This window comes from Brevundimonas sp. GW821-FHT10E09, assembly GCF_058809375.1.
This window is the reverse complement of record NZ_JBXASO010000005.1, coordinates 1-52,470: the sequence shown is the minus strand read 5'-3', so window position 1 is coordinate 52,470 and position 52,470 is coordinate 1. Positions and strand designations below refer to the sequence as shown.

The 52,470-nt window shown below is 66.8% G+C and carries 64 protein-coding genes (1 of these 64 only partly in view); 40 read left to right on the top strand and 24 right to left on the bottom strand.

Features of this window, described 5'->3' with window-relative positions:
- The 23 genes from rpsC to AC1RSI_RS05930 all read left to right on the top strand — a co-directional run.
- Positions 1-533, top strand: the 3' portion of a protein-coding gene (gene rpsC, locus AC1RSI_RS06040) for a 30S ribosomal protein S3 (RefSeq protein ID WP_008264251.1). Its footprint begins 223 nt before the window's first position; 533 of the gene's 756 nt are visible here — the last part of the coding sequence; its start codon lies beyond the left edge, outside the window; its stop codon occupies positions 531-533.
- A 3-nt stretch (positions 534-536) separates the two neighbouring features.
- A complete protein-coding gene (gene rplP / locus AC1RSI_RS06035) occupies positions 537-977 on the top strand; it encodes a 50S ribosomal protein L16 (protein WP_008259917.1) in 441 nt (146 codons plus the stop codon).
- Complete coding sequence (gene rpmC, locus AC1RSI_RS06030; RefSeq protein ID WP_008263673.1) at positions 977-1,174, top strand: 50S ribosomal protein L29; 198 nt, start codon at positions 977-979, stop codon at positions 1,172-1,174. The genes rplP and rpmC overlap by 1 nt, the downstream gene beginning before the upstream one ends.
- A gap of 10 nt (positions 1,175-1,184) precedes the next feature.
- Complete coding sequence (rpsQ, locus tag AC1RSI_RS06025; protein ID WP_008262472.1) at positions 1,185-1,427, top strand: 30S ribosomal protein S17; 243 nt, start codon at positions 1,185-1,187, stop codon at positions 1,425-1,427.
- Between the two features lie 18 nt (positions 1,428-1,445).
- Positions 1,446-1,814 (top strand): 50S ribosomal protein L14, encoded by a 369-nt coding sequence (gene rplN / locus AC1RSI_RS06020; RefSeq protein ID WP_003164378.1) that lies wholly within the window; start codon positions 1,446-1,448, stop codon positions 1,812-1,814.
- 1 nt (position 1,815) lies between these two features.
- Entirely contained in the window at positions 1,816-2,124 is a 309-nt protein-coding gene (gene rplX / locus AC1RSI_RS06015; protein ID WP_008263379.1) for a 50S ribosomal protein L24, read from the top strand.
- On the top strand, positions 2,124-2,684 hold the full coding sequence (gene rplE, locus AC1RSI_RS06010; protein WP_154726240.1) for a 50S ribosomal protein L5: 561 nt from the start codon (positions 2,124-2,126) through the stop codon (positions 2,682-2,684). Before rplX ends, rplE begins: the two co-directional genes overlap by 1 nt.
- Before the next feature lie 19 nt (positions 2,685-2,703).
- Positions 2,704-3,009, top strand: a complete 306-nt coding sequence (gene rpsN, locus AC1RSI_RS06005; RefSeq protein ID WP_135195330.1) for a 30S ribosomal protein S14 — start codon at positions 2,704-2,706, stop codon at positions 3,007-3,009.
- 15 nt (positions 3,010-3,024) lie between these two features.
- Positions 3,025-3,423, top strand: coding sequence for a 30S ribosomal protein S8 (gene rpsH, locus AC1RSI_RS06000; RefSeq protein WP_008262310.1), 399 nt, complete (start codon positions 3,025-3,027; stop codon positions 3,421-3,423).
- 1 nt (position 3,424) lies between these two features.
- The gene (rplF, locus tag AC1RSI_RS05995; RefSeq protein ID WP_154726239.1) at positions 3,425-3,958 is read left to right on the top strand and encodes a 50S ribosomal protein L6; all 534 of its coding nucleotides are present in this window, start codon (positions 3,425-3,427) and stop codon (positions 3,956-3,958) included.
- A gap of 3 nt (positions 3,959-3,961) precedes the next feature.
- Positions 3,962-4,318 (top strand): 50S ribosomal protein L18, encoded by a 357-nt coding sequence (gene rplR / locus AC1RSI_RS05990; RefSeq protein ID WP_154726238.1) that lies wholly within the window; start codon positions 3,962-3,964, stop codon positions 4,316-4,318.
- A 12-nt stretch (positions 4,319-4,330) separates the two neighbouring features.
- On the top strand, positions 4,331-4,939 hold the full coding sequence (gene rpsE / locus AC1RSI_RS05985; RefSeq protein WP_008262674.1) for a 30S ribosomal protein S5: 609 nt from the start codon (positions 4,331-4,333) through the stop codon (positions 4,937-4,939).
- A 2-nt stretch (positions 4,940-4,941) separates the two neighbouring features.
- Complete coding sequence (gene rpmD / locus AC1RSI_RS05980; RefSeq protein ID WP_008258716.1) at positions 4,942-5,130, top strand: 50S ribosomal protein L30; 189 nt, start codon at positions 4,942-4,944, stop codon at positions 5,128-5,130.
- A gap of 260 nt (positions 5,131-5,390) precedes the next feature.
- Positions 5,391-5,984, top strand: coding sequence for a 50S ribosomal protein L15 (gene rplO, locus AC1RSI_RS05975; protein WP_008260404.1), 594 nt, complete (start codon positions 5,391-5,393; stop codon positions 5,982-5,984).
- Between the two features lie 130 nt (positions 5,985-6,114).
- Positions 6,115-7,494 carry a preprotein translocase subunit SecY gene (secY, locus tag AC1RSI_RS05970; RefSeq protein WP_008262163.1) on the top strand — a complete coding sequence of 460 codons (1,380 nt, stop codon included), beginning with the start codon at positions 6,115-6,117 and terminating at the stop codon, positions 7,492-7,494.
- Between the two features lie 33 nt (positions 7,495-7,527).
- On the top strand, positions 7,528-8,088 hold the full coding sequence (locus AC1RSI_RS05965; protein WP_008260031.1) for an adenylate kinase: 561 nt from the start codon (positions 7,528-7,530) through the stop codon (positions 8,086-8,088).
- A gap of 30 nt (positions 8,089-8,118) precedes the next feature.
- Complete coding sequence (locus AC1RSI_RS05960; RefSeq protein ID WP_008259585.1) at positions 8,119-8,853, top strand: energy transducer TonB; 735 nt, start codon at positions 8,119-8,121, stop codon at positions 8,851-8,853.
- 179 nt (positions 8,854-9,032) lie between these two features.
- Positions 9,033-9,401: a 30S ribosomal protein S13 gene (gene rpsM, locus AC1RSI_RS05955; RefSeq protein WP_026108555.1), complete on the top strand. Its 369-nt coding sequence runs from the start codon at positions 9,033-9,035 to the stop codon at positions 9,399-9,401.
- Positions 9,402-9,410: 9 nt separating this feature from the next.
- On the top strand, positions 9,411-9,800 hold the full coding sequence (gene rpsK, locus AC1RSI_RS05950) for a 30S ribosomal protein S11 (protein WP_008264180.1): 390 nt from the start codon (positions 9,411-9,413) through the stop codon (positions 9,798-9,800).
- Positions 9,801-9,891: 91 nt separating this feature from the next.
- Positions 9,892-10,911 (top strand): DNA-directed RNA polymerase subunit alpha, encoded by a 1,020-nt coding sequence (locus tag AC1RSI_RS05945; RefSeq protein WP_008260430.1) that lies wholly within the window; start codon positions 9,892-9,894, stop codon positions 10,909-10,911.
- Between the two features lie 104 nt (positions 10,912-11,015).
- Positions 11,016-11,435, top strand: coding sequence for a 50S ribosomal protein L17 (rplQ, locus tag AC1RSI_RS05940; protein WP_035307159.1), 420 nt, complete (start codon positions 11,016-11,018; stop codon positions 11,433-11,435).
- Positions 11,436-11,529: 94 nt separating this feature from the next.
- Entirely contained in the window at positions 11,530-11,988 is a 459-nt protein-coding gene (locus tag AC1RSI_RS05935) for a GNAT family N-acetyltransferase (protein ID WP_447941447.1), read from the top strand.
- A gap of 188 nt (positions 11,989-12,176) precedes the next feature.
- Entirely contained in the window at positions 12,177-13,106 is a 930-nt protein-coding gene (locus AC1RSI_RS05930; protein ID WP_154726236.1) for a LysR substrate-binding domain-containing protein, read from the top strand.
- Here AC1RSI_RS05930 and AC1RSI_RS05925 read toward each other — a convergent pair.
- On the bottom strand, positions 13,066-13,923 hold the full coding sequence (locus tag AC1RSI_RS05925) for a hypothetical protein (RefSeq protein WP_447941448.1): 858 nt from the start codon (positions 13,921-13,923) through the stop codon (positions 13,066-13,068). The two genes, AC1RSI_RS05930 and AC1RSI_RS05925, sit on opposite strands and share 41 nt — an antisense overlap.
- Positions 13,913-14,839, bottom strand: coding sequence for an ABC transporter ATP-binding protein (locus AC1RSI_RS05920; RefSeq protein ID WP_291756682.1), 927 nt, complete (start codon positions 14,837-14,839; stop codon positions 13,913-13,915). The genes AC1RSI_RS05925 and AC1RSI_RS05920 overlap by 11 nt, the downstream gene beginning before the upstream one ends.
- A 99-nt stretch (positions 14,840-14,938) precedes the next feature.
- Between AC1RSI_RS05920 and AC1RSI_RS05915 the strand changes: the two genes are divergently transcribed.
- Together AC1RSI_RS05915 and AC1RSI_RS05910 are read left to right on the top strand one after the other, a co-directional pair.
- A complete protein-coding gene (locus tag AC1RSI_RS05915) occupies positions 14,939-16,195 on the top strand; it encodes an alkaline phosphatase family protein (protein WP_447941449.1) in 1,257 nt (418 codons plus the stop codon).
- A 749-nt stretch (positions 16,196-16,944) separates the two neighbouring features.
- Entirely contained in the window at positions 16,945-17,181 is a 237-nt protein-coding gene (locus AC1RSI_RS05910) for a hypothetical protein (protein WP_154726634.1), read from the top strand.
- On the opposite strand, the gene udk is transcribed toward AC1RSI_RS05910, so the two are convergent.
- Positions 17,178-17,825, bottom strand: a complete 648-nt coding sequence (gene udk, locus AC1RSI_RS05905) for a uridine kinase (protein WP_154726633.1) — start codon at positions 17,823-17,825, stop codon at positions 17,178-17,180. The two genes, AC1RSI_RS05910 and udk, sit on opposite strands and share 4 nt — an antisense overlap.
- A gap of 189 nt (positions 17,826-18,014) precedes the next feature.
- Between udk and AC1RSI_RS05900 the strand changes: the two genes are divergently transcribed.
- Both AC1RSI_RS05900 and AC1RSI_RS05895 read left to right on the top strand, forming a co-directional pair.
- Entirely contained in the window at positions 18,015-19,649 is a 1,635-nt protein-coding gene (locus AC1RSI_RS05900) for a long-chain-fatty-acid--CoA ligase (protein ID WP_291754382.1), read from the top strand.
- A 15-nt stretch (positions 19,650-19,664) separates the two neighbouring features.
- Positions 19,665-20,351: a DUF1499 domain-containing protein gene (locus tag AC1RSI_RS05895; RefSeq protein WP_447941450.1), complete on the top strand. Its 687-nt coding sequence runs from the start codon at positions 19,665-19,667 to the stop codon at positions 20,349-20,351.
- Here AC1RSI_RS05895 and AC1RSI_RS05890 read toward each other — a convergent pair.
- On the bottom strand, positions 20,348-21,250 hold the full coding sequence (locus tag AC1RSI_RS05890; RefSeq protein WP_447941451.1) for an MBL fold metallo-hydrolase: 903 nt from the start codon (positions 21,248-21,250) through the stop codon (positions 20,348-20,350). The two genes, AC1RSI_RS05895 and AC1RSI_RS05890, sit on opposite strands and share 4 nt — an antisense overlap.
- Positions 21,251-21,801: 551 nt before the next feature.
- Here AC1RSI_RS05890 and AC1RSI_RS05885 point away from each other — a divergent pair.
- Both AC1RSI_RS05885 and AC1RSI_RS05880 read left to right on the top strand, forming a co-directional pair.
- The gene (locus tag AC1RSI_RS05885) at positions 21,802-24,879 is read left to right on the top strand and encodes a TonB-dependent receptor (RefSeq protein ID WP_232216247.1); all 3,078 of its coding nucleotides are present in this window, start codon (positions 21,802-21,804) and stop codon (positions 24,877-24,879) included.
- 132 nt (positions 24,880-25,011) lie between these two features.
- Positions 25,012-25,581 (top strand): hypothetical protein, encoded by a 570-nt coding sequence (locus AC1RSI_RS05880; protein WP_008258839.1) that lies wholly within the window; start codon positions 25,012-25,014, stop codon positions 25,579-25,581.
- A gap of 42 nt (positions 25,582-25,623) precedes the next feature.
- Here AC1RSI_RS05880 and metH read toward each other — a convergent pair whose 3' ends face one another.
- From metH to ettA, 8 genes are all read right to left on the bottom strand, one after another.
- Positions 25,624-28,290 (bottom strand): methionine synthase, encoded by a 2,667-nt coding sequence (metH, locus tag AC1RSI_RS05875; protein WP_447941452.1) that lies wholly within the window; start codon positions 28,288-28,290, stop codon positions 25,624-25,626.
- Positions 28,291-28,459: 169 nt separating this feature from the next.
- Entirely contained in the window at positions 28,460-29,554 is a 1,095-nt protein-coding gene (locus tag AC1RSI_RS05870) for a homocysteine S-methyltransferase family protein (protein ID WP_447941453.1), read from the bottom strand.
- Entirely contained in the window at positions 29,554-30,507 is a 954-nt protein-coding gene (gene metF, locus AC1RSI_RS05865; RefSeq protein WP_035308860.1) for a methylenetetrahydrofolate reductase [NAD(P)H], read from the bottom strand. Before metF ends, AC1RSI_RS05870 begins: the two co-directional genes overlap by 1 nt.
- The gene (locus tag AC1RSI_RS05860; protein WP_154726628.1) at positions 30,507-31,481 is read right to left on the bottom strand and encodes an ArsR/SmtB family transcription factor; all 975 of its coding nucleotides are present in this window, start codon (positions 31,479-31,481) and stop codon (positions 30,507-30,509) included. The genes metF and AC1RSI_RS05860 overlap by 1 nt, the downstream gene beginning before the upstream one ends.
- A 47-nt stretch (positions 31,482-31,528) precedes the next feature.
- Positions 31,529-32,455 carry a 2-hydroxyacid dehydrogenase gene (locus AC1RSI_RS05855; RefSeq protein ID WP_154726627.1) on the bottom strand — a complete coding sequence of 309 codons (927 nt, stop codon included), beginning with the start codon at positions 32,453-32,455 and terminating at the stop codon, positions 31,529-31,531.
- Positions 32,452-32,784 carry a DUF5615 family PIN-like protein gene (locus AC1RSI_RS05850; RefSeq protein ID WP_154726626.1) on the bottom strand — a complete coding sequence of 111 codons (333 nt, stop codon included), beginning with the start codon at positions 32,782-32,784 and terminating at the stop codon, positions 32,452-32,454. Before AC1RSI_RS05850 ends, AC1RSI_RS05855 begins: the two co-directional genes overlap by 4 nt.
- Complete coding sequence (locus AC1RSI_RS05845; RefSeq protein WP_035308849.1) at positions 32,781-33,014, bottom strand: DUF433 domain-containing protein; 234 nt, start codon at positions 33,012-33,014, stop codon at positions 32,781-32,783. The genes AC1RSI_RS05850 and AC1RSI_RS05845 overlap by 4 nt, the downstream gene beginning before the upstream one ends.
- 24 nt (positions 33,015-33,038) lie before the next feature.
- Positions 33,039-34,706 carry an energy-dependent translational throttle protein EttA gene (ettA, locus tag AC1RSI_RS05840; RefSeq protein WP_035308847.1) on the bottom strand — a complete coding sequence of 556 codons (1,668 nt, stop codon included), beginning with the start codon at positions 34,704-34,706 and terminating at the stop codon, positions 33,039-33,041.
- 468 nt (positions 34,707-35,174) lie between these two features.
- On the opposite strand from ettA, the gene AC1RSI_RS05835 reads away from it, so the two are divergent.
- The 3 genes from AC1RSI_RS05835 (at position 35,175) to AC1RSI_RS05825 (ending at position 39,087) form a co-directional block, all read left to right on the top strand.
- Positions 35,175-36,122 (top strand): mechanosensitive ion channel family protein, encoded by a 948-nt coding sequence (locus AC1RSI_RS05835; RefSeq protein ID WP_008259530.1) that lies wholly within the window; start codon positions 35,175-35,177, stop codon positions 36,120-36,122.
- Positions 36,122-37,138 carry a threonine aldolase family protein gene (locus tag AC1RSI_RS05830; protein WP_154727084.1) on the top strand — a complete coding sequence of 339 codons (1,017 nt, stop codon included), beginning with the start codon at positions 36,122-36,124 and terminating at the stop codon, positions 37,136-37,138. Before AC1RSI_RS05835 ends, AC1RSI_RS05830 begins: the two co-directional genes overlap by 1 nt.
- A 125-nt stretch (positions 37,139-37,263) precedes the next feature.
- On the top strand, positions 37,264-39,087 hold the full coding sequence (locus AC1RSI_RS05825; protein WP_232216246.1) for an ABCB family ABC transporter ATP-binding protein/permease: 1,824 nt from the start codon (positions 37,264-37,266) through the stop codon (positions 39,085-39,087).
- Here AC1RSI_RS05825 and AC1RSI_RS05820 read toward each other — a convergent pair.
- The 5 genes from AC1RSI_RS05820 to AC1RSI_RS05800 form a co-directional block, all read right to left on the bottom strand.
- The gene (locus tag AC1RSI_RS05820; RefSeq protein ID WP_040349675.1) at positions 39,072-39,560 is read right to left on the bottom strand and encodes a hypothetical protein; all 489 of its coding nucleotides are present in this window, start codon (positions 39,558-39,560) and stop codon (positions 39,072-39,074) included. The genes AC1RSI_RS05825 and AC1RSI_RS05820 overlap by 16 nt on opposite strands.
- Positions 39,557-40,039, bottom strand: coding sequence for a response regulator (locus AC1RSI_RS05815; RefSeq protein ID WP_230307721.1), 483 nt, complete (start codon positions 40,037-40,039; stop codon positions 39,557-39,559). Before AC1RSI_RS05815 ends, AC1RSI_RS05820 begins: the two co-directional genes overlap by 4 nt.
- 136 nt (positions 40,040-40,175) lie before the next feature.
- Positions 40,176-41,123, bottom strand: coding sequence for an acetyl-CoA carboxylase carboxyltransferase subunit alpha (locus tag AC1RSI_RS05810; RefSeq protein WP_035309756.1), 948 nt, complete (start codon positions 41,121-41,123; stop codon positions 40,176-40,178).
- Positions 41,124-41,298: 175 nt separating this feature from the next.
- On the bottom strand, positions 41,299-41,592 hold the full coding sequence (locus AC1RSI_RS05805) for a DUF1902 domain-containing protein (protein ID WP_035309755.1): 294 nt from the start codon (positions 41,590-41,592) through the stop codon (positions 41,299-41,301).
- 17 nt (positions 41,593-41,609) lie between these two features.
- Positions 41,610-42,530, bottom strand: coding sequence for a site-specific tyrosine recombinase XerD (locus AC1RSI_RS05800; protein WP_035309754.1), 921 nt, complete (start codon positions 42,528-42,530; stop codon positions 41,610-41,612).
- Between the two features lie 125 nt (positions 42,531-42,655).
- Here AC1RSI_RS05800 and AC1RSI_RS05795 point away from each other — a divergent pair, with 125 nt between their 5' ends.
- The 3 genes from AC1RSI_RS05795 to AC1RSI_RS05785 are packed head-to-tail and all read left to right on the top strand — an operon-like array spanning position 42,656 to position 44,912.
- The gene (locus AC1RSI_RS05795) at positions 42,656-43,222 is read left to right on the top strand and encodes a shikimate kinase (protein WP_035309752.1); all 567 of its coding nucleotides are present in this window, start codon (positions 42,656-42,658) and stop codon (positions 43,220-43,222) included.
- On the top strand, positions 43,219-44,325 hold the full coding sequence (gene aroB / locus AC1RSI_RS05790; protein WP_052005085.1) for a 3-dehydroquinate synthase: 1,107 nt from the start codon (positions 43,219-43,221) through the stop codon (positions 44,323-44,325). The genes AC1RSI_RS05795 and aroB overlap by 4 nt, the downstream gene beginning before the upstream one ends.
- On the top strand, positions 44,325-44,912 hold the full coding sequence (locus AC1RSI_RS05785; RefSeq protein ID WP_008258780.1) for a GNAT family N-acetyltransferase: 588 nt from the start codon (positions 44,325-44,327) through the stop codon (positions 44,910-44,912). Before aroB ends, AC1RSI_RS05785 begins: the two co-directional genes overlap by 1 nt.
- Here the strand turns inward: AC1RSI_RS05785 and AC1RSI_RS05780 are convergent.
- Positions 44,909-45,352 carry an MliC family protein gene (locus AC1RSI_RS05780; protein ID WP_008264014.1) on the bottom strand — a complete coding sequence of 148 codons (444 nt, stop codon included), beginning with the start codon at positions 45,350-45,352 and terminating at the stop codon, positions 44,909-44,911. The genes AC1RSI_RS05785 and AC1RSI_RS05780 overlap by 4 nt on opposite strands.
- Before the next feature lie 39 nt (positions 45,353-45,391).
- On the bottom strand, positions 45,392-45,850 hold the full coding sequence (tadA, locus tag AC1RSI_RS05775; protein ID WP_050771716.1) for a tRNA adenosine(34) deaminase TadA: 459 nt from the start codon (positions 45,848-45,850) through the stop codon (positions 45,392-45,394).
- 12 nt (positions 45,851-45,862) lie between these two features.
- Between tadA and AC1RSI_RS05770 the strand changes: the two genes are divergently transcribed.
- From AC1RSI_RS05770 to AC1RSI_RS05760, 3 genes are read left to right on the top strand one after another with little or no spacing between them, the layout of a single operon-like run.
- Positions 45,863-47,383 carry a pseudouridine synthase gene (locus AC1RSI_RS05770; RefSeq protein WP_447941454.1) on the top strand — a complete coding sequence of 507 codons (1,521 nt, stop codon included), beginning with the start codon at positions 45,863-45,865 and terminating at the stop codon, positions 47,381-47,383.
- Positions 47,384-47,386: 3 nt separating this feature from the next.
- Positions 47,387-47,953: a 16S rRNA (guanine(966)-N(2))-methyltransferase RsmD gene (rsmD, locus tag AC1RSI_RS05765; protein ID WP_447941455.1), complete on the top strand. Its 567-nt coding sequence runs from the start codon at positions 47,387-47,389 to the stop codon at positions 47,951-47,953.
- 33 nt (positions 47,954-47,986) lie between these two features.
- Positions 47,987-48,979 carry an acyl-CoA thioester hydrolase/BAAT C-terminal domain-containing protein gene (locus AC1RSI_RS05760; RefSeq protein ID WP_447941456.1) on the top strand — a complete coding sequence of 331 codons (993 nt, stop codon included), beginning with the start codon at positions 47,987-47,989 and terminating at the stop codon, positions 48,977-48,979.
- Positions 48,980-48,992: 13 nt separating this feature from the next.
- On the opposite strand, the gene AC1RSI_RS05755 is transcribed toward AC1RSI_RS05760, so the two are convergent.
- Entirely contained in the window at positions 48,993-49,589 is a 597-nt protein-coding gene (locus tag AC1RSI_RS05755) for a hypothetical protein (protein ID WP_447941457.1), read from the bottom strand.
- Positions 49,586-50,101 (bottom strand): RNA polymerase sigma factor, encoded by a 516-nt coding sequence (locus AC1RSI_RS05750; RefSeq protein WP_447941458.1) that lies wholly within the window; start codon positions 50,099-50,101, stop codon positions 49,586-49,588. Before AC1RSI_RS05750 ends, AC1RSI_RS05755 begins: the two co-directional genes overlap by 4 nt.
- A gap of 98 nt (positions 50,102-50,199) precedes the next feature.
- Here AC1RSI_RS05750 and AC1RSI_RS05745 point away from each other — a divergent pair, with 98 nt between their 5' ends.
- A complete protein-coding gene (locus AC1RSI_RS05745; protein ID WP_447941459.1) occupies positions 50,200-50,493 on the top strand; it encodes a hypothetical protein in 294 nt (97 codons plus the stop codon).
- A gap of 192 nt (positions 50,494-50,685) precedes the next feature.
- On the opposite strand, the gene AC1RSI_RS05740 is transcribed toward AC1RSI_RS05745, so the two are convergent.
- The gene (locus AC1RSI_RS05740; RefSeq protein ID WP_447941460.1) at positions 50,686-51,036 is read right to left on the bottom strand and encodes an endonuclease domain-containing protein; all 351 of its coding nucleotides are present in this window, start codon (positions 51,034-51,036) and stop codon (positions 50,686-50,688) included.
- Between the two features lie 176 nt (positions 51,037-51,212).
- A complete protein-coding gene (locus AC1RSI_RS05735; protein WP_154727064.1) occupies positions 51,213-51,680 on the bottom strand; it encodes a low molecular weight protein-tyrosine-phosphatase in 468 nt (155 codons plus the stop codon).
- Positions 51,681-51,735: 55 nt separating this feature from the next.
- On the opposite strand from AC1RSI_RS05735, the gene AC1RSI_RS05730 reads away from it, so the two are divergent.
- On the top strand, positions 51,736-52,197 hold the full coding sequence (locus AC1RSI_RS05730; protein WP_154727065.1) for a hypothetical protein: 462 nt from the start codon (positions 51,736-51,738) through the stop codon (positions 52,195-52,197).
- Here the strand turns inward: AC1RSI_RS05730 and AC1RSI_RS05725 are convergent.
- On the bottom strand, positions 52,194-52,343 hold the full coding sequence (locus AC1RSI_RS05725) for a hypothetical protein (RefSeq protein ID WP_492322689.1): 150 nt from the start codon (positions 52,341-52,343) through the stop codon (positions 52,194-52,196). The two genes, AC1RSI_RS05730 and AC1RSI_RS05725, sit on opposite strands and share 4 nt — an antisense overlap.
- Positions 52,344-52,470 lie beyond the last annotated feature (127 nt).

Genomic DNA, 52,470 nt, shown 5'->3' with positions numbered 1-52,470 from the left:
TCGTGATCGGCAAGAAGGGCGCTGACATCGAGAAGCTCCGCAAGGACATCTCGGCCCAGACCGAAGGTGAAGTTCACCTGAACATCATCGAAGTCCGCAAGCCGGAAACCGATGCGCAGCTGATCGCCGAGAACATCGCCCAGCAGCTCGAGCGTCGCGTGGCCTTCCGCCGCGCCATGAAGCGCTCGATGCAGTCGGCCATGCGTCTGGGCGCCAAGGGCATCCGGATGAACGTCTCGGGTCGTCTGGGCGGTGCGGAAATCGCGCGGATGGAATGGTATCGCGAAGGTCGCGTGCCGCTTCACACCCTGCGCGCCGACATCGACTACGGCTTCTACGAAGCCAAGACGACCTACGGCATCATCGGCGTGAAGGTCTGGGTGTTTAAGGGTGAAGTGCTCGAGCACGATCCGATGGCCCAGGACAAGCGTTGGGCCCAGGAAGCGTCGGGTCCGTCCTCGAACGAAGGCCGCGAACGCGGCGGCCCCCGTGGCGACCGCGGTCCGCGTCGCGACCGGGGACGTGAGAACTAAGTCATGTTGCAACCGAAGAAGACCAAGTACCGCAAGGCCTTCAAGGGCCGCATCCACGGCTCGGCCAAGGGCGGCTTCTCGCTGAACTTCGGGTCGTACGGCCTGAAGACGCTGGAGCCGGAACGCATCACGGCGCGTCAGATCGAAGCGGCTCGCCGCGCGATCACCCGCCAGATGAAGCGCCAGGGCCGCGTCTGGATCCGTGTCTTCCCCGACCTGCCCGTCACGGGCAAGCCGGCCGAAGTCCGGATGGGTAAGGGCAAGGGCGCCGTGGACCACTGGGCCGCGCGTTGCCACCCCGGCCGCATCCTGTTTGAAATCGACGGCGTGACGGACGAAGTGGCCCGTGAAGCGCTCCGTCTCGGCGCCGCCAAGCTGCCGGTCCGCACCAAGGTCGTGACCCGTATCGACGCCGGCGTCGCCCATGTCGAGGTAGCCGCCTAATGACCAAGATCGCCGATCTGCGGTCGCAAACGACCGACCAACTGTCCGACGAGCTGCTGAAGCTCAAGAAGGAACAGTTCAACCTGCGTTTCCAGGCGGCCACCGGCCAAATGGAAAAAACCCACCGCGTGGGTGAAGTGCGCAAAGACATCGCCCGCATCTCGACGCTTCTGCGCGAGAAGCGTGCGGCCTCGTAAGGAAACGAATATGCCCAAGCGAATTCTCGAAGGCGTGGTCGTGTCCGACAAGGGCGAAAAGACCGTCGTCGTGAAGGTGGAGCGCACGCTGCTTCACCCTGTTCTGAAGAAGATCGTTCGTCTTTCGAAGAAGTATCACGCCCACGACGAAGCCAACGCGCTCAAAGTCGGCGACATCGCTCGCATCGTCGAGTGCGCCCCGAAGTCCAAGTTGAAGCGCTGGGAAGTCCTTTCCAACGCCTCCGCCTCGTAATCAGAAGGATCTGATCTTATGATCCAGATGCAAACTAACCTGGAAGTGGCCGATAATTCGGGCGCCCGCCGGGTCATGTGCATCAAGGTGTTGGGCGGCTCCAAGCGCCGCTACGCCTCGATCGGCGACACAATCGTCGCCTCCGTGAAGGAAGCCATCCCGCGTGGCCGCGTGAAGAAGGGCGACGTTGTTCGCGCCATCGTCGTGCGCACCGCCAAGGACATCCAACGCAAGGACGGCTCGGTCATCCGTTTTGACAAGTCGGCCGCCGTCATCGTCAACAAGCAGAACGAGCCTGTCGGCACGCGGATCTTCGGCCCGGTTCCCCGCGAACTGCGCGCCAAGAACCACATGAAGATCATCTCGCTGGCTCCGGAGGTCCTGTAACATGGCCGCCAAGATCAAGAAGGGCGACCGCGTCGTCGTCCTCACCGGCAAGGACAAGGGCCGCACGGGCAACGTGCTGAAGGTCCTGCCCACCGAAAACCGCGTCCTGGTTGAAGGCGTCAACATGGTTCAGCGCCACACGCGCCCGAGCCAGGCTGACCCGCAGGGCGGCATCAAGAACAAGGAAGCCTCGCTTCACCTGTCGAACGTCGCGATCGCCGACGCCAACGGCAAGGCGACCCGCGTCGGCTTCAAGATCGATGGGGACACCAAGGTCCGCATCGCCAAGACGACGGGAGACGTCATCTGATGGCTACCGAGAAATACACTCCGCGCCTCAAGGGCGAGTACCAGGCGCGCATCCGCCAGGTGCTGAAGGAAAAGTTCGGCTACACGAACGAAATGCAGGTGCCCAAGCTGGACAAGATCGTCCTGAACATGGGTATCGGCGAAGCCGTCGCGGACTCCAAGAAGGCGAACGCCGCCCTCAAGGATCTGACGGCCATCGCCGGTCAGAAGGCCGTCGCCACCAAGGCCCGTAACTCCATCGCCGGCTTCAAGCTGCGTGAAGGCATGGTCATCGGCGGCAAGGTCACCCTGCGCGGCGACCAGATGTACGAGTTCCTGGACCGGTTCATCACGATCGCGCTGCCGCGCGTGAAGGATTTCCGTGGTCTGAAGGGCACGTCGTTTGACGGTCGCGGCAACTACGCCACCGGTCTGAAGGAACACATCGTGTTCCCGGAAATCAACTACGACCAGATCGACCAGATGTGGGGCATGGACATTGTCGTCTGCACCACGGCCAAGACCGATGAGGAAGCCAAGGCTCTCCTCACCGAGTTCAAGTTCCCGTTCGTGAAGAACTGAGCGGGAAGGGAAGAGAACAATGGCTAAGAAGAGCGCCGTAAACCGCAACGAAGCCGTCAAGGCCCTGGTTGCGAAGTATGCCGCGAAGCGGGCCGCCCTGAAGGCGACCGCCAACGATGAAAACCTGCCGCTTGAGGAGCGTTTCGACGCGCGCCTGAAGCTGGCTGAACTGCCGCGCAACTCCGCGCCGAGCCGCATTCGCAACCGTTGCGAAGTGACCGGTCGTCCGCGGGCGTTCTATCGCAAGCTCAAGATGAGCCGGATTGCGCTGCGTGAACTCGGCAACCAGGGCCAGATCCCTGGCCTGACCAAGTCCAGCTGGTAAGGGGAGCGAACAGACATGATGATCAACGATCCCCTGAGCGACATGATCGCTCGCATCAAGAACGCGGCGACCCGCAAGCGTTCCAAGGTGCTGACCCCCGCTTCCCGTCTGCGCCAGCGCGTCCTCGACGTGCTGCAGGACGAAGGCTACATCCGCGGCTACAACCTGGTTCAGAACCCGGGTGAGTTTCCGCAGTTCGAGATCGAGCTGAAGTACTTCGACGGTCAGCCCGTCATCGCCGAGATCGCACGCGTGTCCAAGCCGGGCCGCCGCGTCTATTCGGCGATCGGCGATCTGAAGCCCGTCAAGAACGGCCTCGGCATCTCGATCCTCTCGACTTCGAAGGGCGTCATGTCGGACGCTTCTGCCCGCGACGCCAACGTCGGCGGCGAAGTCCTCTGCAGGGTCTACTGATATGTCCCGTATTGGCAAGAAAACCATCGCTGTGCCGAAGGGCGTGACTGTCACGCTCGACGGTCAGACCGTCTCCGTGAAGGGCCCCAAGGGCGAAAGCTCCTGGACCGTCGCCGAGGAAATCGAAGTCACGCAAGAAGGCGACGAGCTGTCGCTGGGCCTGCGCACGGACACGCAACGCGGTCGCGCGATGTGGGGCCTGTCGCGCACCCTGGTCGACAACATGGTCGTCGGCGTCACCACCGGCTTCGAGAAGTCGCTTGAGCTGGTCGGCGTGGGTTACCGCGCCGCGATGAAGGGCAACGCCCTGTCGCTGCAGCTCGGCTTCTCGCACGAAGTCGACATCGATCCGCCGGCCGGCGTCAGCTTCGCCGTTCCGAAGCAAACCGAGATCAAGATCCTCGGTTCGGACAAGCAAGCCGTTGGTCAGATCGCCTCGGTCATCCGCAAGCTGCGTCCGCCTGAGCCCTACAAGGGCAAGGGCGTCCGTTACGCGGGCGAAAAGGTCCGTCGCAAGGAAGGCAAGAAGAAGTAAGTCATGGCTCTTTCTCTTCGACAACAAGCCAAGCGCCGCTCGGAGCGCACCCGTCGCCGCCTGAAGGCCGTCGCCAACGGCCGTCTGCGTCTGTCGGTGTACCGTTCGGACAAGAACATCTCGGCCCAGATCATCGACGACGCCCAGGGCGTGACCGTCGCTTCGGCCTCGTCGCTGGAAGGCGGCAAGGGCAAGCGCGGTTCGGACACGGCTGCGGCCGCTGCGATCGGCAAGCTGATCGCCGAACGCGCCATCGAGAAGGGCGTCAAGGACGTCGTCTTCGACCGTGGCGAGTACATCTATCACGGCCGGGTCAAGGCGCTGGCGGAAGCCGCGCGCGAAGCCGGCCTGAACTTCTAAGGGACGCGAAGCATGGCGCATCAACCCCAGCGCGGCGGCGGCGGCAACGATCGCAACCGTCGTGACAACCGCAACGGTCCCGCTGTCGATGGTCCGGATTCCGACATCGTCGAGAAGCTGGTCCACATCAACCGTGTCGCCGCCACCGTCAAAGGCGGCCGCCGGTTCTCCTTCGCAGCCCTGATGGTCGTCGGCGACGGCAAGGGCCGCGTCGGCTTCGGTCACGGCAAGGCGCGCGAAGTGCCGGAAGCCATCCGCAAGGCGACCGAAGAAGCCAAGAAGACCATGATCCGCGTTCCGCTGCGCGAGAACCGCACCCTGCACCACGACGGCAACGGCCGTTGGGGCGCCGGCAAGATCATGATGCGCGCCGCCCCTCCCGGGACCGGCGTCATCGCGGGCGGTCCGATGCGCGCCGTGCTCGAAACCCTCGGCGTCCAGGACGTCGTGGGCAAGTCGACCGGCTCGTCGAACCCCTACAACATGATCCGCGCGACGTTCGAAGCGCTGAAGGTCCAGTCCTCGCCCCGTCAGGTCGCGTCCAAGCGCGGCAAGAAGGTCGCGGATCTGATGGGCCGTCGCAACGACGGCGCCTCGGCGCCCGAAGCTGTGGAGTCCTAATCATGGCCGAGCAAAAGACCGTCACCGTCAAGCAGACCGGTTCGCCGATCCGCCGCAAGAACGACCAGCGCGCCACCCTGGTGGGCCTGGGTCTGAACCGCCTGGGTCGCGAATCGACCCTCGTGGACACGCCTTCGGTTCGTGGAATGATCGCCAAGGTCGCCCACCTGACCGAGATCGTCGAAAAGTAAGACGAAAGACTCTCCCTCCCCCTCGGGGGAGGGCAGGTCGCGCAAGCGACCAGGTGGGGGCGGCTCGCAAGAGTCGCCTTTACTGCTGTTCGGGGAGCCGCTATAGCGCCCGACCTTGAGATATCCGGGACGGGCTCGCCGAGCCCTTCCCACCCGGTCGGCTCCGCCGACCACCCTCCCCCGAGGGGGAGGGAGACGATAGACTTTGAACGCCGAGTCCGGACGATGTCCGGGCGCTAGCACCCGAAAGGATCAGGCATATGAAACTGAACGAAATCCGCGACAACGAAGGCGCGCACAAGAAGCGCATGCGTGTCGGCCGTGGCCCCGGTTCGGGCAAGGGCAAGACCTCGGGCCGCGGCGTCAAGGGTCAGAAGTCGCGTACCGGCGTCAGCCTGCTGGGCTTCGAAGGCGGCCAGATGCCGCTGTACATGCGTATGCCCAAGCGCGGCTTCAACAACCCGAACGCCCTGAAGCTGGCCGAAGTGAACCTGTGGCGCCTGCAAGACGCCATCGACGCCGGCAAGCTGGACGCCAAGTCGGAACTGAAGGGCGACGCCCTGGTCGCCGCCGGCGTGATCCGTCGCGTGAAGGACGGCGTGCGTCTGCTCGGCACCGGTGAAGTCAAGCAAGCCCTGAACCTGGTCGTCTGGTCGGCCACCGCCGGCGCCAAGAAGGCCATCGAAGCCGCTGGCGGCACCGTGCTGGAACAACGTATCGAAGCCGAAGCCAAGGCCGCTGCGCGCGTCGAGAAGCGCAACGCCGCCAAGGGCAAGGCTCCGGCTCCGAAGGCCCCGCGCGGCGACGAGAACAAGATCTCGGCCCGCACCAAGCGCGCCGCGGCCAAGGCCTAAGCAACGCGTCGTCGCGGCTGGACTAGGCCGTGGCCTGATTACACCTGCGACGACGAAACAACGGAAGCGGCCCTCGCATGAGGGCCGCTTTCCGCCTATCTGACGACTCAGTCAGTCGTGGGGACGCATAATGGCTTCGGCCGCAGAACAACTCGCCGCCAATATGAACATGGGCTCGTTCGCGAAAGCGACCGAGCTGCACAAGCGCCTGCTGTTCACGCTGGGCGCCTTGCTGGTTTATCGCATCGGGACTTACGTTCCGATCCCGGGCATCAATTCGCAGGCCTTCCTGCAGTTCTTCCAGGACCCTTCGGGTCAGCGCGGCATCCTGGACATGTTCAACATGTTCTCGGGCGGCGCGGTCGAGCGGATGGCCATCTTCGCGCTGAACGTCGCGCCCTATATCTCGGCGTCGATCATCGTGCAGCTGATGGGCACCGTGTATCCGCCCTGGGAAAAGCTGAAGAAGGAAGGCGGCGAGAGCGGCCGCAAGCAGCTGAACCAGTACACCCGTTATCTGACGGTGTTCCTGGCCCTGGCCCAGTCCCTCGGCATCGCCGCGGGCCTGAACGCCCAGCCCGGCCTGGTCGACAATCCGGGGATCTTCTTCCTGGTCTCGACCGTCGTGACCCTGACGGGCGGCACCATGTTCCTGATGTGGCTGGGTGAGCAGGTGACGGCGCGCGGCGTCGGCAACGGCATCTCGCTGATCATCTTCGCCGGCATCGTGGCGGTCCTGCCGTCCACCATCGCCCGCATGCTGGGCCTGGCCCAGCAGGGTCAGATGTCCGCCTTCGCCCTGTTGTTCATCGCCGTTCTGGCCGTGGCGACCGTGGTCTTCATCGTCTTCATGGAACGCGCCCAGCGCCGTCTGTTGATCCAGTATCCGAAGCGCCAGGAAGGCAACCGGATGGCCGGTGGCGAACGCTCGTTCCTGCCGCTGAAGGTCAACACCGCCGGGGTCATCCCGCCGATCTTCGCCTCGTCCCTGCTGATGCTGCCGACCACGGTGGCCAGCCTGACCGCCAATGCGGACCTGCCCGACTATCTGGGCTGGCTGCCGCTGGTCACGTCGCAGCTGACGCACGGCCAGCCGCTGTTCATGGCCCTGTACGCGGCCCTGATCATCTTCTTCTGCTTCTTCTACACCTCGATCACCTTCAACCCGGAGGACACGGCCGAGAACCTGCGCAAATATGGCGGCTTCCTGCCGGGCATCCGTCCGGGCAAGCGCACGGCCGAGTATCTGGACTATGTCCTGACCCGTCTGACGGTGATCGGCGCGGCCTATATCACCGCCGTCTGTCTGCTGCCCGAGTTCCTGGTCGCCCAGATGGGCAACAGCCTCTACTTCGGCGGAACGTCTATCTTGATTGTCGTGTCGGTCACGATGGACACTGTGGCCCAGATCCAGTCCCAACTGCTGGCGCACCAGTACGAGGGCCTGATCAAGAAGGCCAAGCTGCGCGGTCGCGGCGGTCGTGGCGCGCCCACTCCGGTGCGGCGCTGAGTTGACTACAAGAAGCCTGGGGAGGGCCTACGCGTGAACTTGATCCTGTTCGGACCGCCGGCGGCGGGCAAGGGGACACAGGCCAAGCGGCTGGTCGAAGAGCGGGGCATGGTCCAGCTCTCGACCGGCGACATGCTGCGGGCCGCCATCGCCTCGGGCTCGGAACTGGGGCTCAAGGTCAAGGACGTGCTGGCGCGCGGCGATCTGGTGACGGACGAGATCGTCATCGCCCTGATCGAGGATCGCCTGCCCGAGGCCGAGGCCGCCGGCGGCGCCATCTTCGACGGCTTCCCCCGCACCGTGGCCCAGGCCGAGGCCCTGGACGCCATGCTGGCCAAGCGCGGCGCCCAGATCGACGCCGTGGTGCGGCTGAAGGTCGATGATTCCGCCCTGCTGGAGCGGATCGCCAAACGCTATGCCGAACAGGGCCGTCCTGACGACAATCCCGACACCTTCGTGGTGCGTCTGGACGCCTACAATCGCAACACCGCCCCGCTGCTTCCCTATTATGAAGCCCAGGGCAAGCTGACCGAGGCGGACGGCATGGGCTCCATCGACTCCGTCGCCAAGGCGATCGACGAAGCTCTGGCGTGACCAAACCGGGCGTCGGGCGTTAGACGACCGATGCCTGACGCCAAGACCCCTCATGAAAGAAGGCGCGCCCGCAGACGCTGGCGCGCCTTCGTCGTTTTCGTCGGAGTGGCCGGCGCCGAGCTGGGCCTCGCCCTGCTGCTGGGCCAGGTGAAGGGCAGGGCGCCGGAGACCTTGGGGACGCAGCCCCGCCCGGTCGAAGTCCTGCTCTATGAGCCGCCGCCGCCGATCTCGCTTGAGCCGCCTGCGCCGGAGATCGGGGGAGGCGCCCCAGCCGCGCCGTCGCGCATCCACACGCCCCCGCCGCTGAAGCAGCCACGTCCTGTCGAACTGCCCGCCCCGCCCAAACAGGCGCCTGAGCCGGCCCCGGTCGTCGGCGTCGCGCCCGCGGCTTCGCCGGCGGCCGGTTTTGGCCAGGGCGGGCAGGGGAGCGGCAGCGGATCCGGGGTAGGATCGGGCTCAGGGCCGGGCGCCGGCTCCACCCGGGCGCGGGTGCTCCGCTCTCCGCCCGTGTCGGAAATCCGCGCCAACCACCCCCGGGCGGCGCGCAGCCGATACGGCAATGCGGCCCTGTCCTGTGTCGTTCGCCTGGACCAGCGGCTGGAAGACTGCCGGGTGATCAGCGAGACGCCGGCGGGTCTGGGCTTCGGCGAGGCGGCCCTGCGCCTGGTCGATCAGTTCCGCGTCCTGCCCCCGACAGAGGGCGGCCGTCCGGTGGAGGGCCAGAGGCTGGTGGTGGGAATCGACTTCGGCAATCGGCCGCGTTGACGTCCGCACGCACGCCGGGCATTCAAGTCGCAGCGGCCTTCGCTTGTCTTCGATCCACCCAGGCGTTGACGCGATGTGAATCATCTGTATAAGGGCGCCTTCCCGCGAAGGGCGCCACGCTCCTGGTTTGTTAACCGGAGCGTTTGTTGCGTCTGACTAACGCGTATCTGGAGAATTTCGTGGCCCGTATTGCTGGCGTCAACATCCCGACCAACAAGCGCGTTGAAATCGCGCTTCAGTACATCCATGGCATCGGCCCCGCCGCCGCCAAGGACATCACCGAGAAGGTCGGCATCGAGCCGGCTCGCCGGGTGAACCAGCTGACGGACGCCGAAGTCCTGTCGATCCGTGAAACGATCGACAAGGATCATACGGTCGAGGGCGACCTGCGCCGCGAGACGTCGATGAACATCAAGCGTCTGATGGACCTGGCCTGCTACCGCGGCCTGCGTCACCGCAAGGGCCTGCCGGTCCGTGGTCAGCGCACGCACACCAACGCCCGCACCCGCAAGGGTCCCGCCAAGCCGATCGCCGGCAAGAAGAAGTAAGACAGACACATGGCCAAGGAACCGGGTCGCGTAAAGAAGCGCGAGCGCAAGAACATCACCTCGGGCGTCGCCCACGTGAACGCCAGCTTCAACAACACCATGGTGACCATCACCGACGCGCAGGGAAATGCGATTTCCTGGTCGTCGGCCGGTCACATGGGCTTCAAGGGCTCGCGTAAGTCGACCCCGTATGCGGCTCAGATGGCCGCTGAAGACGCCGGCAAGAAGGCGCAGGAACACGGCGTGAAGACGCTGGAAGTGAACGTCTCGGGTCCGGGTTCCGGCCGTGAATCGGCCCTGCGCGCGCTGCAGTCGGTCGGTCTGACGATCACCACCATCCGCGACGTCACGCCGATGCCGCACAACGGTTGCCGTCCGCCCAAGCGTCGTCGCGTCTAAGCGACACCGCCTAAAGCACCCCCATCTCCGTCGGCTCCACCATGGCCTCGTCGACAAGGCCGGAGTCTACGAAACCCGTTCGAGGGACAAAATGATCGAAAGAAACTGGCAAGAGCTGATCCGTCCCGAGAAGCCGCAGATCGAGATCGGTTCCGACGCCCAGCGCAAGGCGCGCCTGGTGGCTGAACCCCTCGAGCGTGGCTTCGGCGTGACGCTCGGCAACGCGCTCCGTCGCGTTCTGCTGTCCTCGCTGCAAGGCGCGGCCGTCACCGCCATCCAGATCGACGGCGTCGTTCATGAATTCTCGTCGCTGGAAGGCGTTCGGGAAGACGTGGTCGACATCGTCCTGAACATCAAGCAACTGGCGCTGCGCATGCACGCCGAAGGCCCCAAGCGCATGACCCTGCGCGCCACGGGTCCCGGCGCCGTGACGGCCGGCCAGATCGACGTGTCGGCGGACATCGAGGTCCTGAACCCCGATCACGTCATCTGCACCCTGGACGACGGCGCGTCGGTCCGCATGGAACTGACCGTCCAGAACGGCAAGGGCTACGTCGCCGCCGAGCTGAACCGTCCGGAAGATGCGCCGATCGGCCTGATCGCCGTCGACGCCCTGTATTCGCCGGTCAAGCGCGTCGCCTATCGCGTCGAGCCGACCCGTCAGGGCCAGTCGCTGGATTACGACAAGCTGCTGCTGGAAGTCGAAACCAATGGCGCGGTCACGCCGGTTGACGCCGTGGCCTACGCCGCGCGCATCCTGCAGGACCAACTGCAGATCTTCATCACCTTCGAAGAGCCCAAGAAGGCTGTCGAGCAGTCGGACGGCAAGCCCGACCTGCCCTTCAACCCGGCCCTGCTGAAAAAGGTGGACGAGCTGGAGCTGTCGGTCCGTTCGGCCAACTGCCTGAAGAACGACAACATCGTCTACATCGGCGACCTGATCCAGAAGACCGAGGGCGAAATGCTTCGCACCCCGAACTTCGGCCGCAAGTCGCTGAACGAGATCAAGGAAGTTCTCGCGACGATGGGCCTCAGCCTCGGCATGGACGTGCCGAACTGGCCGCCCGAAAACATCGAAGATCTGGCCAAGAAGTTCGACGACCAGATCTAAGTTCAACCCTCCGCCCGTCTCCCTCGGGAGAATGCCGGGGCGGTTAGAAGATTACGGTTCCAGGTCCCTGTTGGGATACCGGTTCCGGAGTAGGAGAGACCCAGATGCGCCACGGCGCCGCCCATCGTAAACTCGGTCGCACGACCAGCCACCGCACCGCCATGTTCGCGAACATGGCCGCCTCGCTGATCAAGCACGAGCAAATCACCACGACCCTGCCCAAGGCGAAGGAACTGCGTCCCTTCGTCGAGAAGCTGGTCACCCTGGCCAAGAAGGGCGATCTGCACGCCCGTCGTCAGGCCATCAGCCAGGTTCGCGACGTGCCGCAAGTCGGCAAGCTGTTCGAAACGCTCGGCCCGCGCTACAGCGAGCGTAACGGCGGCTATATCCGCATCATGAAGGCGGGCTTCCGCCACGGCGACAACGCCCCGATGGCCGTGATCGAGTTCGTCGATCGCGACGTCGAAGCCAAGGGCAAGGACTCCGGTCCGGTCCTGGCCTTCGAAGGCGACGACGAGGCCTGAGCCTTTCGTCTCTGACGAGACTGATGTTCGAAAGGGCGGCCGGAGCAATCCGGCCGCCCTTTTGCTTTGAGCGGACATGGGGCAAGAGGCGCGGATGACCGTCGCCATCGTCGAATACCGCCCCGACCACGCCGCCGCCTGGGCGCGGCTGAACGAGGCCTGGCTGGCCGAGGGCGGCTTCGCCATCGAGGCCAAGGACCGGCGCTCCATCGACGACCCGCACGGGGTCTTCATCGCCGGGGGCGGACGGATCTTCATCGCCGAACGGGACGGGGAGGCGGTCGGCTGCTGCGCCCTGATCCGTATTCCTGACGGCTTCGAGGTGTCGAAGATGACGGTGACGCCCGCTGCGCGCGGCCTGGGCCTGGCGCGGCGTCTGCTGGAGGCCTGTGAAGCGGCGGCCCGCGAGGCGGAGGCGACGCATCTGTACCTCGAGACCAACAGCGCCCTGACGCCGGCCATCGCCCTGTACGAAAGCTTCGGCTTCGTTCATCTGCCGTCCCGCCCGACCCCCTACGCCCGCGCCGACGTCTTCATGGAGAAGCGGTTCTAGCCGGTGAAGGCCTCGCCCAGGGCCAGGATCCATATGAGCAGAACGCACAGGCCGTAGACCATCTTGTCCAGGCGGGTGCGGCGGGGCGGGCGCGGCGGCGGGTCGAACTGAGGCATGACCAGTTTGGAGCCGATTTCCCTGGAGGCCGAAATCGATTAAGCGGGCAGGGGTCTGTGAGGGGAAGTCACATGAAGCCCGCCGCGCCGCCGCCGCTGAACGCCCTGCGCACCTTCGAGGCCTTCGCCCGCCACGGCAGCATGACCCGCGCCGCCGCCGAGCTTTGCGTCACCCATGGCGCAGTCAGCCGCCAGATCGCGGCCTTGCAGGCGTCCCTGGGCGTGGCGTTGGTGTCCGGCCCGCGTCACGCCCTGGTCCTGACCGAGGCGGGATCGCAGTTGGCCGAGCGCCTGACCCCGGCCTTCGGCGCTATCACCGACGCGGTCCAGGCGACCCGCCACGGCGCCGCGCGAGAGATCGAGATCTCCTGCCTGGGCACCTTCGCGCTGAAATGGCTGATCCCCCGCCTGCCGGGGTTTCTGGAAGCCCATCCCGAGGTGCGGGTGCGGTTGTCGGAATCCTACCAGCGGGTCGATTATCGGCGGGACCGGTTCGACGGCGCGATCCGCATCGTCGAGCCTGACGAGATTCACCCGCGCGCCCAGGCGACACGTTTTCTGCCCCAGCATCAGGGACCGGTCGGGGCCCCGGAGGTAATGGCGCGGCTGCCGACCCTGGCGGCCGTGGCCGGCGCCCCGCGGCTGCGCTCGGCCACCTTCCGTCGCGCCTGGCCGGCCTGGGCCGCCCTGGTGGGCCTGGACCTGCCCCCGGCCAGGGTGGAGCGCGAGTTCGCCCATAACCATTCGATGGTCGAGGCCGCCGTGTCCGGCATGGGCGTCGCCATTGCGCCCTGGGCCTTCGTGGCGCCGGACGTCGTGGCGGGGCGGCTGGCGGCGCCCTTCGGCTTCGTCGAACGTCCGTCCTGGTTCGCCTTCCTGCGCCCCGACGGGCGCCGGGACGCGGCTGTGGACGCCTTCCGCGACTGGGCGGTGGTGGAAGGCGCGCTCAGCCCCCCGCCGCCTATTCCTTCGACAGATCCTGACGCTGGAACCAGGCGATAGAGGCCGCGACCGGCACGACGCACCACAGGGTCAGGCTGGTGATCGCCTTCATGACCGCGCCTTCGGGCATGGGCATGGGGCCGGGAGAGACGGCGGCCTTCAGCGTGTCATAGGCCAGGCCGGGCAGAAGCAGCTGGGCGGCCCAGTCGGTCGGCGCCCAGCCGATCACGGGCGTCAGCGGCCCTCCCAGGATGGACTGGGCGAAGCCCAGGGCCCAGGGCACGAACAGGGCCGCCAGCAGCGAGCGACTAACCACCGCCGCCAGCAGGGCGATCAGGCCGTACTGGACGATGCGGATGAGGGACAACAGCCACAGCAGCAGGAACCGGCCCAGGTCGAAATCGGTCAGGTCGAACGCCATCGGCCGCCCGGTCACCACCGCCTGGGAGATGAAGAAGACGAAGGCGGCGATCAGCATGGCCAGCATGGCGATCATGGCCAGGGCCTTCATCACCCCGATCTTGCCCAGGATCAGCCAGGGCCGGCCGTTGCGGGCGCTGATCAGACGCCAGGTCTCCCAGCGATAGTCGCCGGCGTAGACGGTCGCCGCCGCCAGCAGCATGAAGGCCAGCAGCACGCCGTTCGCGCCGTAGGTGGCCGTGAAGCCCAGGGCGTCCGCCAGATTGACCGGCTGATTTCCCATCTCGGCAGGCAGACTGGCCTTGGCCGCCAGGGCGTCGCCCTTGGTCTTGGTGATGATGTGGAAGGCCACGCCGCCGATGATGAACAGCAGCGGCGTCAGCAGGACGCTGCAGAAGACCGCCGTCCGGTTGCGCGAGACGCGATAGGCCTCGGATTTCAGCGCATCAACCAGCATGATCGGTCTCCTTCACAGGCGCGCCCTGCACCCCGGTCCAGCCGGTCTCGCTCATGAAGACGTCTTCGAGGTCGGCGCCGATCCAGCGGGCCTCCTCGATCTCGACCCCCGCCTCGACCAGGGCGCGGATCGTCGCCGCCGCCTCGGCGCGCGGCACGGCGGCGATCAGGGCGTCGCCGTCCAGCGTCGCCCGGTCGCCCAGCACGCCCAGGGCCCTGGCCAGGGGCGTGACCGACAGGCGCAGCCGCTCGCCCGAGGCGGTCAGGTCCGAGACCCGCCCCTCGGTGATCACCTTGCCCTTGTTGAAGATGGCGACGCGGTCGCAGACGCGCTGGACCTCCTGCAACTGGTGGCTGGCCAGGATGACGGTCACGCCGTCGTCGTCGGCCAGGCTGCGGATCAGGGCCCGCATCTCCTGAATGCCGGGCGGATCCATGCCGCTGGTCGGTTCATCCAGGATGACCAGGTCGGGCCTGGTCATCAGGGCCGCCGCCACGCCCAGCCGCTGCAGCATGCCGACCGAGAAGCCGCGCACCCGCCGGTCCGCCGCCTCGGCCAGGCCGACCCGCTTCAGCCAGGCCTCGATCTCGGCGGTCGGCACGCCGCCGTGGGCGTAGCTCAGCCAGACCAGCACCTGGCGCGCCGTCATGAAGGGGGGAAAGCGCGGGGTTTCGATCATCGCGCCCATGCGCCGCGTCGCCGCCGGATCGCCGATCCGCCCGCCCATGACCGTGGCCTCGCCCGCAGTCGGGCGGATCAGGCCCAGCAGGGTGCGGAACAGGGTCGACTTGCCGGCGCCGTTCGGCCCCAGAATGCCATAGACCCCGCCGCGCGGGATCGACAGGGTCAGGCCGTCCAGGGCCCTGACCGTCCCATAGGTCTTGGTCAGGCCGCGGATTTCGATGACGGTTTCCATGAGGCGAGCTTGGCCCGCGAACGCCGTTCCGACAAGCCGTCGCGCGGTTGTCGTCCATTAAGTTTAGGCAATGGTTCCATGTCGCTTCGGAGTTCGCCCATGTCCCGCTTCCTGGTTTCCGGCCTGGCGCTCGTCGCCGCACTGGCGGTTGCGTCCTGCGCCGGGGCGCCGGCCTCGACCGCGCCGGTCACGCAATCCCCGGTCGTTTCGGCCGTTGCGACTCAGGCCGACCGTCCGGACCCGGTGATTCTGATTTCCATCGACGGCTTCCGCCCCGACTATCTGGGCCGGGGGGCGACCCCGGTCATGGATGGCCTGGTCGCCGGCGGCGCCTTCGGGCCGATGCGTCCGTCCTTTCCCAGCGTGACCTTCCCCAACCACTATACGCTGGTGACGGGCCTGCACCCGGACCACCACGGGATCGTCGGCAACCGCTTCACCGACGCCGAACTGGGCGTCTTCACCATGGCCAGCAAGGAGAGCGGCTTCTGGGACCAGGCCGAGCCGATCTGGGTCTCGGCCGAGAAGGCGGGCGTCCGCACCGGGACCATGTTCTGGCCGGGCTCCGAGGTCGAGATCCACGGTGTCCGGCCCAGTCGTTGGGAGCCCTTCGACCAGTCGATGTCGGGCGACGCCCGGGTGGACCGGATCCTGTCCTGGCTGGACCTGCCCGCCGATCAGCGGCCGAGGTTCGAGACCCTCTATTTCGACATCGTCGACAGCGCCGGTCACCGTCATGGGCCGGATGCGGCCGAGACCCGCGCCGCCGTCGCCTCGGTGGACGCCTCCATCGGTCGGCTGGTCGAGGGTCTGAAGGCGAGGGGACTCTATGACCGAACGCTTCTGGTCCTGGTGTCCGACCACGGCATGGCCGCCACCTCGCCGGACCGGGTGGTGTGGATCGACGACATCATCGATCCGGCGGCGCTCCAGATCGGTTATGGCGGCGCCGTCCTGACCGCCGACCCCGCGCCGGGCCGCGAGGCCGAGGTGCAGCAGAAGCTGGTCGGGCGTCACCCCCACATGGAATGCTGGAACAAGGCCGATGTCCCCGCCCGCCTGGTCTATGGCTCGAATCCGCGCGTGGCCCGGATCGTCTGCCTGGTCGAGACCGGCTGGCTGACCGCCACGCGCGACCGGCCCGTCACGCGGCCCGGCGGCGCCCACGGCTATGACAATCAGGCGCCCGAGATGCAGGCCCTGTTCATCGCCCACGGCCCCGGCGTCATCCCCGGCCGCCGCCTGACCGACCTCGACAGCGTCGATGTCCAGCCCTTCCTGGCCCGCATGCTGGGCGTCACCGCGCCCCAGGGCGACGGCCGGGCCGAGGACACCCTGCCGGTCACCACGCAGTAGAACCCGGCTCCGCGCGCCAGACCCTCTCCCGCTTGCGGGAGAGACCATCCCCGGCGTCCGCGACGGACCAGGGTCGGAGAGGGAAGACTTCTTCCAGAAGCCAGCAAGGGTCATCATCACTGCCGGAGTCGCCCCCTCCGTCACGGCGCTCTGCGCCGCGCCACCTCCCCCAAGGGGGGAGGAATGCGAACACCAAAATCCTCCCCCCCTGGGGGAGGTGGATCGCCGGCGAAGCCGGCGAGACGGAGGGGGGCCCGAACGGCCAACTGTCACAATGACGCTGGTCTCACTCCAATGATTCCAACCGCTTGTCAGTTTCTCGCCCCGACTTCCCCGCCAGGGTTTCCCCGTCCCTTATAATCACGCCCGGTCTCGTCGCTTGGAGGGCTCGTAAGGCCTGCGACCTTGCGGCGGCGAGAGCGGATGGAACGGGAGCGGGGGTGAAATCCCTCCGCGCCGGCGGCGTCTCAAAACGCCGCCGGAGGGTCGAGGGGGATACTCGGCCGCACTCGGGACGGTTCTTCGCAGGGACCGCCGACCCGTCGCAGGCTTATGGGGTTAGGCGATAAGACCGCCACCGCTCGGCGCCCCGAGCTTGCAGGCCAACCATTCGCGCGGGGCGTCAAACCTTCGTCGAAACGGTACTCAGAACACAAAACTCCGGGCGAAGGCCCGGCGCCCCGCCCAGCCCTCCGAACTTCGCAGCGAAAGCGCGAGGACGATCAGACCTGTCCTGAAAGGAGCCGTTGATGGCCCGTCCCAGACCCCGTCGTCCCAGACCCGGCCGGGGCCTGCCGCCGCCGGAAAGGCGCAGTCCTGAAGAACAGGCGGAAGACGACCGCCTGCGGGCGGAACTGGTCATCCAGTGCGCCCGGATGGACGCCATACTGGCCGACAAGTGGGCTGAGGCGGCGGAGCAGGTTCGCATCCAGGCCGAACGCGCCGCCGCCGGCGCCGTCTTCGCGGACGACGATCCCTGGTTTTAGGCCTCCAGCAGCGGCTGGAGCAGCGGATGGGCCAGGACCGGCGCGGCCAGGCGCACCACGGCCTGCGGATCCTCCAGCCGCACCGCCGCTGTGGCGTCGGCGATGATGAAGTCGGCATGGGTGCGCGACGGCTCGGTCAGCCGTTCGTGGCCCGGCCGCACCGTCGCCAGATACTGGGCCACGACCGAATCCGCCGAACGGCCGCGTTCGGACTGGTCGCGCAACAGGCGGCGAATGAAACGGATGTCGGACGGGGTGTCGACGAAGACCCGGATGTCGAACAGGGCCGTCAGTTCGGGGGTGCACAGCACATGGGTGCCCTCGACGATCACCACCTCGCTGGCGGGGATCGGCTCGCCGCCCGGCTCGCGGCCGTGATGGATGAAGGAATAGACCGGCGCCGTGACCGGCCGCCCGGCCTTCAGGTCCATCAGGTCGGCGATCATCAGGGCGTGGTCGCGCGCCGCCACATCGTCGAAGTCGAAGGTCGCCGCGTCGAAGCCGGGCAGGGAGGCCGCGTCGCGATAATAGGAATCCTCGCGCACCAGCACCGCCTTGCCCTCCGGCAGGGCCGAGACCAGGGCCTCGGCCAGGGTGCTCTTGCCGGAGCCGGAGCCCCCCGTGATCGCGATCAATATGGTCATGGCCGGCCTTCTAGAACGTCGGCGAAGCCTGCGCCACAGCGGCTTGCGCGAGCAGCCCCCGCCAGACGATCCGGGGACGATCCGTCGCGCCGGACCTTCCCTCGGTCACGTTGCTTATCGCCGATAACCAAGTTAGCGTCCGGGCAAGCGTCGCCTCGAGCAGACGCATCCATAGGAACAGGAAACGACATGCTGGGCTTGATGCAGGACTGGCCGCTGACGGTCGACAAGATCATCGACCACGCCAAACACTGGCACGGCGACCGCGAGGTGGTGACGCGCTCGGTCGAGGGGCCGATCGTCCGCACCACCTACGGCCGGATCCACGACCGGGCCCGGCGCGTCTCCAACGCCCTCAAGGCCTGGGGGATCGCGCCCGGCGACCGCGTCGCCACCCTGGCCTGGAACACCGACAAACATATCGAGACCTGGTACGGCGTCATGGGGATCGGCGCGGTCTGCCACACCCTGAACCCGCGCCTGTTCCCCGAGCAGCTGGTCTACATCATCAACCACGCCGAGGACCGGGTCATCTTCACCGACCTGACCTTCGTACCGTTGCTGGAAGCCATCCTGCCGCATCTGCCCAAGGTCGAGCGCGTCATCATCATGACCGACGACGCCCATATGCCGCAGACGACTCTGCCCAAGGCCGAGGCCTATGAGACGGTGATCGCAGGTCAGTCGGCCGAGGTGGTCTGGGGCGACTTCGACGAACAGACTGCCTGCGGCCTGTGCTACACCTCGGGCACCACGGGTCATCCCAAGGGCGTGCTCTATTCGCACCGCTCGAACTTCATCCATACCCTGCTGGGCCTGCAGTCCACCGTCCTGGGCGCCACGCCCAACGAGGTGATCCTGCCCGTCGTGCCGATGTTCCACGCCAACGCCTGGGGCATCGCCTTCGGCGGACCGGCGGCGGGCGCCAAACTGGTCATGCCGGGCGCCAAGATGGACGGCGCCTCGATCTACGAACTGCTGGAGAGCGAAAAGGTCACCTTCTCCGCCGCCGTGCCCACCGTCTGGCAGGGGCTGCTGGGCCATATGAAGCAGAACGACCTGCGGCTCTCGACGGTCAAGCGCGTGTTGATCGGCGGCTCCGCCGTGCCCGAAAGCCTGATCCGCGCCTTCCACGACGACTATGGGATCGAGGTGCTGCAGGGCTGGGGCATGACCGAGACCTCGCCCATCGGCACCCTGTCGAACATGACCCCCGAACTGGCGGACAAGCCGTTCGAGGAGCAGCTGAAATGGCGCATCAAACAGGGCACGCCGCCGCTGGGCGTCGAGCTGAAGCTCAAGAACGACGCCGGGGCGGCCCTGCCGCACGACGGCGTGACCTTCGGCCATCTGATGGTCAAGGGTCCGACCGTCGCCCGCGCCTATTTCCGCGAGGAGGGCGACATCGTCGACGACGAGGGCTTCTTCGACACCGGCGACGTGGCGACGGTCGACGACCTGGGCTTCATGCAGATCACCGACCGGTCCAAGGACGTGATCAAGTCCGGCGGCGAATGGATCAGTTCCATCGAGATCGAGAATATCGCCGTCGGCCATCCCAAGGTCGAACTGGCCGCCGTCATCGGCGCCGCCCACGCCAAATGGGACGAACGGCCGGTCCTGATCGTGCGGCTCAAGGACGGCGAGACCCTGGACAAGCAGGAGCATCTCGACTTCCTGCACGGCAAGATCGCCAAATGGTGGATGCCCGACGACGTGGTCGCCGTGGACGAGATTCCGCTGGGCGCCACCGGCAAGATCGACAAGAAGCTTCTGCGCGAGCGGATGAAGGACTACCGCTTGCCAGAGATCCAGCCTGGTTGAAGATCCGGAGCGCCGATGTCGTCGAAAAAGCCCGTCCCCGCCCTGATCCCGGGGTTGACCGCCCTGACGGCGGTCGCCCTGGTCCTGGTGGTCGCGGCCATGGCGGCGACCCTGTTCGGCGGCGTCGATCGAGCCGTCACCTATGACCTGCTGACCTGGACCGTGGCGCGAGGCCTGGCCTGGGTCGGGATGGCGGCGGCCCTGCTCGTGCTGGCCCTGGCGCTGCGAGACCTCGGCCGGCGCTGGATCTTCGCCGTCGTCGCCCTGGTCCTGGCCGGCGCGACCCTGGCGGTGTTTCTGCATCAGGGACAGCGGCTGGCCCAGCCGTCCCCGCGCGACATCAGCACCAATGTGGCCGAACCCCCGGCCTACAGTCGCCTGTCGGCCCTGCATCCGGACGCCTCCGGCGTGACCGGCCCCGAATCCTGTTCGGCCGCCCGTTCGATCCCGACCCAGGTCCTGGCCCAGCAGGCCGTCTCGGCCCTGGTCGACGCCGGCTTCCCCATCGTCCGCGCCTCGACCTTCGAGGTCGAGGGCGTTCACGAAGGCGCCTGGTTCGGCTTCGCCTATGACGCCGTCGTGCGCATCCGCCCCGGCCGCACCGACATCCGCGTCACCGCCCGCGACTCCCGCCCCGACGGCGGCGCGACCTGCCGCCTGACGAACAGGATCGTCACCGCCCTGGAAGAGGAAATCCGCTAGGCCAGGTCGAACACGGCCCTCAGACCCGGCTCCGGTTCCGCCGTCGCCGCCCCGTCTTCCACCAGCTTGATCAGATGGGCCAGGACCGACAGGGACGCCGCAGGCCACAGCCGCTGATCCACCGCCGCATAGAGCACCGGCACCATCTCCGCCACGCTCCGGTCCCCCGCCCGCAGCCGCGCCAGCACCTGGGCCTCCCGCTCCAGCCGGTGCGCGCGATAGGCGGCCAGGAAGGGGGCGGGCTGCGTCACCGGCGCCCCGTGCGTCGGCCACAGCGTGGCGAAGTCCCGGGCGATCACCGCATCCAGGCTGGCCATGTAATCGCGCATGTTTCCGTCCGGGGGCGCCACCACCGTCGTCGCCCAACCCATGACGTGATCCCCGCTGAACAGGGCGTTTTCCTCCCTCAGCACGAAGGCCATGTGATTTGACGCATGGCCCGGCGTGAACATCGCCTCCATCGTCCAGCCGTCGCCCTCGATGATTTCGCCGCCCGTCAGAACCTGATCGGGCGCAAAGACCGCGTCCTCATCCTCGTCCAGCCCGCCCGAGGCGTGCGTCTCCTGCGCCGGCGGCCGGGCGGCCAGGATTACGGCGCCGGTCCGCTCGGCGAAGGGGCGGGCGAGGGGGGCATGATCGCGGTGGGTGTGGGTCACCAGAACATGGCTGACCGTTCGCCCTTCGATAGCCGCCAGCAAGGCGCTCAGATGCGAATCGTCGAGTGGTCCGGGATCGATCACCGCGACAGTTGCTCCCGCCTGCGGCCGGCCCACGATGTAGGTCCCCGTTCCCGTAAAGGTGAAGGGCCCCGGATTTTCAGCGATCACCCGATGCACAAGCGGGGAGACCTGGTCCCGGCGCCCGTAGGCGAAGTCGAAATCAAGGACGAAAGGAATCACGGTCGATTGCTCCGAAGCTGGCCTGCGCCTTGCCTTAACGCCTCGGTAACCTCTGTCGGAGCGCCGGTCATGGCCCGTTCTATCGCCTTCGCTGTCTCAAATCGGCTCCAGCCCGTCGCGGCCGCCTTTATCTGTCTGATGGCGGCGCAGATGGTCACCGCCTCCTGCACGCCGGAGCCGGCGCCTTATGCAAGCAGGGTTGAGATTGAAAGGTAAGACGCTTGAACCGGGAGCGTTGCAAGCGGAGCAGCGGAGCGTGTAACTTCCCCAAACCCTTAATTTTATAAAAAAATGTCCCGAGTTGCAACCTATTTGAGCATCGTCTGGGTCGCCATGGTCGGATGCGACGCAATTGTGTTCCGATAACGACGCTTCGGCCCTCATGTGGCCATATTGCGACAGGTCCGCGACTAAAGGGTTACGGGGCTGTAATAGTCGTAGCGTGCCGCCTTAGCCTGATTAAGGTCCATCCTAATCTACGCGCATGGGGGCGTGGAGTTGTGCAGCTGGCGTCCATGTGTGGTGCTGGTTGCGTTATGGAGGACTTGATTTTGAAGATCCAAACCATTCGAGAGCGCCTGTTGGCGGGCACGATGATTGGGGGCGTGGCCCTGGCGGCTGCGGTCGCTCTACCCGTAGCGGCTGTAGTGTTCTCGCCGACGTCGGCGAGCGCGCAAGACTTTTCGTCCGGCACGCTTACTGGGGCGGTGACCGACGCATCGGGCAGCCCGGTTGCTGGTGCCTCGGTCGAGATTCGTTCGACCGCTCAGGGCTTTGTTCGGAATGCAACCACTGACGCGTCCGGGTCTTTCCGTGCCGCCCTGGTTCCGATTGGCTCATACGTGATCACCATAACAGCGCCTGGTTATGGTCCCATTGCCCAAAGCGCTAGCGTTGGGCTTGGGGGGGCTTCGGCCTATGAGTTCACCCTGGAGAGTGCGAGTTCTTCTGACGCCGCCAGCCTTGGTGAGATCGTTGTCACAGGCGCACGTCGCACACTCGATTTCAACGAAACGACCACCGGCCTGACGGTAGATTTGGAAGAGTTGGTTAAGACCACTCCGATCGGGCGGAGCATTGCTGCGGTGACGCTCTTGGCACCCTCGGCTGTGGCGGGCGATAGCACCTTTGGTGACGTTCCGTCGATCGGCGGATCGTCGGTCGCTGAGAACGCGTTCTATGTGAATGGTCTTAACATTACGAACTTCGATAATTATATCGGCGGCGCTACTGTCCCGTTTGATTTCTATCGTTCGGTGGAAGTTAAGACCGGCGGCTATGCTGCTGAGTTTGGTCGCGCAACAGGCGGGATCATCAACGCCGTGACGAAGTCTGGCTCCAACGAATTCATGCTCGCCCTTCACGGGAACTTCGCGCCAAATTCGCTTCGTGACCAGTCGCCGGACACTTTCTCCACCCGCAACCAATTTGCTGAATCCGACAGTTCCAGCGCAACGATCGAAATCGGTGGGCCGATCATTCGCGACCGGCTGTTCTTTTATGGTTTGACGGAATTCCGCGATAACGAGAGCGCTTCATTCGGGAAGTTGTCCAACTCAAAAACGGTAGACAAAACCGATGACCCGTTCTATGGCGCAAAGATAGACGCTTATATTACAAGCGATCATCGTCTTGAGTTTACGTGGTTCGATACCACGCGTGAAACCAACCGGACGATTTATGCCTATGATCCGTTGACCGACGAAGTCGGGGCTCAGGTCGGTAGTAATCTTTATCAGTATGGCGGCGAAAGCTGGATCGGACGCTACACCGGCACATTCACCGATTGGCTGACGCTGTCAGCCGCCTACGGCGTGACTGAGGATCGGAACGTCGCCCTCGCCGGCGACGTCGTATCCAACTATGCGGCTGATGTTCGCGATGGCACTAGCAATCGCGTGTCACAACAGACGTCCGCAAGCTTCACACCGGAGCGGGCAACCAAGCGAGAAGCATTCCGTGCTGATGCTGACATTTATTTCAACCTGCTGGGCGATCACCACGTTCGGGCCGGCTATGACCGCGAAGACCTGACCCTCACCCGGTTCACGGAACGCACTGGCGGCTATTCTCTATTCTACCGCAGGGCGGCTGCCGGAACGCTGCAGGCCCAAGGTGGGAATTTGGCACCTGGTCAAGACTACCTCGAAGTGAATGTGTATCGTTCGGGGGGCAATTTCGAGAACACGAACGAGGCCCTCTACATCCAGGACAGCTGGGATGTTAACGATCAGTTAACGTTGAATCTAGGTGTTCGTCTCGATAAGTTTGAACTGAATAACGCCGACGGTGACTCGATCGTTAGCTTTGACGAGGAGATCGGTCCTCGATTTGGCTTCACCTATGACCCTGGGAATGACGGACGTAGCCGGATATTCGGTTCTTATGGCCGTTATTACCTGCCTGTAGCTTCGAATACCGCATACCGCATGGGCGCATCGGAGCTGTATTACAGGGAGTATTTCTTGCTCGGTGGCTACACGCCTAACCCTACAAACCCAGAGGCAGTCGCTGCCTATGATCAGTTCGGACAACCTCTCGCTCTCGGTGCTCAAGTTGTTGGCTGGAATGGTGCTGCAATTTGCCCAGACGCTACGCTTGGAACCGCTGGCGTGCAGGGGTGTACAGTTACAGGCGACGGCACCGCTTCGAGCACCGAAAGTCTCATCGCCCAAAATCTGCAATCGACGGCGGAAGATGAGTTCATCATCGGTTACGAGCGTCGATTTGGAGATCTTTGGACGATGAGCGCGACCTTGGCTTATCGTGACCTGCTGCGGAACGCCGAAGATGTCGCCATCGATGCTGCTGTGAACGCTCTTTGCGAAGACGAAGGCATTGCTGGATGTGAAGACATTTGGTCCGGCTTCCACCAGTATGTGATCGTCAATCCCGGAAAGGGCTCGACGATAACCTTGTCTGATCCGCTGCCAGGCGAAACCGATGTCCGCACGGTGAACTTCTCTGCAGCGTCATTGGGTTACCCGGAAGCGACCCGTACCTACACCTCTTTGACTTTTGAGTTTGAGCGTGCGTTTGACGGCATCTGGGGTCTCAACGGTTCTTATACGATCTCGGAGAGCAAGGGTAACACCGAAGGCTATGTCAAATCGGATGTCGGTCAGGCTGATGCTGGCATTACTCAAGACTTTGACCAGCCCGGTTTGACAGACGGTGCGGATGGCTTGCTACCGAATCACCGCGGACACGTGTTCAAGGTGTATGGTTCCTACCAACTGACGCGGGATTTGTTGATTGGTGCGAATGTCAATGTCTCTTCGCCCCGTAAGTTTGGTTGCATGGGCTTCCACCCCACTGATGACTACGCATACGAGTATGGTGCGGCGTCGTGGTACTGCAACGGGCAGTTGACGCCGCGCGGAACTGTGGCTGAGAGCGACTGGACCAAGCAGATAGACGTTGCTCTGCGGTATAACGTTCCCGTCGGAATCCCTGGAGATTTGGTTCTGCGCGCAGATATCTTCAACATCTTTAACTTCAAGGGCGTCACTGATATTTACGAATTCGGTGAGTCCAATGGTGTTGGCGATGCGGACCCGAACTTCAGGGCCCCCATAGGCTATCAAACGCCCCGGTATGTTCGGATCGGCTTCGACTGGACGTTCTAATAACTACTGATGTGTAAGCTGGGCGGCGGACTTCGGTTCGCCGCCCTTTTTTGTGCGCCCCACTGGCGCCATTTTAGCCGTGGAGCGTTGGGCATACCACTCGCGCGCCAGCGCCCTCGCAACTGGAATACCATGCTGAAATTTGCCGCCGCCGCGATTGCGGCGACCCTGTCGTTATCGAATACCGCCTTCGCTCAAGATCAGGACGGGCCGATCATCACTGGAAATCGAGGCGCTGAAACGGTTGACGCCCTGAAGGTGCGCGAGGCCATCGCCTATGCCAATCCGCTGCCGCGCGGCGCGCCGACGCAGGATTATCCGCTGGTGGCCTGGTGCGATGCGCTGGTCACAGGCCATGCGGATCTGGGCGAGACCCTGACGGACCGTGCGCCCGAGGACGTCGAACTGGTGCGGTTGGGGCGGCTGGAGGAGCAGGACTTCCGCAGCGCTCTAGCGGCGGCGGAGCCGCGCCAGACGGCGGCGGCGAAGGCCGCTGCGCAGCAGGCGGCGGCGGCTGTGAAGGCTCAATGGGCGCCCCTGTTGGCCAGCGAGGACGAAGCGGCGCGGAGTCAGTCGTTTGGGCTGTTTTACGGTCTGCCGGGGCGTTGCGAGCATGCGGCGCGGCGTATTCGGAACAACATCACGACCCCGCCGGCGACCCCCGCCGAAGTCGGGCTTGAGGCGCCGGCGCCCGCCAACTGATCGGCGGATGATGGACTATGGAACGGCGGCCTGAGCTTCGGGTCAGGCCGCCGTTTCGCGTTTGGCGGCGTAGGGATCGTAGTTGAGGATGGGGGCCAGCCAGCGTTCGCAGGTCGCGACGTCCCAGCCCTTGCGGCGAGCGTAGTCTTCGACCTGATCGCGGTCGATCTTGCCGACGCCGAAATAGTGACTGCCCGAATGGCCGAAATAGAGGCCCGAGACCGAGGCGGGGGGCGTCATGGCGAAGCTTTCGGTCAGGGCCATGCCGGCGTTGGCCTCGGCCTGAAGCAGGCGGAACAGGGTGGCCTTTTCCGTGTGGTCGGGCTGGGCCGGATAGCCGGGGGCGGGGCGGATGCCCTGATATTGTTCAGTGATCAGGTCGTCGATGTCGGTCGCCTCGTCGGCGGCATAGCCCCAGAGCTGGGTGCGGACTTCCTTGTGCAGCCGCTCGGCGAAGGCCTCGGCCAGGCGGTCGGCCAGGGCGGTGGCGAGGATGGCGGAATAGTCGTCGCCGGCGTCCTTGAACCGTTTGGCGATCTCCAGCTCGCCATGGCCGGCGGTGACGGCGAAGGCGCCGATATAGTCCTCGCCCTCTTCGGCGATGAAGTCGGACAGGGCCAGGTTCGGCTTGCCGTTCGACTTCTTGATCTGTTGGCGCAGGGTGTGGAACCGGGCGATCTCGGCGTCCCTGCTCTCATCGGCGAAGACGATGACGTCGTCGCCGTCGGCGCGGGCGGGCCAGAAACCGACCACGCCCTTGGCCGTGAACCATTTCTCGTCGATGATCCGCTTCAGCATGAGCTTGGCGTCCTCGAACAGGTCGCGCGCAGCATCGCCGACGATCTCGTCGTCGAGGATCATGGGATAGCGGCCGATCAGCTCCCAACTGGCGAAGAAGGGGGTCCAGTCGATGTGGTCGGCGAGGTCCTTCAGGTCCCAGGCGTCGAATGACTTCACGCCGATGAAGGAGGGCTTGCCCGGCATGGGCTGGGCGGGGTCAGGGCGGAAGCGGTTCTCGCGCGCCTGGGCCAGGGTGGCGCGGGCCTTGACCTCCTGACCGCGTGCGTACTGCTCGCGGATGCGGATATATTCGTCGCGGGTGGCGGCCTCGTTCTTGGCGCGTTCAGTCTTGGACAGCAGGCCAGAGACGACGCTGACGGCGCGCGAAGCATCGACGACATAGGTGGTCGAGCCGCGGCGATAGGCCGGTTCGATCTTGACCGCCGTATGGGTGCGGCTGGTGGTGGCGCCGCCGATCAGCAGGGGGATGTCGAAGCCGCGCCGTTCCATCTCGGCGCCGACGAAGACCATCTCGTCCAGCGAGGGGGTGATCAGGCCGGACAGGCCGATGATGTCCACCTTGTGCTCGACGGCGGCGTCCAGGATCCGGTCGGCCGGGACCATGACGCCCAGGTCGATGACCTCGTAATTATTGCACTGAAGCACGACGCCGACGATGTTCTTGCCAATGTCGTGGACGTCGCCCTTGACCGTGGCCATCAGGATCCGGCCCGCCTGTTCGCGCGGCTTGCCGGCCTTTTCAGCCTCCATGAAGGGTTCAAGCCAAGCCACGGCTTGCTTCATGACGCGGGCGGACTTGACCACCTGGGGCAGGAACATCTTGCCCGAGCCGAACAGGTCGCCGACCACGTTCATCCCGTCCATCAGCGGACCTTCGATGACGTGCAGGGGGCGTTCGACGCCCAGGCGGGCCTCTTCGGTGTCCGCCTCGATGAACTCGGTGATGCCGTTGACCAGGGCGTGTTCGATCCGCTTGCCGACCGGCTGGTCGCGCCATTTGAGATCGACGACGCGGGCCTGACCCTTCTCGCCCTTGTAGCGAGGGGCCATGTCGACCAGCCGCTCGGTGTTCGAGACATTGGTCCGCTGGGGGCGGTTCAGGATCACGTCCTCGACCGCCTCGCGCAGCTCGGGGTCGATGTCGTCATAGACCGGCAGGTCGCCGGCATTGACGATGCCCATGTCCATTCCGGCCGCGATGGCGTGATACAGGAAGACGCTGTGGATCGCGCGGCGCACCGGTTCGTTGCCGCGGAAGCTGAACGAGACGTTCGAGACGCCGCCCGAGATGCGGGCGTAGGGCAGGGCAGCCTTGATGACCTTGACCGCCTCGATGAAGTCGACGGCGTAGTTGTCGTGCTCCTCAATCCCCGTCGCCACGGCGAAGATATTGGGGTCGAAGATGATGTCCTCGGGCGGGAAGCCGACCTCGTTGACCAGGATATTGTAGGCGCGGGTGCAGATCTCGATCTTGCGGGCGGCCGTGTCGGCCTGGCCCACCTCGTCGAAGGCCATGACCACGACGGCGGCGCCGTAACGCAGGCAGGCCACGGCCTGCTCGCGGAACTTGGCCTCGCCTTCCTTCATGGAGATGGAGTTGACGATCGGCTTGCCCTGGACGCACTTCAGGCCCGCCTCGATCACCTCCCATTTGGAGCTGTCGATCATCACCGGCACCCGGGCGATGTCGGGCTCGGCCGCGATCAGGTTGAGGAAGGTCCGCATGGCGACGGCGCCGTCCAGCAGGCCCTCGTCCATGTTGATGTCGATGATCTGGGCGCCGGCCTCGACCTGTTGCCGGGCGACGTCCAGGGCGGCCGAATAGTCGCCTTCGACCACCAGCTTGCGGAATTTGGCCGAGCCGGTGACGTTGGTCCGTTCGCCGACGTTGATGAAGGTGGGTCTCATGACTGTCCTCCCTCTCCCATTGGGAGAGGGCTTGAGCGCACGGCGGCGAAGCCGTCGTTCTGGCGCGAAAGGGTGAGGGATAGGCGGTGCGAGTTGGCCCACCGGCGAACCCTCATCCGGCCCTGCGGGCCACCTTCTCCCAATGGGAGAAGGAATGAACGCGTCGCCATCACGCCACCATCTCGAACGGTTCCAGCCCCGACAGCCGCAAGGCCACCGGGCGTTCCGGGATCGCGCGCGGCTTCAGCGGCGCGACCTCTTGGGCGACGTGCTTGATATGATCCGGCGTGGTGCCGCAGCAGCCGCCGACGATGTTGACCAGACCGGAGGCCGCCCATTCCTCGATGAAGTGGGCGGTCTCGTGCGGCTCCTCGTCGTACTGGCCCATGGCGTTGGGCAGGCCGGCGTTGGGGTAGGCGGCGACCAGGGTGTCGGCGACGCGGCTGAGTTCGGCGATGAAGGGCCGCATCAGGTCAGCGCCCAGGGCGCAGTTGAAGCCGACCGCGAAGGGCTTGGCGTGACGCACGCTGTTCCAGAAGGCCTCGGCCGTCTGGCCCGACAGGGTGCGGCCCGAACGGTCGGTGATGGTGCCGCTGATCCAGATGGGCAGGGCGTCCATGCCCTCGTCCTCCAGGTCCTTGATGGCCTTGATCGCCGCCTTGCAGTTCAGCGTGTCGGTGATGGTTTCGATCAGATAGAGATCGACCCCGCCCTCGTTCAGCGCCTTCACCTGATGGCGATAGGCCTCATAGACCTGGTCGAAGGTCACGCTGCGGGCGCCGGGGTCGTTCACGTCGGAAGACATCGACAGCATCTTGTTCAGCGGGCCGATGGAGCCGGCGGCGAAGCGCGGCTTGTGCGGCTCCTTTTCCGTCCAGCGGTCGGCGGCGGCGCGGGCCAGTTTGGCGCCTTCCAGATTGATGTCCCACACCGCCTGGGCGTCCAGGGCGTAGTCCTCCTGGGCGATGGTGGTGCCTGAGAAGGTGTTGGTCTCGGAGATGTCGGCGCCGGCGGCGTAATACTGGTCGTGCAGGTCCGAGATGATGTCCGGGCGGGTGATGCAGAGGATGTCGTTGTTCCCCTTCATCTGCTGCGCCTCGTCATAGCCGTTGGCGGCGACGAACCGGTCGGCGCGGAAGTCGGCTTCGGACAGGCCCCGACGCTGGATCATCACGCCCCAGCTCCCGTCGAGAACGAGGATGCGTTCCTTGGCCGCCGCATGCAGGGCGGCGATGCGTTCGGCGCGGGTGAGGGGAGAGGTCATCAGGCGGCTGCCTTCTGTTCACGCACGCCCAGCACGCGGCAGATCGCATAGACCAGATCGGCGCGGTTCAGGGTGTAGAAGTGGAAGTCGGAGAAGCCTTCTTCGTGCAGGCGGGCGCAGGTTTCGGCGGCGACGGAGGCGGCGAGCAGTCGGCGGGTTTCGGGATCGTCGTCCAGTCCGTCGAAGTGAGCCTTCAGCCAGTCGGGGATGCTGGTCCCGCAGGCGCCGCACATGCGGGTCAGGCCGGCGAAGTTGGACACGGGCATGACGCCGGGGATCAGCGGAATGGTTACGCCCGCCGCCCGCACCCGGTCGCGGAAGCGCAGGAAGGCGTCGATGTCGAAGAAGAACTGGCTGACGGCGCGGGTGGCGCCGGCGTCCACCTTGGCCTTCAGCACATCGATGTCGTGGTCGATGGAGGGGCTTTCGGGGTGTTTTTCGGGATAGGCGCCCACCGTGACGTCGAAACCGCCGACGCGGCTGATGGCGGCGGTCAGTTCGGTGGCGTTGGCGTAGCCGTCTGCGCGGGGCTGGTAGACGCCGCCGATGCCGCCGCCGCCGGGCGGGTCGCCGCGCAGGGCCACGATGTGATCGACGCCGATGCTCTTGTAGCCGGCGATGACCTCGTCGACCTCGTCGCGGCTGGCCTCGACGCAGGTCAGGTGGGCGGCGGGACGCAGCGAGGTCTCGGCGATGATGCGCTGGACGGTGCGGTGGGTGCGTTCGCGGGTCGAGCCGCCGGCCCCATAGGTGACGGAGACGAAGGCCGGATTCAGCGGCTCAAGGCGGCGGATCGCCGTCCACAGATTGGCTTCGGCCTCGTCGGTCTTGGGCGGGAAGAATTCGAAGGAGACGCGAACGGCGTCGTGGTTCGAGCCGGCGCGGGCGACCGGACCCAGCGGCGACAGCAGCAGGGCGCGGGCTTCGGCGAGATTGGTGGAGGACGCGGCCATCATGCGGTCTTTCTGGCCTGGGCCAAGGATGCGTTGACGGGACGTTCCGCCGTCCAGATCGTCACGGTCAGGCCCTCATTGTCGGGCGGCAGGGCGATCGGCGGGGAGGGCGTCAGGCCGCTGTCGGTCAGCCAGCCGTTGATTTCGTGGTCGGCGAAGCCCAGGCGGCGATGCTGATGCGCCTCGCGCATATGTTCGAAATCATGGGGCGCGAAATCGACGATCACCAGCCGGCCGCCGGGGCAGACCAGGCGCGCGGCCTCGGCCACGGCGGCGAAGGGGTCGGCCAGATAGTGCAGCACCTGATGCACGATCACCAGATCGGCGCTGCCGGCGGGCAGGCGGGTGGCGAAGATGTCGCCATGACGCAGTTCGACCTTGTTCAGCCCGGCCTTGGAGACATTGGCGCGGGCGATGTTGAGCATGTTCTGGCTGAGATCCAGCCCGACCGACATCTTGGCCTTCTTGCCGAACAGGGTCAGCATGCGGCCGGAGCCGGTGCCCAGATCGACGACCCGCTTGAACGGGCCGGGGCCGACGGCCTTTTCCAGGGCGGCCTCGACGGCGGCTTCGCTGACATAGAGGGAGCGAAGACGGTCCCATTGGGGGGCGATCTGTTCGAAATAGCTTTCGGCCGCCTGTTCGCGATCCTTGCGAACCTCGTCCAGGCGACGATGGTCCGCCTCCCCGGCGTCGTCGGCCAGGATGTCCAGAACAGTGTCGATCAACCGGCGGGCGTGGGCGTCGTGGGACAGGCGATAATAGACGCGGGCGCCGTCGGGGAATCGTTCGATCAGGCCGGCGTCGGTCATCAGTTTCAGATGGCGTGAGACGCGCGGCTGGCTCTGGTCGAGGATGCGCGACATCTCCATGACCGAAAGCTCCTCGCCGGCCAGCAGCGACAGGATGCGCAGACGGGTCGGCTCGCCGGCGGCGCGCAGGGCTTCGACAGTCTGGTCGGCGGTAAGACTCATGAGATCATATAAGGATATCCTTATATGATTATGCAAGTGAAAACCGCCTAGAGGACGGGCGTTTTCAGTGGTTCCCCGGCGAAATGCGCCTGAAGGTTCTGCATCAGCAGCATCAGCATGCCCTGAACGCCGGCTGTCGTGGCGCCGGCGGTGTGAGGCGTCAGGACCATATTGGGTACGTCGGCCCAACGGTTTGGATCGGTCGGCTCCTCTGCGAAAACATCAAGGGCGGCTTGGCCCAGGGCGCCGGATTTCAGCGCGGCGATCAGGGCGTCCTCGTCGATCACCTGGCCCCGCGAGACATTGATCAGCAGGCCGTCGGGGCCGAGCGCCTCAAGCACCTCGCGCGAGATCAAGCCGCGGTTGGTTTCGTCGGCCTTGCAGGCGACCACGAGGATGTCGCTCTGTTTCGCAAGGCTGAGCAGAGATTCTGCCCGGGGCCATTCGGCGTCGCGGGGGCGGGGGCCCCACCACGCCACCTCCATTCGGAAGGGCGCGCAGCGAGCGGCGACGGCCTTGCCGATGGCGCCCAGGCCGACGACGCCGACCTTCTGGCCTCGGACAGAGGGGGTGAGGGGGCGGGTCTCGGCGGTCCAGTCGCCGGACCGGACCTGACGGTCGCCCGAGACGATCTGGCGGCGGGCGGCCAGGATCAGGCCCAGGGCGTGGTCGGCGACGTCCTCGTGATTGACGCCGGGCGCGTGGGTGACGGGCAGGCCACGCGCGCGGCACCAGTCGATGTCGATGCCGTCATAGCCAGAGGTGAAACAGGCGATCAGGTCGAGGTTGGGCAGGCGTTCGATCAGCGCCTGGTCCAGCGGGGCCTCGCCGGCGACGATCAGGGCGCGGATGTCATGGGCGGCCTCGATCGGCGGGCCTTCCCAGAAGCGGTAGACGTCATAGGCGCTCTCCAGGATCGGCGAGAGCGGGGCGAGATGCCGCTGCATGATGAGAACGGCGGGGCGTTGGGTCATGGTCGGACCTCCACAATGGCCTCGCCGTCGGTCAGCCGAGCGACGACGCTGGTCCAGTCGCGCCGCACGATGGCGTAGAGTTCGTCGTTCGAACAGTTTCCGAGGTTGAGGTGGACCAGTGGCTGACCGCTGGCGCTAAGCTGCGCCAGCAAAAGAAAGTCCTTGTCCTTGCTGACGACGACCGCCCCCCGTGACGCCGCCAAGGCCCAGATTTCCCGGTCGCCTGCCGTGGCCAGCCCCATCAATCTGACGTGTTCGACCTCATGATCGAATGCTGTGATCGCATCGATCAGGCGGACGGGCAGGTTCTGATCGAGCAGGAATTTCAAGCTGCAGCGGCCGCCACCGAATGATCGAGCGCCTGCGCGGCGTAGGCCAGGGCGGCCCGCAGGTCGTCGGCTTCCAATTCCTCGTAGTCGGAAAGGATCTGGGCCTCAGTCATTCCGGAGGCCAGCCACCCGAGAATGTCATGCACGGCGATACGCATGCCCCGGATGCAGGGCCGACCGGCGCGTTTGCCGTCTTCGATAGTGATGCGGGACAGAAGATCATCGCTCATGTCCCGCATCCTATCACAGATCGATCAGCGGCCGAACTTCTGGTGCTGGATGCGCTTGGGGATGATGCTGTCGGCGCCCAGGCGACGCATCTTGTCCTGTTCGTAGGCTTCGAAGTTTCCTTCGAACCATTCCACATGGCCGTCGCCTTCGAAGGCGAGGATGTGGGTGGCCAGACGGTCCAGGAACCAGCGGTCGTGGGAGATGACCACGGCGCAGCCGGCGAACTCTTCCAGCGCCTCTTCGAGGTTCTGCAGGGTTTCGATGTCCAGGTCGTTGGTCGGTTCGTCGAGCAGGATCAGATTGCCGCCCGAGGCCAGGGTCTTGGCCAGGTGGACGCGGTTGCGCTCACCGCCCGACAGCTGGCCGACCTTCTTCTGCTGGTCGCCGCCCTTGAAGTTGAAGCTGCCGACATAGGCGCGGGTGTTGATCTCGCGCTTGCCGACCATCATCACATCGGTGCCGCCGGAGATGGCCTGCCAGATGGTCTCGTCCGGTTTCAGGTCGTCGCGCGACTGGTCGACATAGGCCAGCTTGACCGTCTCGCCGACCTTGATCGTGCCGCCGTCGGGGGTTTCCTGACCGGTGATCAGCTTGAACATGGTCGACTTGCCGGCGCCGTTGGGGCCGATGACGCCGACGATGCCGTTGGGCGGAAGCTTGAAGGTCAGGTTGTCGAACAGGGTCTTGTCGCCATAGGTCTTGGCTAGGCCTTCGACTTCCAGCACGACATTGCCCAGGCGCGGCCCGGGCGGGATCTGGATGTGGGCGTGGGTCTGGGCGCCGCGCATCGATTCCTGCTCGTCGACCATCCGCTCATAGGCGGCCAGACGGGCCTTGGACTTGGCCTGACGGGCCTTGGCGCCGGAACGGACCCATTCCAGTTCGCGGGTGAGGGCGCGCTGGCGGGCTTCGGATTCGGACTGTTCCTGAATGACGCGCTTGGTCTTGGCTTCCAGCCACGAGGAATAGTTGCCCTCGTGCGGGTGGCCCTTGCCGCGGTCCAGCTCCAGCGTCCACTTGGTGACGAGGTCCAGGAAGTAGCGGTCGTGGGTCACCAGGATTACGCAGCCGGGGAAGTTTTCCAGGTGGTGCTGCAGCCAGGCGACGGATTCGGCGTCCAGGTGGTTGGTCGGTTCGTCGAGCAGCAGCATGTCGGGCTTGGACAGCAGCAGGCGGGCCAGGGCCACGCGGCGCTTCTCACCGCCGGACAGGTTGGCGACCTCCCAGTCGTCGGGCGGGCAGCGCAGGGCGCCCATGGCCATTTCGATACGGCTGTCGATGTCCCAGACGTCGCCGGCGTCGATCTTCTCCTGGAGGGCGGTCATCTCCTCCATCAGCTCGTCGGTGTAGTTCTCGCCCAGTTCGGCGGCGACGGCGTTGAACCGGTTGACCCACTGCTTCTCTTCGCACCAGGCCTCGACGTTCTCGCGCACGTTCAGGGCGGGGTCGAGCTGGGGCTCCTGCTCCAGATAGCCGCGTTTGATGCCGTCGGCGGCGCGGGCCTCGCCGGTGAACTCGTTGTCCAGGCCGGCCATGATCTTCAGCAGGGTGGATTTACCCGAGCCGTTGACGCCGACGACGCCGATCTTGGCGTCGTTGTAGAAGCTGAGCCAGATGTTCTCGAAGATCTTGCGGCCGCCGGGGAAGGTCTTGGTCAGACCCTGCATCTGGAAAATATATTGCTGCGCCATGAGGTGCGGTTTCGCCCTTCGGGTTTCGTCGGATTGGGAGGTTTGGGCGGATGTAGCGATCCTGGCGCCAGAGAGCAAATAAGGCGAGCGGCGAACGACGGCGCCTCCGCCGTTTTCGCGGCGGAGTTGGAGGCCCTTTGGAAGCGGAGGGCTGGGCGGGGCGCCGGGCCTTCGCCCGGAGCCCTGGCGGGAAAGTCGGGGCGAGAAACTGACAAGGGGTTGGAATCATTGGAGTGAGACCAGCGTCATTGTGACAGTTGGGGCCGTTCGGGCCCCCTCCGTCTCGCCGGCTTCGCCGGCGATCCACCTCCCCCAGGGGGGGAGGATTTCGGTGTTCGCATTCCTCCCCCCTTGGGGGAGGTGGCGCGGCGCAGAGCGCCGTGACGGAGGGGGCGTGTCGCGTCGGCGTCGTGGTGAAATTGCCTTGAGCGGGCTTCCATTCGGAGATCGAGACGTTAGACCCCCCTTATGTCGAATGCCTCCCCTATAGCCGAAGCCGTCGCCGCCGGGCGTCAGGCCGTGGCGGTCGATACCGTCATGATCGCCAAGATCACCGACATGGCCGGTGATTTCGCCATCAATCTGACGATCGCCGCCCTGATTTTTGCGGCGACGGTGATCGCGGCCAAATGGTCGGCCCGGCTGGCGCGCAACGCCCTGTCGCGGGTCGGCGCCTTCCGGCACGACCAGACCGTGCTGAGCTTCGCCGTTCAGGTCGTGCGGGTGGTGGTGTTCATCATCGGCATGATCGCCGTGCTGCAGCGGCTGGGGGTGCAGACCACCTCGATCATCGCGGTGCTGGGGGCGGCGTCGCTGGCCGTGGGCCTGGCCCTGCAGGGGACCCTGTCGAACGTGGCCTCGGGCATCATGCTGCTGGTGCTGAGACCCTATCGCGTCGGCGACGTGGTGGACGTCGGCGGCATGGCCGGCACGGTGCAGCGGCTGGACCTGTTCACGACCCAGTTGTCGAACGCCAACAACCACAAGATCGTCATTCCCAATTCCAAGGTTCTGAGCGATCCCCTGACCAATCTGACCGGTCAGCAGACGCGGCGGATCGAGATCAATTTCGGCGTGGGCTATGGCGACGACCTGAACAAGGCGCGTTGCGTCCTGGCCGACATGGCGGCGGCGCACGAGAAGGTGCTGGACGACCCGCATCCGTGGACCGGGGTGACGGGACTGCTGGACAGTGCGGTGCAGGTGACCCTGCACGCCTGGGTCAAGGTCGAGGACTGGTGGCAGACCCAGGCCGATCTGATGCAGGGCGGCAAGGAGGCGCTGGACGCCGCCGGGATCGAAATTCCCTTCCCGCATCAGGTCGCCGTGCCCTATGGCGATGAAGATGTCATGCCGGTCGTCCGTGTACGGACGGTAGAAGACGGCGGGCATGACGTGAAGGTGAAGACGCGCTGATGCGATACGATTTCGGATCCGACAACACCGCCGGCATGGCGCCGAGCGCCGTCGAAGGTCTGGCGCGGGCCAACGCCGGATACGCCCGGTCCTATGGTTCAGACGAGATCACGGCGCGGGCCGCCGATCAGATCCGCCAACGGCTGGACGCCGACGCCGAGATCCGGTTCGTCTTCAGCGGCACGGCGGCCAACGCCATCGCCCTGTCGATGCTGGCCTTTCCGTTCGAGGCGGTGCTGGCGCACAACGCCGCCCATGTCTGCACCGACGAGACGGGGGCGCCGGGCTTCTTCGGCCAGGGCGTCGGCCTGATCGGCCTGCCGGGGTTTTCGGGGCGGATCGATCCGCTGGCGCTGAAGGCGCAACTGGCCGAGCCCGAGGTCGGCCATCGCCAGCCGCCGGCGGCCCTGTCCCTGACCCAAGCGACCGAGTACGGCGCGGTCTATACCGAGGAAGAACTGCGCCATCTGATCGAGCCGGTGAAGGCCAGGGGATACGGCGTTCATATGGACGGGGCGCGTCTGGCCAACGCCGTCGCGGCCGGGTTCGACCTGAAGGATATTCCGCGCCTGGGCGTGGATGTGCTGGTGTTCGGCGGGGCCAAGGCAGGGGCGAACTGCGTCGAGGCCCTGGTCCTGTTCGACAAGAGCCTGGCGCGGCGGCTGGACAACCGGCTGAAACAGGCGGGGCAGGTGGCGTCCAAGGCGCGGCTGCTGGCCGGGCCGATGCTGGGCCTGCTGGAAAGCGGCGACTGGGAATCGGGCGGCGCCCACGCCAATCTGATGGCGAAACGGCTGGCGGCGGGGGTGGCGACCCGCTCGCCCTATGTCCTGGCCCATCCGGTCGAGGCCAATACGGTGTTCGTGCGAATGCCGGCCGAGGCGCACCAGAGGCTGAACGCCCTGGGCTGGGCCTGTTATCGGTTCGACGACGGATCGGTGCGGTTCGTCTGTTCCTGGGCGACCCAGGCAGAGGCCGTGGACGAACTGATCGAGGCGATCGCGGGCCTGAACTGAGCCCTTGTCGCGCGTGCGGCCTTTCCCCGGTCGCATAGTCTGTCCATATGCGGATCATGGCGATGCGCGGAGAGCGCTCCGGCGGCCGGCGCGACCCTATGGTCAAGGCGCAACAGGCGGGGAGCATGCAGGAAAAGACAGAGGGTCCCCCGACGCTGCAGGCGTTGGCGGACCTGGTGCGGCTGGTGGGCCGGTCGGGCGCGCCGCAGCTGCGGGTGCGGCTGGTCTCGGCCGTCGGTCTGACGCTGGCGGGCAAGGCGCTGGGGGTGCTGGCGCCCCTGATGCTGGGTGCGGCGGTCAATCGGCTGGCGGCGGGGCAGGGGGCGGCCGTGGCGGTCGGCTGGGGTTTTGCAGCCTTCGCCGTGGGCTGGGCCATAGTGCGCTTCCTGTCGTCGGTGGCGCCCCAGGTGTCGGACGTGGTGTTCGCCCCGGTCCGGTCCGCGGCGCAGAGAAAGACGGCGGCCGAGGTGTTCGCCCATGCGCTGAGCCTGTCGCTGGATTTCCACCAGACCAAACGCTCGGGCGCCCTGTCGCGGACCATGGATCGCGGCTCGCGGGCGGTGGATTTCCTGTTGCGCATCCTGGCCTTCAACCTGGTTCCGACCGGGGTGGAGCTAGCGCTGGCGGCGGCGGTGCTGGGCGGCAAGTACGACTGGCGGTTCGCGGCGGTCGCGGTGGCGGTGGTGGTGGTCTACACGATCGCGACCTTCGCCCTGTCCAACTGGCGGCTGGAACATCGCCGGGTCATGAACGCCGCCGATTCAGAGGCGGCCGGCGTCTCGGTCGACGCCCTGCTGAACTATGAGACGGTCAAGTCGTTCGGGGCCGAGAGCCGGGCGGCCCAGACCTATGACCGGGCCCTGGGCGACTACGCCCAGGCGTCGCTGAAGGCCAACAGTTCGCTGGCCCTGCTGAACGGCATCCAGGCCCTGATCATGAACCTGGGTCTGGGCGTCATGGCGGTGATGGCCGGGTTCGAGGCGGCCGCCGGGCGGATGGGGCCAGGGGATGTGACGGCGGCGGTGCTGATCATGATCTCGCTGTATGCGCCGCTGAACATCCTGGGCTTCGCCTATCGGGAAATCCGCCAGTCCTTCATCGACATGGAGGAGATGCTGAAGGTGACGCGGCTGACGCCCCAGGTGGCGGATGCGGCCGACGCCGTCCCTTTGCCGCGACCGGTCGATGCGCGCGGGGCCTCGGTGGAGTTCCAGCAGGTCGGCTATCGCCACGACGCCCGGACCAGCGGGCTGGAGGACGTCAGCTTCGTCGCCGCGCCGGGCACGACCACGGCCCTGGTGGGGCCGTCGGGAGCGGGCAAGTCCACCATCGTCAAACTGGCGCTGCGGCTGCTGGATCCGCAGGAGGGGCGGGTCCTGATCGACGGGCATGACGCGCGGACGGTGACCCAGGCCTCGTTGCGGGCCGCGGTGGCCCTGGTGCCGCAGGACGTGGCCCTGTTCAACGACAGCCTCTACGCCAATATCGCCTTCGCCCGGCCGGACGCCGATGCGGCCCAGGTGTGGGCGGCGGCGGCGGCGGCGGAACTGTCCGACTTCATCCAGGGTCTGCCCGACGGGATGGAGACCCGGGTCGGGGAGCGGGGGCTGAAACTGTCGGGCGGAGAACGCCAGAGGGTGGGCATCGCACGCGCCCTGCTGGCCGATCCCTGCATCCTGATCCTGGACGAGGCGACCAGCGCCCTGGACAGCCGCACCGAGGCGGCGATCCAGAAGACCCTGCGTCGGGTCAGCCAGGGGCGGACCACCCTGGTGGTGGCGCACCGGCTGTCGACCGTGGCCGACGCCGATCAGATCCTGGTGCTGAAGGCCGGGCGGATCGTCGAGCGGGGCGCGCACCATGAGTTGGTGGCGCGGCTGGGCGGGGAATACGCCGCCCTGTGGCGCAAGCAGACACGGGCGGGCAAGGCGGCTCAGGCCGGGGACTGAGGCGACATCGGCAGTTTGCGTTTCAGGACTTCGCTCAGATTGGCCATGATGGCGATGCGGGCCTCGGCCGTGCCGGGGGCGTCCGGGGTCAGGCTGAGCAGCAGTTTCATCGCCTGGGCGTGGACCGTGGCGATGCGCCAGTCGAACCCGCCCTGGCGCGGCGCGGCGTCCAGCAGGTCGCACAGACCCTTGGCCGCCGTGCACAGGTCGTCCAGGGCGAAGGGGCTGGCGGCGTCGATGACCTGGCTGGAGGCGGCGTAGGCGCTGTCCAGACGCAGGGCTTCGGGGATGTCCGGCGTCGGGGGCGCCAGCAGGGCGCCGATGTTCTCGGATATGATGGCCAGGGCCTGGTCCTTCAGCCCATCCAGATTGGCCTTGGCCTGGGCCAGGGCGACCCCGACGCTGACGCCGCCGGGACGATCCACCATCTCCGCGAGACGGGATTTGCGCTGGACATGGGTGATGACCGTCATGCGAACTCCATGGTCTTCTTGCGGATCATGTCGGCCCGCCGTTCTTCGCCGTCATAGTCGTCGTGCCGGAACCGGCGATCCGGTCCCAGATAGTCCCCGACCTCGAGGAAGGGCCGGCTGTCGCGCGCGACCCACAGGATCCGCTCCAGCAGCATGGCGGCGCTGAACGGCTTGGTGACGACGAAATTGGCGCCGCAGTCGCGCGCTTCGGTGACCCGCCCGCGCCGAATATGGCTGGCGGTCATGATCACGGGCGTGAAGGCGTTGGGGTTGGGCCCTGACCGACGCAGCCAGCGCACCAGTTCGAAACCGTCGATGTCCGGCATGTCGGTATCGACCAACAGCAGATCGACCGGCTTCTCCTGAAGAATGCGGCGCGCCTCGGCGCCTCTGCCGACCGTGAAGGCGGGGCGAATGCCGAAACCGGCCAGGGCGCCCGCCGTCAGGGTCAGGGAGAAGGGCGAATCGTCGACGACCATGGTGATGGCGCCGCTGAGGTTGAAAACCGCGCTTTCTCGAAGAGAATCGCCCTGTGTCGCCATGATTGGTTAGATTTCGCCCCGGTCAGGGGAGAGCTTCACCTGATTTCATGGATTCGGGGTTAACGCCGTTCGGTCAAAGCGCGCCGATGGCGTAGAAGCGGTCGGCGCGCTGTTTGCGGATCTGCTGGGGCGACAGGCCTTCGAAGGCCTTCAGCTCCTCGGCCAGGACGTCGCCGACATTGGCCATGGCGGCGGCGCGGTCGGTGTGGGCGCCGCCGACGGGTTCGTCGATCAGCCGGTCCACGATCTTCAACGCCAGCAGGTCCGGGCCGGTGATCTTCATGGCCATGGCCGCGTCCCTGGCCCGGGCGCCGTCGCGCCACAGGATGCCGGCCGCGCCTTCGGGCGAGATGACGGAGTAGATCGAGTGTTCCAGCATCAGCACGCGGCTGGCGGCGGCGATGGCGATGGCCCCGCCTGAGCCGCCTTCGCCCGCGATGGTGGCGATGGAGGGGACGCCCAGGGTCAGGCAGCGTTCGGTCGAACGGGCGATGGCCTCGGCCTGGCCGCGCTCCTCGGCGCCCAGGCCCGGATAGGCGCCGGCGGTGTCGATGAAGCTGAGCACCGGCAGGCCGAACTGTTCGGCCAGGTCCATCAGGCGCACGGCCTTGCGATAGCCTTCGGGCCGGGCCATGCCGAAATTGTGGGTGATGCGGGTGGCGGTGTCGTGGCCCTTTTCCTGGCCCATGATGACGACGGGCCGACCGCGGAATCGGGCCAGACCGCCCAGTATGGCCTGATCATCGCCGAACTTGCGGTCGCCGTGCAGCTCGTTCCAGTCGGTGAACAGGCTCTCGACATAGTCAATGAAATGCGGCCGCTGCGGATGGCGCGCCACCTGGGTCTTCATCCAGGGATCGAGACCGGCGTAGGTCTTCTTGCGAAGCTGTTCCGCCTTCTTGCGCAGGCCGGCGATCTCGGCGTCGAAGCCGCCCGAGGTTTCGGACAGGGCCGACAGTTCCTCGATCTTGGCTTCCAGATCGGCGATCGGCTTTTCGAAGTCGAGATAGTGCGTGGCCATAAAGGCGTCCGGGACTGCAGGCGGGAAAACCGCCCCTAGGGAAGGCGGGGGAAACTAGAGAGGTCGAGGCCGCCGGGCAAGCGGGGTTCAGAGCCGCTTCCTTCTCCCATGGGGGGAAGGTGGCCCGCAGGGCCGGATGAGGGCCTGTCGGTGGGCGAGTTCGCACCCATACCCCTCACCCTTTCGCGCAAGACCGATCGCTGCGCTCTCGGGCGCTCAAGCCCTCTACCGCTGGGAGAGGGAAGGGAAGAGCCGCGACTGTGAAACGTGCTGCAGCCTCGAACCTAATGAGGGTGTCGCCGACAACGTTCATATTTTCGGCCAGAAGCTCTGCAGCGAAATGCCGGGCCAGCACTTCGAACTCGGTCAGCGTCGCGGTTTGGATCACGAGGCCAACGATGTTGGAGTCGCTGAACCAGACTTCGGCCTCGGGGTCCCAGATCGCCTTGACGTAGAAATCCTCGCCCATGGCTCGAATATGCGCCGTCAATCATCCCGCGCCAAGGGGTGGTTTTGCTGGACGACCTGGGCCAGGCGGTCGGTGGCGACGTGGGTGTAGATCTGGGTCGTGGCGATGTCGGCGTGGCCCAGCAGGGTCTGGACGACGCGCAGGTCGGCGCCGCCTTCCAGCAGGTGGGTGGCGAAGGCGTGGCGCAGGACGTGGGGGCTGACGCGGGCGGGGTCGATACCGGCGCCCAGCGCCGCCTCGTCCAGCAGCTGGGCGAACCGGCGCGGCGTCAGATGGCCGGTGCGGCCGGACGAGGGAAACAGCCAGGGGCTGTCGGGCGCCGCGGGTTTTCGCCCATCTTTGCCCTTGAGCTTGGCGTCGCGGGCGGTCAGCCAGGCCTTGATCGCCTCGCGGGCGGCGGCGTTCAGGGGGGCGAGCCGTTCCTTGCCGCCCTTGCCGCGCACGATCAGATAGGCGGGGTCGCGACGCACCGCATCGACCTTGAGCCCCAGCAGCTCCGAGACCCGCAGACCCGAGGCGTAGGCCATCTCGACCAGGGCGACCAGGCGCAGCCCTCCTGCGGCGTCGCGGGCGGCGGCGGCGGCCAGCAGACGGTCGATCTCGTCGCGGCTAAGCAGCTTGGGCAGGGGGCGGCCTTGCTTGGGCGCGTCCAGGCGGCGCGACGGATCGTCCGTGCGCCAGCCTTCGGCCAGGGCGAACCGGTAGAACTGGCGCGCCGAGGAACGACGTCGGGCGGCGGTGGCGGCCGACAGGCCGCGCCGCGACAGGTCGGCGAACCAGACCTCGAGCGCCTCCTGGTCGGCCTGCATCAGGCCGCCGGCCTCGGCCAGGGCGGCCTCGGCGTCCGCCAGGTCGCGGCCGTAGGCGGACAGGGTGTGGGGCGAGGCGTCGCGTTCGACCGCCATCATCTCCAGAAAGGCCTCGATCTGGGGCGTCATGACGCGATCCGGTCCCTGGGCGGCTGGCGCGCGGGCGGGCTTGGTGTAGAGGTTTGATCGATCATGCCTGCCCGTTCCGCCGCCTTCGCCGTCCTTTCGACCGTCCGTTCCGCCGGAGCCGCCGGATGAGGCGGCGCGCGAATCCGGGCCCGAGCCGCACCATAGCCCTGGTCGGGCTGATGGGGGTGGGCAAATCGTCGGTGGGGCGGCGGCTGGCCAACCGGCTGAAACTGCCCTTCGCCGACGGCGACGTGGAGATCGAATCGGCGGCCGGGATGACGGTGTCCGAAATTTTCGCCGCCCTGGGCGAGGAGGAATTCCGCGCGGGCGAGGCGCGGGTGATCCGTCGCCTGCTGGAAGGGCCGCCCATTGTCCTGGCCACCGGCGGCGGGGCGATGATGAATGCGGAAACCCGCGCCCTGCTGAAGGAACGGGCCGACACGGTCTGGCTGAGGGCCGATCTGGCGGTGATCGCCGAACGGGTGGCGCGGCGCGACACCCGGCCGCTGTTGCGGGGCAAGGATCCGCTGGCGGTGCTGACGACCTTGGCCGAAGCCCGCTATCCGATCTATGGCGAGGCGGATGTGACCGTGGACGTGGGCCAGGGCTCGCACGGCCAGGCGGTGGACGCCATTCACAAGAACCTGCGCCGGCACTGGCGCCACAGACGGCGCGCGGAGACGAGGCGATGACGATCATTCCGGTCAGCGGCGGGGCCTTTGCGGCCTATGAGGTCGTGGTGGGGCGTGGGCTGCTGGCCCAGGCGGGCGAACGGATCGCACCCCTGGCCAGGGGACGGACCGTCATCGTCACCGACGAGACCGTTGCGGCGATCCACGCCGCGGCCCTGACCGCGTCCCTGTCGGCGGCGGGCGTCAAGAGCGAGATCGTGGCCGTGCCGGCGGGCGAGGCCTCCAAGTCCTTCGCCGAGCTGGAGCGGGTGCTGGACCGGCTGCTGGAGATCGGGCTGGACCGCAAGGACGTGGTGATCGCCCTGGGCGGCGGCGTGGTCGGCGACCTCGCTGGACTGGCGGCGGCGCTGTACATGCGCGGCGTCGACTTCGTGCAGATCCCGACGACCTTGCTGGCCCAGGTCGATTCGTCGGTCGGCGGCAAGACGGCCATCGACACGCCGCGCGGCAAGAACCTGGTCGGCGCCTTTCATCAGCCGCGTCTGGTGCTGGCCGACATCGACGTTCTGGCGACCCTGCCGGCGCGGCAGGTGAAGTCCGGCTGGGCCGAGGTGCTGAAGCACGGGCTGATCTGCGACGCGGGCTTCTTCGACTGGCTGGCGGGCGAAGGGTCGGCGGGCGCCGAGGGCGATCCGGCGGCGCTGGAACGGGCCGTGATCCGCTCGGTCGAGATCAAGAGCGCCGTGGTTGGCGAGGACGAGAAGGAGGCCGGGCGTCGCGCCCTGCTGAACCTGGGCCACACCTTCGGTCATGCGGTCGAGACGGAAGTGGGGTTTGACGAAGACGCCCTGGCCCATGGCGAGGCGGTGGCTTTGGGCTGCTGCATGGCCTTCCGGTATTCGGCGCGCGAGGGCCTGTGTTCGGCCGAGGATGTGGCGCGGGTCGAGGCGGTGGTCGCGGCGGCGGGCCTGCCGACGCGTCTGGATCAGGCGGGCGTGTTCGGCGCCGACCGGCTGCTGGCCCTGATGGCCGGCGACAAGAAGGCCGAAGGCGGGGCCCTGACCCTGATCCTGGCGCGCGGGATCGGCCAGGCCTTCGTGTCCAAAGGCATGGACGCGGACAAGGTGCGCGCCTTCCTGATCGAGGAAGGTGCGACGGCGTGATGCGGATCGTCCCGGTCCCGCTAGAGGATCGGTTCGTGCGGCTGGAGCCGTTCGAGGACGGTCTGAAAGACGAGGTTCGTGCGGCGCTGAACTGCGATCCCGAGGCCTGGGCCGCCATGGTCGGCTCGGCCCAGGGCGCGCATTTCGACGGCTGGTGGGACAGCGCCCTGACGGCCATGCGGTCCGGGACGCGGATCGCCTATGCCGTGCGGCGGCGTTTGGACGGGGCGGTGGTCGGCACGACCAGCCTGTACGAGATCAACCCGGCCTATCGTCGCTGCGAGATCGGCTCGACCTTCTATCGGCCTGAGGCGCGGGGCGGGGCGATCAATCCGGCCTGCAAACGGCTGTTGCTGGGCCATGCGTTCGATGCAGGCGCCGTGCGGGTCGAGATCATCACCGACGCCGTCAACGCCCGAAGCCGGGCGGCGATCCTCAAACTGGGCGCCAGGGCCGAGGGCGTGCTGAGGAAGCACAAGATCACTTGGACAGGGCGTGCGCGTGACACTGCGATGTTCGCCGTGATCGACGAAGACTGGCCCGAGGTGCGGGACGGGCTGGATCGAAGGCTGGCGGCGCTGGCCTAATCCACCGCTCGGCATTGCGTCGGCTGGCGGCCCTGGACGGACCAGGTGGCGAGGACGCCCTTGCCACGCAGATCGACGTTGGAGGCGCGGTACCAGATGCCGTCGGCGGCGCGTTCCTGGTACAGGTCGATGGCCTCGCCGGACGAGTTGCGGATGGTCGCCATCTGGCGCGGATTGTCGAAGTCAACCGACAGGCGTTCGCCGTTGTCGCACAGATAAACGGTGTGGACGACGCGGTTCAGGGTGCGGTCCTGCACCTCGGCGCCGGTGCGCTGGCGGGCGGTCTGGGCCTCGATGGCGCGTTCCTTGACCTCGTCGCCGGTGCTGGGGGCCTTGTCGGGATCGGGGCCGCAGGCGGCCAGAAGCGCCAGGGCGGCGACAAGGGCGGGGGCGGCCAGGCCGCGGTGGACGAGGGACGACGGCGGAACCGGCTTGAACAAGACGCTTATCCTCACAACGGCGCCGCTTGGCGCGCCGGTCTAACGTGCGCCGCTCGCGGCCGTTCCCCTCCGTTGACGGAAGAAGGATTTGAGCAGGCCGGACGACTCGTCAGCCAGAAGACCCCAGTCCGTCGTCGGGCGCCAGTGGCATGTGGGCTGTTCGAACAGGCGGGGGCCGTGGAGCACGGCGCCGCCCTTCGGATCGTCGGCGGCCCAGACCACGCGGCCGATTCGGGCATGGCTGATGGCGCCGGCGCACATGGCGCAGGGCTCCAGCGTCACATAGAGGGTCAGGCCGGTCAGTCGGTAGTTGTCCAGCGCCGTCGCCGCGCGCCGCATGGCGACGATCTCGGCGTGGGCGGTGGGGTCGTGCGCCGCAATCGGACCGTTGGCGCCGGTCGAAATTACCTCACCTGAGGCAGGATCGACAAGAATTGCGCCCACAGGCACCTCTCCTGCGTCCGCCGCCGCTTGCGCTTGGTCCAGCGCCATGCGCATGAACCGCTCATCATGGTCCGCCATACAGACGACAACGACAAGAAGCCCCGCGCCCGTCAAGACGAACGGTCGCCCCGGCCCTTTAAATCCTCCGGTCCTCGCAAGAGCGGCGACGGGAAGACCTCCTTCGGCGACAAGCCGCGCAGCCCTCGCGAAGACGGCCCCAAGCGGTTCGGCGACAAGCCGGACCGGGGAGATCGGCCGCGCGCCGGCAAGGACGGCAAGCCGTCGTCCAATGCGGGCAAGAGCGACACGCCGCTGCGCGCCGAGCGAATCGCCAAGACCATGGCCCGCGCCGGCATCGCCTCGCGCCGCGAGGTCGAGCGGCTGATCGGCCTGGGCAAGGTGGCGGTCAACGGCCGCATCCTGGACACGCCCGCGACCCTGGTGACGCGCGACGACGTGATCACGGTCGACGGCAAGCCCATCGGCTCGACCCAGGCGACGCGGGTCTGGCGCTATCACAAGCCGGCCGGCCTCTTGACCAGCCACAGCGATCCGACCGGACGGCCGACGGTGTTCGACGCCCTGCCGGCGGGTCTGCCGCGCGTGATCTCGGTCGGACGGCTCGACCTGGCGACCGAGGGCCTGCTGCTGCTGACCAATGACGGCGAACTGAGCCGGGCGCTGGAGCTGCCGGCGACCTCGCTGGTGCGTCAGTACCGGGCGCGGGCGCGGGGCAAGATCACCCAGGAACAGCTGGACAAGCTGAAGGACGGCGTGACCGTCGAGGGCGTCTCTTACGGCCCCATCGAGGCGACGCTGGACAAGGCCAAGGAGTCCAAGTCCGAGGATGGGCGCGCCCCGGCCAACCTGTGGATCTCGGTCTCGATCACCGAGGGCAAGAACCGAGAAGTCCGCAAGGTGCTGGAGTCTGTCGGCCTGACCGTCAACCGTCTGATCCGCCTGGCCTATGGCCCGTTCCGTCTGGACGTCCTGCCCATCGGCTCGGTCGAAGAGGTCGGGCCGCGGGTGATCCGCGAACTGCTGGCTGAGTACATCCGGCCCGAGAACCTGCCGACCGGCAATACGGTCGAGACGCCCGCGCCCATCCCCGGCCGTCGGGTGTCGACGCCGATCGTCAAGGGGCGGTCGGGTTCGGCCATGTCGGACCCGTCGCGCAAGCCCAGCCGCGTCCGCGCCGCCGAAACGGCCCAGACCGATGCGATCGAGCGCCGCGAGCGGCCGCCGAAGAAGGAGGGCTGGGCCAAGGCTGCGCCCAAGACCGGCCATCCGAAGAAGAGCTTCAAGCCGCGCGAGGGGGCGCCGACCGACGGCGAACGCCCGGCCCGCACCTACAAGCCGCGCGAGGGGGTTCCGGCCCGCAGCAGCGACGGGCCCAAGCGCGAGTACAAGCCGCGCACGGCGGGCGCCGACGCGGGCAAGCGGGAGTTCAAGCCGCGCGGGTTCGGCGCAGCCTCGCCCAGCGGACGCGAAACCCGCCCGCCACGGACCGGCGGCGGCAAGCCGGCCGGGCCTTCGGGCACCAGCGGCCGCGCACCGGGGGGCAAGCCCCGCACGCCGCGGAGCTGAGGCTTGCGGATCGTCGCGGGAAGCCTGAAGGGCCGGGCCATCGTCGCGCCGGAGGGGCAGGGCACGCGCCCAACCTCGGACCGGGCGCGGCAGGCTGTGTTCAATGTGCTGGAACACGCCGCCTGGGCCGAGAGCCTGAACGGCGCGCGGGTCATCGACCTGTACGCCGGATCGGGCGCCCTGGGGTTCGAGGCGATCAGCCGGGGGGCGGGCTTCTGCCTGTTCGTCGAGACCGACGACGGGGCGCGGGGCGCGATCCGGGAGAACGCCGACGCCTATGGGGTGATGGGGCGCACCCGCGTCCATCGGCGCAGCGCCACGGACCTGGGCGTGCGGCCCGGATCGGACGGCGAGGCCTTCGACCTGGCCTTCCTGGACCCGCCCTATGGCAAGGGGCTGGGGGAGCAGACGCTGGCAAGGCTGCTGGAGGGGAACTGGCTGACGCCGGGCGCCCTGGTGGTGTTCGAGCGCGGGTCGGACGAGCCGGACATCGACACGCCCGGCTATGAACGGCTGGACGCGCGCGATTATGGCGCAGCGCGGGTGCTGTTCCTTCGAAGGGAACACTGATACCCAAGATCCCGGATGGCGACGGAGGGTGTCATGTCTGGATCTGTTGTTCGACGTACGGCTCTGGGCCTGGCCCTGGGTGCGGGCCTGGCGCTCGGCCTGGCGCCGGGATTGGCGTTGTCGCAGGCGCGGACGACGTCCTCGCCGATCGCCGGCTTCCCTCACGCCAAGGTCTATGTTCAGGACGGCGCCGGGCCCAGGCCGGTCGTGGTCATTCTGCACGGGGCCGAGGGCGGGACGGAAGCCGGCGACCGATATGGGCCCATCCTGGCCGCGCTGGGCTATGCGGCGGTGGGCCTGCCCTATTATTCGCCGGACTGGGCCCAATACGGACCCCCCAAGGCCCTGCCGGAGATCGCCGGCAGCTTCGTCGACATCCGGGTGGATCAGCTGGCGGACCTGCGGGAGGCGCTGCGGGGGACGCCCGGGGTCGACGTCGAACGGTTCGGCCTGTTCGGCGCCTCCAAGGGCTCGGAATTCGCCCTGATCGCGGCCAGCCGCTATGACTGGATCGACGCCGTCGTCGCCTATACGCCCACCGACGTGGTGTGGGAGGGCTGGGGCCTGGAAACGGTCGAGGCCCAGGGCGTGCGGTCGTCCTTCTCGTTCGAGGGGCGGGCCTTGCCCTTCATGCCCTATCGCGGCTTCATCGAGGGACTGCAGGCCGGTCCGGGCAAGGCCGACCTGCGCGCCATCCACGCCAACGGCCGCGCCGACAATCCGCAGAAGGAGGCCGAGGCGCGGATTCCGGTCGAGGACTACGCCGGCGCCCTGATCCTGATCGCGGGCGGCCGCGACGCCCAATGGGATTCGGCCACGGCGGCCGCGAACATCGCCTTGGCCCGCGCCGAGGCGGGTCTTCAGGTCACGACCCTGATCTATCCCGAGGCGGGGCATGATCTGGTCGGAGACGGCGGCCCGCGCGAAAGCCCCCTCAGCGGCGGATCGCCCGCGGCCGACGCCGCGGCGCGCGCCGACGCCTGGCCCAAGGTGGTCGGCTTCCTGGCCGAGACGCTTCAACCCTGAGCGTCAGCTGGGCTCATGCCCGGTCGTCGGCCTCTGGTTCCGAGGGGTCCATCTCCAGCGCCTCCAGCGCCGCCTGATGCGCCGCAATCCGACGGCGGCAGCGGCGGGCGTGGCGCAGGTAGTAGCCGATGCAGATCACCAGGAAGCCGAACATCCCGGCGATGACGGCCCCGGCGGGTCCCCGTTCGGGATCGACCGTCGTCTGGATGACCCCCAGGAAGATCATGGCCGCCACGCTGATGGCGACGCCGGACAGGGCCCAGCGGTAGCCGGTGCGGGCCTGGCCCAGGGCGAAGCGAAGCCCGGCCTGGGGCGTCTCGGTCAATAGGCCGGGATGATCGCGTCGCGCCCAGACGGTCAGGCCCAGGGCCACGAGGACGAAGACCAGGCCGGCCGCAAGCGGGGCCAGGGGAATGCCGCGATAGGCGCCCCAGCCCACGACCCCCAGCACGACGACCCCGCCGCCCATCTCCACCCAGAAATTGAGCCGGGCCAGCCGGTCGCGGCGGCGCAGCGACCGGATGAAGCCGGCGTCCAGCCGGGGTTCGGGGTCGGGGGTCTCGGTCCAGGCCTGGGTCAGGTCGGTCCAGTCGTCATCAGGGCGGGTCATGGGCGGACCTCTTGGGACGGTGTGGGGTTCAGCGCCTCACGCAGCGCCGCCTTGGCGCGGGTCAGGCGGATGGAGACGGCGTTGGGGTTCAGGCCCAGCATGTCGGCGATCTCGGCCGGGGCGAAGCCTTCCAGGGTCAGAAGCGCCGGCTGGCGCAGCGACAGGGGCAGGGCGCGCACAGCCTGGCCCAGACGGTCGTGCAGATCCCGCGTCTCGGCCGCCTCGTGCGGGGTGGGGGCGTCTGAAGGGGCGGCCTCGTCCAGTGGCTGGCGGCGCGGCTCGGCCGCCTCGCGGGCCACATGGGTGACGGCGCGGTTGTGGGCCACCCGGGCGATGAAATGGCGCAGGGGCGCCTCGCCCCGGTGCTTGGGCATGGCGCGCCAGACGGCCAGCAATATGTCCTGCTCCAGCTCGCGCCGCCGCTCGCGATCCGCCTCATAGGCCGAGGCGATGCGGCGCAACATGCCGCCGTGCTCGGCCAGCAGGGCTTCGAAGGTCTGGTCGCGTCCCAAGCGCGGCGGTCTCCGTGAAAAAATCGTCGGTCGGGATGAAAGACTCAAGGAAGGGCCGAGACTTTCAGGTCAGGCGTCGAAAAACAAAGGAGTTCGCCATGACGATCGAGACCGGGACGATAGAGACGCCGAAAAAGGGCGTTCTGACGCGCGGCAAGGGGTTCCTGAAGGTGCTGGCCCTGCTGCTGCTGGTCGGGGCGATCTGCGCCTGGATCGGTCTGGGCATCGGCCTTTATCTGGATGTGGATCGCGGCGCGCGCATCACCCTGGCCATTGTTGCGGCGGTGACGACCGAGGCCCTGTTCTGGACCACGGCGGCCCTGCTGGGGGTGTCGGTGGTCGAGGCGCGCAAGCGGATCTGGCGCAGGATCACGGGACGGGGCCGCGACTGATCGTCGAAGCCGACGGAGGGTGCGACCGCTTCGGGCGCCGGCCGCGCGGCAAGCCCCCTCCACCACCGCGCGAAGAGGCGCGGCGGTCCCCCTCCCCCAAGGGGGGAGGAATGCGAACGGTGGCGATGACCGAAATCCTCCCCCCTTGGGGGAGGTGGCGCGGCGCAAAGCGCCGCGACGGAGGGGGCCCGTCTAGCTCTTGAGCCGCAACCCGATCCCCTCCAGCACCCCGGCCATATCCGCCAGCACATCCCGCGCCGGTATCCGCAGCACGGCGACGCCCCTCTGGGTCAGCCAGTCGGTGCGGCGGGCGTCATGCCGCGCCTGATCGGGCGTGTCATGGCTGGACCCGTCGATCTCGACCGCCAGCCGGGCCGCGTCGCAGTAGAAGTCGAGGATATAGGGGCCGATCGGATGCTGGCGCCGGAACCGCGCCCCGCACAGCCCGCGTTTGCGCAACGCCTGCCACAGCAGGACCTCGGGCAGGGTCAGGCTGCGGCGGAGTTCACGGGCGCGATCCAGGGTTTTGCGCGGTGCATCCATGGCGGGAATGTGCGTCGAGACCCGGTGTGCGGCAAGCCCCCTCCACCACCGCGCGAAGAGCGCGGCGGTCCCCCTCCCCCAATGGGGGAGGAATGCGAACGGTGATGACGACCGAAATCCTCCCCCCTTGGGGGAGGTGGATCGCCGGCGAAGCCGGCGAGACGGAGGGGGCGCGGTCATTCGCGCGTGCGGCGCAGTCTCCCGGCCAGCTGTTCCGCCGCCGCCGTCACCTCGGCCCAGGTGACCTCGAACCCGGCGTCGTCGCCGAAATAGGGATCGGTCACGGCCTGGCCCTCGCGGCCGGGCACGTGGTCGAGCAGCAGGCTGAGTTCGGCGACGGCGTCGGCGGGTCGGATCCGGCGCAGATTGGCCAGGTTGTCGTGATCCAGGGCGATGACGTGGGTGAACCGACGGAAGTCCGCCGGCGTCACCTGCCGGCCCTGATAGCCGGAAATATCGATCCCATGTTTGCGCGCCACGGCCTGGGCGCGCGGATCGGGCGGATGGCCGACATGCCAGTTCCCCGTGCCGGCGGACTCGACGATCAGATCGAGGCGCAGGCGTTCAGCCTCGGCGCGGAGGGCGGCCTCGGCGAGGGGCGAGCGACAGATGTTGCCGAGGCAGACGAAGAGGATGGAGGGCATGGGGACTTCTAGTTGAATACGAAACATCCCATACTAGCCTTTTGAGGAGAGGCTCGTGGGCAAAAGATGGATGGGTGTAGCAGTCTCGGGGACGAAGGCCGTTCTCGTTACCGCGATAGAAGAGTCGGGTAGGCCGCTTGAGATCGTAGCGGACGACACCGTCGATCTCCACAGCGGTGATCGCGCCGCTGCTTACAAGATCATGCACGACCGGGTGTCGGATCGGGTGGCCCATAACAAGGTCGATGAGGTGTTCATCAAGGCAAGCGCTTGGACTACGGGCATGAAGCTCTCGCATCTTGAAGCGGCTGAACTGCGCGGCGTGATTATCGCTGCGGCAGGCACTAGCGCCAAAGTACATATCGTCTCATCAGCGCAGATCAGTAAGACGTTCGGAGCGCGTAAGTTCGACGACTACGTGAAGGACAAAACTTTTTGGCCGACAAGAGTTTCCGGGGTGAAGCTTCGCGAGGGTAGTAAGGCAGCCGCTCTTCTTATGATCGCTGCGCGGGGTTAGGAATGGGCAATCTGCTTTCCAAGTTGAAAATTGGACGGTTCGTTGGGGCCGGCCATTTCGGTCAGGTCCACGAGGGCGATGACCCAGTCCATGGCAAAGTCGCCGTCAAGCGCATCGTCCGGAAATACGACGATGACGACACGCAATGGGATGCTCGGAAGGCCGGTGCGCAGGAAGAGGCTCAGAACCTCAAGAATGTCAATCGGCGTCTAAAAGGGACCCCCTATCGGCGTGCAATAGGGACCCCCTTTTGAGGTTCGGGATGGACGTCAC

Excerpts from the sequence above, each read along its gene's own strand:
- rplP (WP_008259917.1), top strand. The coding sequence starts at position 537 with ATGTTGCAACCGAAGAAGACCAAGTACCGCAAGGCCTTCAAGGGCCGC.
- rpmC (WP_008263673.1), top strand. The coding sequence starts at position 977 with ATGACCAAGATCGCCGATCTGCGGTCGCAAACGACCGACCAACTGTCC.
- rpsQ (WP_008262472.1), top strand. The coding sequence starts at position 1,185 with ATGCCCAAGCGAATTCTCGAAGGCGTGGTCGTGTCCGACAAGGGCGAA.
- rplN (WP_003164378.1), top strand. The coding sequence starts at position 1,446 with ATGATCCAGATGCAAACTAACCTGGAAGTGGCCGATAATTCGGGCGCC.
- rplX (WP_008263379.1), top strand. The coding sequence starts at position 1,816 with ATGGCCGCCAAGATCAAGAAGGGCGACCGCGTCGTCGTCCTCACCGGC.
- rplE (WP_154726240.1), top strand. The coding sequence starts at position 2,124 with ATGGCTACCGAGAAATACACTCCGCGCCTCAAGGGCGAGTACCAGGCG.
- rpsN (WP_135195330.1), top strand. The coding sequence starts at position 2,704 with ATGGCTAAGAAGAGCGCCGTAAACCGCAACGAAGCCGTCAAGGCCCTG.
- rpsH (WP_008262310.1), top strand. The coding sequence starts at position 3,025 with ATGATGATCAACGATCCCCTGAGCGACATGATCGCTCGCATCAAGAAC.
- rplF (WP_154726239.1), top strand. The coding sequence starts at position 3,425 with ATGTCCCGTATTGGCAAGAAAACCATCGCTGTGCCGAAGGGCGTGACT.
- rplR (WP_154726238.1), top strand. The coding sequence starts at position 3,962 with ATGGCTCTTTCTCTTCGACAACAAGCCAAGCGCCGCTCGGAGCGCACC.
- rpsE (WP_008262674.1), top strand. The coding sequence starts at position 4,331 with ATGGCGCATCAACCCCAGCGCGGCGGCGGCGGCAACGATCGCAACCGT.
- rpmD (WP_008258716.1), top strand. The coding sequence starts at position 4,942 with ATGGCCGAGCAAAAGACCGTCACCGTCAAGCAGACCGGTTCGCCGATC.
- rplO (WP_008260404.1), top strand. The coding sequence starts at position 5,391 with ATGAAACTGAACGAAATCCGCGACAACGAAGGCGCGCACAAGAAGCGC.
- secY (WP_008262163.1), top strand. The coding sequence starts at position 6,115 with ATGGCTTCGGCCGCAGAACAACTCGCCGCCAATATGAACATGGGCTCG.
- AC1RSI_RS05960 (WP_008259585.1), top strand. The coding sequence starts at position 8,119 with ATGCCTGACGCCAAGACCCCTCATGAAAGAAGGCGCGCCCGCAGACGC.
- rpsK (WP_008264180.1), top strand. The coding sequence starts at position 9,411 with ATGGCCAAGGAACCGGGTCGCGTAAAGAAGCGCGAGCGCAAGAACATC.
- AC1RSI_RS05945 (WP_008260430.1), top strand. The coding sequence starts at position 9,892 with ATGATCGAAAGAAACTGGCAAGAGCTGATCCGTCCCGAGAAGCCGCAG.
- rplQ (WP_035307159.1), top strand. The coding sequence starts at position 11,016 with ATGCGCCACGGCGCCGCCCATCGTAAACTCGGTCGCACGACCAGCCAC.
- AC1RSI_RS05935 (WP_447941447.1), top strand. The coding sequence starts at position 11,530 with ATGACCGTCGCCATCGTCGAATACCGCCCCGACCACGCCGCCGCCTGG.
- AC1RSI_RS05930 (WP_154726236.1), top strand. The coding sequence starts at position 12,177 with ATGAAGCCCGCCGCGCCGCCGCCGCTGAACGCCCTGCGCACCTTCGAG.
- AC1RSI_RS05925 (WP_447941448.1), bottom strand. The coding sequence starts at position 13,923 with ATGCTGGTTGATGCGCTGAAATCCGAGGCCTATCGCGTCTCGCGCAAC.
- AC1RSI_RS05920 (WP_291756682.1), bottom strand. The coding sequence starts at position 14,839 with ATGGAAACCGTCATCGAAATCCGCGGCCTGACCAAGACCTATGGGACG.
- AC1RSI_RS05915 (WP_447941449.1), top strand. The coding sequence starts at position 14,939 with ATGTCCCGCTTCCTGGTTTCCGGCCTGGCGCTCGTCGCCGCACTGGCG.
- AC1RSI_RS05910 (WP_154726634.1), top strand. The coding sequence starts at position 16,945 with ATGGCCCGTCCCAGACCCCGTCGTCCCAGACCCGGCCGGGGCCTGCCG.
- udk (WP_154726633.1), bottom strand. The coding sequence starts at position 17,825 with ATGACCATATTGATCGCGATCACGGGGGGCTCCGGCTCCGGCAAGAGC.
- AC1RSI_RS05900 (WP_291754382.1), top strand. The coding sequence starts at position 18,015 with ATGCTGGGCTTGATGCAGGACTGGCCGCTGACGGTCGACAAGATCATC.
- AC1RSI_RS05895 (WP_447941450.1), top strand. The coding sequence starts at position 19,665 with ATGTCGTCGAAAAAGCCCGTCCCCGCCCTGATCCCGGGGTTGACCGCC.
- AC1RSI_RS05880 (WP_008258839.1), top strand. The coding sequence starts at position 25,012 with ATGCTGAAATTTGCCGCCGCCGCGATTGCGGCGACCCTGTCGTTATCG.
- metH (WP_447941452.1), bottom strand. The coding sequence starts at position 28,290 with ATGAGACCCACCTTCATCAACGTCGGCGAACGGACCAACGTCACCGGC.
- AC1RSI_RS05870 (WP_447941453.1), bottom strand. The coding sequence starts at position 29,554 with ATGACCTCTCCCCTCACCCGCGCCGAACGCATCGCCGCCCTGCATGCG.
- metF (WP_035308860.1), bottom strand. The coding sequence starts at position 30,507 with ATGGCCGCGTCCTCCACCAATCTCGCCGAAGCCCGCGCCCTGCTGCTG.
- AC1RSI_RS05860 (WP_154726628.1), bottom strand. The coding sequence starts at position 31,481 with ATGAGTCTTACCGCCGACCAGACTGTCGAAGCCCTGCGCGCCGCCGGC.
- AC1RSI_RS05855 (WP_154726627.1), bottom strand. The coding sequence starts at position 32,455 with ATGACCCAACGCCCCGCCGTTCTCATCATGCAGCGGCATCTCGCCCCG.
- AC1RSI_RS05845 (WP_035308849.1), bottom strand. The coding sequence starts at position 33,014 with ATGAGCGATGATCTTCTGTCCCGCATCACTATCGAAGACGGCAAACGC.
- ettA (WP_035308847.1), bottom strand. The coding sequence starts at position 34,706 with ATGGCGCAGCAATATATTTTCCAGATGCAGGGTCTGACCAAGACCTTC.
- AC1RSI_RS05835 (WP_008259530.1), top strand. The coding sequence starts at position 35,175 with ATGTCGAATGCCTCCCCTATAGCCGAAGCCGTCGCCGCCGGGCGTCAG.
- AC1RSI_RS05830 (WP_154727084.1), top strand. The coding sequence starts at position 36,122 with ATGCGATACGATTTCGGATCCGACAACACCGCCGGCATGGCGCCGAGC.
- AC1RSI_RS05825 (WP_232216246.1), top strand. The coding sequence starts at position 37,264 with ATGCAGGAAAAGACAGAGGGTCCCCCGACGCTGCAGGCGTTGGCGGAC.
- AC1RSI_RS05820 (WP_040349675.1), bottom strand. The coding sequence starts at position 39,560 with ATGACGGTCATCACCCATGTCCAGCGCAAATCCCGTCTCGCGGAGATG.
- AC1RSI_RS05815 (WP_230307721.1), bottom strand. The coding sequence starts at position 40,039 with ATGGTCGTCGACGATTCGCCCTTCTCCCTGACCCTGACGGCGGGCGCC.
- AC1RSI_RS05810 (WP_035309756.1), bottom strand. The coding sequence starts at position 41,123 with ATGGCCACGCACTATCTCGACTTCGAAAAGCCGATCGCCGATCTGGAA.
- AC1RSI_RS05805 (WP_035309755.1), bottom strand. The coding sequence starts at position 41,592 with ATGGGCGAGGATTTCTACGTCAAGGCGATCTGGGACCCCGAGGCCGAA.
- AC1RSI_RS05800 (WP_035309754.1), bottom strand. The coding sequence starts at position 42,530 with ATGACGCCCCAGATCGAGGCCTTTCTGGAGATGATGGCGGTCGAACGC.
- AC1RSI_RS05795 (WP_035309752.1), top strand. The coding sequence starts at position 42,656 with ATGAGGCGGCGCGCGAATCCGGGCCCGAGCCGCACCATAGCCCTGGTC.
- aroB (WP_052005085.1), top strand. The coding sequence starts at position 43,219 with ATGACGATCATTCCGGTCAGCGGCGGGGCCTTTGCGGCCTATGAGGTC.
- AC1RSI_RS05785 (WP_008258780.1), top strand. The coding sequence starts at position 44,325 with ATGCGGATCGTCCCGGTCCCGCTAGAGGATCGGTTCGTGCGGCTGGAG.
- tadA (WP_050771716.1), bottom strand. The coding sequence starts at position 45,850 with ATGCGCATGGCGCTGGACCAAGCGCAAGCGGCGGCGGACGCAGGAGAG.
- AC1RSI_RS05770 (WP_447941454.1), top strand. The coding sequence starts at position 45,863 with ATGGTCCGCCATACAGACGACAACGACAAGAAGCCCCGCGCCCGTCAA.
- AC1RSI_RS05760 (WP_447941456.1), top strand. The coding sequence starts at position 47,987 with ATGTCTGGATCTGTTGTTCGACGTACGGCTCTGGGCCTGGCCCTGGGT.
- AC1RSI_RS05755 (WP_447941457.1), bottom strand. The coding sequence starts at position 49,589 with ATGACCCGCCCTGATGACGACTGGACCGACCTGACCCAGGCCTGGACC.
- AC1RSI_RS05745 (WP_447941459.1), top strand. The coding sequence starts at position 50,200 with ATGACGATCGAGACCGGGACGATAGAGACGCCGAAAAAGGGCGTTCTG.
- AC1RSI_RS05740 (WP_447941460.1), bottom strand. The coding sequence starts at position 51,036 with ATGGATGCACCGCGCAAAACCCTGGATCGCGCCCGTGAACTCCGCCGC.
- AC1RSI_RS05735 (WP_154727064.1), bottom strand. The coding sequence starts at position 51,680 with ATGCCCTCCATCCTCTTCGTCTGCCTCGGCAACATCTGTCGCTCGCCC.